Here is a 57,671-nt window from a genome sequence, read left to right on the forward strand (position 1 = left end):
ACATCGCCGACTACACGTCCGTCAACCGCGCCTACGGCCGGCTGTCCGACTTCCGCGAGTTCCTCCGCAAGGCCCACGAGCTGGGGCTGAAGGTCGTCACGGAGCTGGTCCTCAACCACACCTCGGACCAGCACCCGTGGTTCCAGCGCGCCCGCCTGGCGCCGCCGGGGAGCGTCGAGCGCGACTTCTACGTCTGGAGCGACGACCCGGAGAAGTACTCCGAGGCGCGGATCATCTTCAAGGACTTCGAACGCTCCAACTGGACGTGGGACCCGGTGGCCAACGCCTACTACTGGCACCGCTTCTACTCCCACCAGCCCGACCTGAACTACGACAACCCGGCGGTGCAGGAGGCCGTCTTCCCGCTTCTGGACTTCTGGTTCCAGATGGGGGTCGACGGCCTGCGCCTGGACGCGATCCCCTACCTGTATGAGCGCGAGGGGACCAACTGCGAGAACCTGCCGGAGACGCACGCCTTCCTGAAGCTGCTGCGCGAGCGGCTCGACGAGAAGTTCCCGACCCCCAAGCGGATGTTCCTCGCCGAGGCCAACCAGTGGCCCGAGGACGCCGTCGCGTACTTCGGCGACGGCGACGAATGCCACATGGCGTTCCACTTCCCGGTCATGCCCCGCCTGTACATGGCGCTGCACCAGGAGGACCGCTACCCGATCCTCGACATCCTCGCCCAGACGCCGGAGATCCCCGAGAACTGCCAGTGGTGCATGTTCCTGCGGAACCACGACGAGCTGACGCTGGAGATGGTCACGGACGAGGAGCGCGACATCATGTATCGCGCCTACGCCGAGGACCCGGAGGCCCGCATCAACCTGGGGATCCGCCGCCGGCTCGCCCCGCTGCTGGACAACGACCGCCGCCGCATCGAGCTGATGACGGCGCTGCTGTTCTCGCTGCCGGGGACGCCGGTCCTCTACTACGGCGACGAGATCGGCATGGGGGACAACATCTACCTCGGCGACCGCAACGGCGTCCGCACGCCGATGCAATGGTCGCCCGACCGCAACGCGGGCTTCTCGACCTGCAACCCCCAGAAGCTCTACTTCCCGGTCGTCATCGACCCGGAATACCACTACGAGGCGGTGAACGTGGAGGCGCAGCAGCGCAACCCGAACTCGCTGCTCTGGTGGACCAAGCGGATGATCGCCCTGCGCAAGGGGCACCGCGCGTTCGGCCGCGGGACGATCGAGTTCCTCCGCCCGGAGAACTCGCGGATCTTGGCCTTCACGCGGAGGCTGGGCGACGAGACGATCCTCGTCGTCGCCAACCTGTCGCGGTTCATGCAGTACGTCGACCTGGACCTGCGCGAGTTCCAGGGGGCGGCGCTGGAGGAGCTGGCGGGGCACACGCTGATGCCGCCGATCGACGATCGGCCGTACCGGCTGACCCTCTCCCCCTACGCCTTCTTCTGGTTCCTCGTCAAGCCGGTCGAGGCGGGCGCGGCGACGGTCGACAGCGAGCCGATGCGGATCGCCGACCTCCCCGTCCTGGAGGTCGCCGGCGACTGGCGGGCCGAGCTGGCCCGCGTGGAATCGGAGCGCCTGGACCCGATCCTGCCGGCCTTCCTGGAGCGTCGGCGGCCGGCGGGCCTCCCCAGGATGGTGCACGTCGACGTGACCCGGTCGTTCCCCGACCCGGCGGGGGTGGACGACGTCCAGTGGCTGGTGGTGCGGGCGGAGCTGGAGAAGCACGGCTCGATCGCCAACCTCATCCCCCTGCTCCTCGTCCCGGAGGAGGAGGTCCCGCGGCTGCTGGACTCGGGCCCGGCGACGCTGCTGGCCCGCGTGGAGGGGCCGCGCCGGGGCGTGCTCTGCGACGCCCTGGCGGCGCCGCAATGCGGCTCCGCGCTGGCGCAGGCGATCCGCTCCGGCCTGACCGTCCCCCTGGCCGACGGCGAGCTGGTCGGCGTGGCCTCGAAGGGGCTCGAGGAGCTGGGCCTCGGCGACGCGCCGCCGGTCCCCACGCTCCTGACCCGCAGCGAGCGGTTCAACACCACGCTGATCTTCGACGAGCGGCTGACGCTCAAGACGTTCCGCGCGATCGAGTCCGAGATCAACCCCGACTTCGAGATGCGGTCGTTCCTCGCCGAGCGCCAGGACTCCCTGGTCGTCGCGCCGGTGCTGGGGTACATCGAATACCGCCGGGTGCACGGGCCGCCGGCCACCGTCGCGATCCTCAACCAGTTCATCCCCAACCAGGGGACGGCCTGGGCCATGACGCTTAACCACCTCAGCCTGTTCTACGAGCGGCTGGCCGCCGGCCCCCACCACCGGCCGGAGCCCGTCCCCGCCGAGTCGACGCTAGCGGACGAGGCCCGAATCGCGGACGAGGCCCCGGCCCCGGCCGAGGAGGTGGCGCCCGACACCCTGATGGCGGCCTTCGACGTCCACGCCCAGCGGCTGGGCGCCCAGACGGCGCGGATGCACCGGCTCCTGGCCTCGGCCCGCGGCGACGCCGCGTTCCGGCCCGAGCCGTTCGGCAGGCTCTACCAGCGGTCGCTCTACCAGTCGATGCGCAACCTGACGCATCACGTCTTCACGCAGCTCGCGGCCGCCGCGCCGAAGCTCCCCGGGCCGATCGCCGCCGAGGCCTCCCGCCTCCTCGGCCTGCGCGACGCCCTCGTCGACCGGTTCCGCGTCGTGGCCGACCGCCCCTTCGGAGGCTCTCGGATCCGCATCCACGGCGCCTACGAGCTGGACCAGGTCCTCTTCACCGGCACCGACTTCGTCATCTACGACTTCGAGGGGGACGCCGACGACACCCCCGGCGAACGCCGGGTGAAGCGGTCTCCGCTCCGCGACGTCGCGGCGATGATCCGGTCGTTCGACTACGCCGCCCACGTCGTCCTCAACGACCTGGCCAGCAAGCAGGCCCGGCCCCCCGGCCTGGTACGCGAGGAAGACCGCGCCGCCCTGGAGCCCTGGGCCCGGAGCTGGCGCGACCGGGCGGCCCGGCAGTTCGTCGACGCCTACCTCGACGCGATGGACGCCCCCGGCGTGCTCCCCACCGCCCGCGAGGACGTCGACATCCTGCTGCGGATCTTCCTGCTGGAGCGCGCCCTCGACGACCTCGGCCAGGATCTGGCCCGCCGCCCCGCCTGGGTCCTCGCCCCGATCCGCGCCCTGCTCCATGAGCTGGACGCCGACTCCGCCGGGGAGTAACCTCCGCGCGGATCGCACGCCCCCCGAACGCGAACGGCCCGCGGCCAGAAGGCCGCGGGCCGTTCGCTTCGTTCTCGACCACCAGGGCCTCAATACAGGCCGAACCGGGAGCCGCCGATGACGGGCCAGTCCTGGGGGCTGGGCTTCGCCTGGGGCGTGGGGACGGCCTGCGGGCTGGGGACGGCCTGCGGGCTGGGGGTCACGGCGTGCTTGCAGTCGTGGCAGCGGTCGCCCCGGAGCGCGGCCTTGAAGTCCTGGATGTGCTTGCAGATGTGCTCGTGTTTCCAGGCCTTGAACTGACGGGCGCGATTCTTGAGGCGGTCGACCAGCCAGCACGATTCCTTGCCGACGACCGGGGCCGCCTGGGCCGACGGGACGACCGGCGCGGACTGGGGGCTGGGGACCAGCGGCTTGGCCCACACCGACTCGTAGGAGGTCGGGAACGTCGCCGGCGGCAGCGTGGCCGGTGCCTGGGGCGACGCCATCGCGTGGCCGTGGCCGTGGCCGTGGCCGTGGCCGGTCGACTTCCACTTCCAGAACGACCAGCGGCGTGCCTTCTGGGCCGTCGGCGGGGCCGCGATGGGGGACTCGTAGATTTGAGTCTGGTTCGTCGCCAACGCGGTCGGCGCGGGCGACTGGGGGGCGGGGGCCTGGGCGACCGGCGCGACATCCTCGACGATCGTCTTCGAGGTCGGCTCAGGCGTGCCCGCCTCCTCCGTCTCCGAATCCGGGGTCTCGGGGGACGGGACGGTCGGCGGGGCCGGCGGGCTCGAATCGGCCGGTTTCGGGGCCTCGTCGACCTCGACCTTCGGTTCCTCAGCGACGCTGGGCTGTTCGGCCGGCTTCGCGGCCTCGTCGACGGTCGGCGGCTCGGCGGGCTTGGCGGGCTTGGCGGCCTCCTCGACCGAGGGAACCGCGGGCGGCTTGGGTGCTTCCTCGGCCGGGGGAGGAGCGACGGGCTCCAGCGCCGGGGCCTCGTCGACGGTCGGCGGCTCGGGGGCCTCCTCTGGCTTCGGCGTCGCGGGGGCGGGCCTGGAGCCGGGCTCGGGGCGGATCGTCGGCGGGGGAGGAGCCTGGGCGGATCGGACGAGGTTCAAGTCCTGGGCCTCCGCGCTCGCCGGCTCGGCCGCGGCTTCGGGCTCGGGCTTGATTTCCGGCTCGGGCGTGAGCGCGGGCTTAAGTTCGGGCACGGGCTCGGGCATGATTTCCGACTCGGGCGCGGCCTCTTCCGTGGGGAGCCGGCGGGCCGGCGCGGCGTCGGCGTTGGCCGGTTCTTCGACGGGGCGGACGCTCAGCAAGACGGCGACGGCGGGGGGGGGCGATGGGGTCGGCTCCGTCTCGGGCTCGTCGGATTGGGCCGCGGTCAGGGCGTCGGGGAGCCCGACGTCCGACGCCGCGAGGGAATCACCCTCGTGGTCGTCGTCGTCCTCCGGCCGGGGCCTGTCGAAGTTCCGGACCGGCAGGACCTGGTCGTCGGTCCGACGGCCGGCGGTCATCCGGGCGATGGCCTCGTTGAGCTCGGCCGGCGACGGGTTCGGCTTCGGGTTGTTGGCGCCGAAGATGGGCCCGCGCTGGGGCTGGCGCGTCACCCAGGGGGGCCGGGCGAACTGATGGACCCCCTCCCAGCCTCCGCCCGAGGCGCCCTGGAAAGCGGACGCCGGGGGGATGGAGCCGAGTTGCGAGTGGACCGCGGGGGAGTATCCCCCGCCGAACCGACGGGCCAGCCAGCCTCGCGGGCCGGTCGGCGCCGACGCGACGGCGACGGGCCCGCCCTGGGCCGGCATCGCCCCCTGCTGGCGGACCCCGGCGCAGCCGGAGAGCCCGAGCAGCAAGCCAATCGCCCAGACTGACACGCGCGACGACCTCATGGCGTCTCCTCCCGCCGGGGCGGCGCGTTCCCCGCGACCGCGGCCCTGGGCTTCCTTGCCGGACCTTCCATCGATCTCATCCGTCGTCTTGGATCGGCATCCCGGCGGGCCGACTCGGGCCATTTCCCGGCCCCGCTCCGCGCCGCCGGGGGCGCGACCCCGTCGCCGGCCAAACTCGCCGGGATCCGCAAGGTTCGCCCTCCCCCCCGCCGCCGTTCGATTTGAAGAAGATCCCGGAACGCGATACCCTGGAGGCTCCCGGGCGCGAGGGCCCTCCCCGCGTGACGCCCGGGCGAAATCATCAACCGAGGATGGACGATGATCAACGCCGACGACGCGGAACGATTCATGGCCGCCCCCTGGCTCGAATCGACGGATCGCGAGACCAAGCGGGACCTCCTGCGGGCGCTGGCCGAGGAGCGCGCCGCGAAGGGGGAGACGTTGCTGGCCCAGGGCGAGCCCAACGACCACCTGTCGTTCCTAATCGAGGGGACGGCCGAGATCGTCCGGCGCGGGGAGGATGGCCGCGTCGACTTCATCACCGAGTTGGTCGCGCCGGCGGTCTTCGGCACGACCTCGTTCTTCTGCCCGTCGCGGCCACCGGCGACCGTCCGGGCGACGTCCGACGTCCGCCTGCTCACGCTGCATCACCCGGCCTACGAGGAGCTCCGCCGCGAGAACCCCCGCGCCGCCGAGGCCCTGGCGCTGGCCGTGGTCCGGGCGGTCTCCGAGCGCTTCAACCTCCTCGACAAGCTGTTCGCCGAGCACCTGCGGGAGCATCCCGAGGCCGGGGGCGGCCCCGCCTCGGAATGGTCGGACTTCCGCGCCCGGCTGTTCGCGGAGCACTCCCTGTGACGCCCATGCCCCCTCCCGCGGCGGTTGACGAGGCCGGGGGCGGACTGCACAATGGATGGAGCGAGGCCCGACTCGCTCTCCATCACGGCCCCCGCCCACGTCGCGCGTCGCCCCGAGGCGCGACCGCCGAATCCGCCCCAATCCATCCAATCCCCCACAAGACGCATCCATGAACGACTCGTCTACGCCTTCGCGGCGATCGGAATTCGACGCCCTCCTCCGGGCCGCCGGCGGGTCGGAAGCGCACGGACACCTCGTCGACGTCCGCGAGCCGCTCCGAGGCGCGCTGGGCCCGGACCGCCCCCTGGTGATGCTCTGCCCGCACGCCGACGACGGGGCCATCACCGCCGCCTGCCTGCTGCACGACCACGCCGTGCGCCGGGGCCTGCCGGTGATCGAGGTCCTGGTCTTCGCCGGCGAGCGCAACGTCGCGGCGCCCTGGCTCAACGACCAGAAGAAGATCACGATGCGCGAGGCCGAGTTCCGCCTCGAATGCAACGTCCTGGGGGCCGAGGCCGTCTGCTGGAACCTGGAAGGCTACCGCCAGCCCGGCTACCGCCCCACCGAGGCCGACGTCGCCAAGGTCGTCGACTGGTTCGTCAAGCGTCGCCCCGGCGCGATCATCGTCCCGCCGGCGACCGACGCCCACGCCGCCCACCGCGTCACCCGCGCCCTGGCCGCCGTCGGCCTGCTCGGCGCCGGGCTGCACGACACGCTGGTCATGACCGGCTGGACCCCCTGGGGCCCCCTCGCCCGCCCGAACGCGTACTTCACCTATGACGGCGAGGCCGAGCGCACCAAGGAGTGGGCCATCCACTGCCACGCCTCGCAGATCCTCCTGACCGACTACACCCAGTACTGCTCGCACCTGGGCCGCGCCTACGCCGCGCTGACGCGCGAGTGGGCCGAGGGGCACAGCCTCGCCGGCCGCGCCCACCGCACCGACGAGCGCTTCGTCGGCGTCGAGCTGTTCGAGCTGGAAAATTACGACCCCGATCGGGCGACCAACAACCCCCCGGACCCGATCCACCGGGCGCTCGGACTCCTGCGCGAGCAGGCCGGCGGGGCCGCGACGCCCCCCTCGACCGCCGCCGGGCCCGCCAGGACCGCCGCGTCGACCTGACCGCCCGGCCTCGATCCAACGACCCGAATCACCCCCGCCGCGAGCCCATCCAATGCCCGCCGAACGTCCCTTGCGCGTCGCCGACGCCTCCGTGATCGTCCACCCCGACGCCGAGTCCGCCAGCAAGGACGCCGCCGATCGGATCGAGCGGATCGTCGCCGACGCCGTCGCCGCGCGCGGCAAGGCGGTGCTCGGCATGGCCACCGGCGCGACCCCGGAGAAGGTCTACGGCCTCCTCGCCGCCCGGGTCGCCGCCGGCGCGCTCTCGCTCCGCGACGCGACGACCTACAACCTGGACGAATACTACCCGATCCAGCCGCTCGACCCGCTGAGCTATCGCTCCTACATGCACCGGCATCTGTTCGGCCGGGTCGACCTCGCCGCCAATCGCGCCCACATCCTCGACGGCACGGTCCCCGAGCACGCCGCCGCCGAGCACGCCGCCCAGTTCGACCGGTGGATCGAGGCCGACGGCGGCCTGGACCTCCAGCTCCTGGGCATCGGCCGCAACGGCCACATCGGCTTCAACGAGCCCTCCGACCTCCCCGTGGACGAGTTCGCCGCCCTCCCCACCCGGTTGGTCGACCTCCACCCGATCACCGTGGCCGACGCCGTCCGCGAGTTCGGCTCGCCCGAGGCCGTCATCCCCCGCGCCCTGACCATGGGCGTCCGCGCGATCCTCGCGGCGCGCTCCATCATCATGCTGGCGACCGGCGCCAAGAAGGCCCCGATCGTCGCCCAGGCGCTCAAGGGCCCGATCACGGCCGCCGTCCCCGCCTCCGTCCTCCGCACGGTCGCCGACCGGGTCGTCTGGATCCTCGACGAGCCCGCCGCCGCCGACCTCGGCTGAATCGAGCTCCCGCGTCCCGTTCCGTTGCGCTCCGCTCCGTCAGCGCTCGAACCATAGGAACGGCGCGGGGGTGAGGAACGCGTGCTGCTGGAACAGGCTCCAGGCCCCTCCCCACGAGGTGTACTGGGACAGGAAGACGACCAGCACGTACACGACGGCCACGGCCACGATCGCCGGCCTGCCCAGCAGCCGGAAGAACCAATGGCTGCGGCGCTCCCGCCGCAGCGACCGGGCGTAGGCCCACCCCACCAGCAGCCGCGCCGGGGACAGGAACACGACGAAGATCAGCCCCGGCAGCCACGCGGCCTCGCGCGGGATCATCTCGATCTTCAGCAGATACAGCGGGATCGACGCCGCCAGCAGGATGAAGAGCGCGAAGGCGAACGCCCAGGGCGCGTGGCGGTAGCGCTCGCGGATCGCCCGCATCCCGAACAGCGCCGACGCCCTGCCTTCGACGGCGTACGCCGTCTGAGCGAATGGGACGATCGGCGCCACGATGGCCAGGGCGAGCATCCCCAGCGGCGCCAGCAGGGGGGCCCTCGTGGTCGCCGCGATCATCGCCGACGGCGGCCCGATCCACGCCATCGTCCCGACGAACGCCGTCAGCCCCAGCCGGAAGTAGTGCGCCGGCCGGAACCTCCCGACGAACTCCCAGAAGCCGTCGCGCGAATCCGCGTACAGCCCCCCTTCGCGCAACCGACGCCGCAGCCAGGACGGCCCGCCGAACGGCCAGAGGAAATGCCAGGGCCGCCCGCCCCGCGCGAACGCGACCAGCAGATGCGCCGTCGTGAGCGCCCAGACGACGATCAGGGCGACCCGCCAGCCTCGCTCCACCGCCCCGCCCGGGTCGACGATCGCCGCCGACCGGGCGAACGACCCGACGAGCCACATCGGGACCATCGCGACGACGGCCCCCAGCGCCATCCCGCCGACCCTCCCGGCCAGCCCCACGCCGAAGACGCCGTCGCGCAGCCTCCCCGTCCGCGCCACCCGCGCCGAGGATTCCAGCAGGTATCCCAACGCCAGGAGTTGCAGCACCGGGATCGACGTGAGCACCGCCAGGCCGACCACCAGCGAGGCCAGCCCGAACGCCCAACCGGCGCCGGAGACGGCCGCGCCGCCGAGCCGCGCCGCGGCGCGTCGCGCGCGGCCCGCGGTCGCGGTCCGCGTGGCCGCTCGTCCCGGCGGTTCGATGATGGCGGGCACCGTCTCCATGGTGAGGATTACTCCCACGGCCGACGCCGCGTTTCACTCCCCCGGGGGAACATCGTTCGAAACGAACGCGGCCCGCATCGCGGAGGATGCGGGCCGGGCGGATGGTCGCGATTCGGCGCGGGCTCGCCGGCGTGCCCGTCAGGTCGTCAGAGGGCGCGGCGACGGCGGGCGGCGAAGGCCAGGCCCAGGCCGCCGATGGCCAGCATGGCGACCGAGGTGGGCTCGGGGATGACGGCGGTGGCCAGCGTGCCCGAGTAGGAGATGGTGTTGCCGGGCCCCCCCGCCTGGGTGAAGGAGATCACGAACTCGGCGGCGAGCGGGTCGAAGCCCGGCGGGCCGTTGATGACGCCCGTGAAGGTGATCAGGCGGCCGTTGTTCTCGAAGAGGTCGGAGATCAGCCCCGTCGCGAGGAAGCTGTACTGGTTGAGCGTCAGGGTGAGATAAGGGTCCGCTTCCCCGCCGGCCGCGGCGAGGTCGAGGACGGAGCTGGCGATCTCGGTCCCCTCCGCGATGCTCGCGAAGATGCCCGTCGGGTTGTCCACCGTGACCTGCGTATCCGGGCCGAACAGGTCGGTGGCGAAGGTGAAGACCGTGGCCCCATCGATCGGCCCGAGCGGATCTCCGTCGGCCGTGATCTCGCTGGCGTTGAACCCGATCGAGTCGGCATTCGCCGAGGACCCGAGTCCGAGCGTGAGGGCCAATGCGGTGGCGAACAGGACTTTGCCGAGCTTCATCGAAGTTGTACTCCTCAAAGTTGGTGCGTCCTGGGGCCCGCCGCGATCCCTGGATGCAGTCGGGAGACGAATCCACCCTTCACGGGCGGCGCGCCGCGTCCGAGCATCCGCGAGCGTCCCCGAAGATTGCCCGCGTCGATGCACTCTCGAATCCATCGAGACAGATGACTCATGAAGATGTCACCCGTTGTTCTCCTCCGTATTCGGGACCGATATTAGACGTGGCGACGCCGCCACGCAAGAAGAAAATTCGCGACATTCGAAATTTACCCCGATAACTATAAATGCCCCCAGCAATCCGAATCATTGCGCCGCGTCCACGGAACGGCCGGCTCGGGTCAATTCTGAATTTCTTCGGAAGGGTACCGTCAACGCATGCGTCAAGGACCCGGCCCACGCCGAGGGCCTTCATCGCGAACCCCGTGGTCGCGGCGCCCTCTTGAAACGCGGGCGGCCCCGGCGGGGTAATGGACGCATCCCCATCGTGGGGCTGGGCATGCTTGATGGGGAGTGCTCCCGATGCGCCTGCGAGACCTCGGGTTCATTTGCGTCGTGGCCGGGGCCGCGATGGCGACGGGTCGTGGGGCCATCCGTACCGCGCCCCCGTCGCGCGTGGAGGCCCTGGCGCGGCCGGGAGTCTCGGCGCGGGTGGACGAGGCGTTCCGGGAGGCCTGGAAATCCCGGGCGATCGAGCCCGCCCCGTTGGCCTCCGAGCTGGCGGTGATGCGACGGCTCAACCTCGCCCTGACCGGAGCCCCGCCGTCGCTGGAGGAGATCCGGCGGTTCGAGGCGATCGGGCCCGGCCGCCGGGTCGACGCCTGGGCCGAGGAGTTGCTCCGCGACCGCCGCTCGGCCGACTATCTCGCCGAGAGGTTCGCGAGGGCGTTCGTCGGGGTGGAAGACGGCCCGTTCATCGTCTTCCGGCGGCGTCGGCTCGTCGCCTGGCTGAGCGACGCCCTGCTGGAGAACCGCCCCTACCCGGAGATCGTCCGAGACCTCGTGGCCGGCCGCGGGATCTGGACCGACCACCCCGCCGTCAACTTCGTCTCCGTGACCCGCGACGAAGCGACCGAGCGGCCCGACCCCGAGCGCCTGGCCGCGCGGGTCTCGCGGGCGTTCCTCGGCGCCCGGATCGACTGCGCCCAGTGCCACGACCACCCGTTCCAGCCCTGGACTCAGGCGGACTTCCGCGGCCTGGCGGCCTTCTTCGGCGGCGTCCGGTCGAATCTCCGCGGCGTCTCCGACGGCGAGAGCGACTACCGCCCGCCGGACCGCCGGACGAAGGAGCCGAGCGAGGTCGAGCCGGAAGTGCCGTCGCGCCCCGATCTCCTCCCGGCCGAAGGCCCCCCGCGCGATCGGCTGGCGGCCTGGATTGTCGACCCTCGCAACCCGTACTTCGGCCGCGCGGTCGCCAACCGGGCCTGGGCGATCCTCTTCGGCCGGCCCCTGGTCGACCCGGTCGACGACATCCCCTCCGTCGACGAGCCGCCGGAAGCCCTGGACCTGCTGGCGGCCGACTTCATCGAGCACGGCGGCGACCTCCGGCGGCTGCTCCGAGCCATCGCGGCGACGGAGGCGTTCCGGCTGGAATCGATCGACCTGCCCGAGGAGGCCGAGTCGCCCGAGGAGGAGACGTGGGCCGCGTTCCCCATGACCCGGCTCCGGCCCGAGCAGGTGGCCGGCGGCCTGGCGCAATCGGCCTCGCTGGCGACGATCGGCCCGCGATCGCCATGGCTGGTCCGGCTCGCCACCTACACGGAAGGGAACGATTTCGTCCGCCGCTATGGCGACGCCGGCGAGGACGAGTTCGCCGCTCGCGGCGGCACGCTGCCCCAGCGGCTCCTGCTCATGAACGGGGACCTGATCGAGAAGCGGATCAAGACGGAGTGGGGCAACGCCTCCAACCGGCTCGCGAAGCTCGCCCCGGACGACGAACGTCTCGTGGAATCGGCCTACCTGTGCGTGCTGACCCGCCGGCCGACGCCCGAGGAGGCCGCCCACTTCACGCCGAGGTTCCGGGGCGTCCGCGGGGGCGCGCGGGCCGAGCTGACCGCCGACCTGCTCTGGACGCTCCTGAACTCCGCCGAAGCCTCCTGGAACCATTGAGGGCCCGCCCATGCGGATCGATCGTCGCGGCTTCCTGACGCTGGGCGTCGGCGCCGGCCTGGGATGGCTGACCCCCGCGGCGCACGCGCTGGCGCTCCGGGCCGAACGGGCCGACGGCCCCCCCTCCTCCGTCATCCTCCTCTGGCTCGCCGGCGGCCCCAGCCAGCTCGAAACCTTCGACCCGCACCCGGACGGCCCGACCTCCGGCGGCACGAAGGCCATCGAGACCGCCGCCAGGGGGGTCCGGCTGGCCGGGGGCTTCGAACGCCTGGCGGCCGAGATGGGCTCGGTCGCCCTGGTCCGGTCGATGACCAGCAAGGAGGGGGACCACGAGCGCGGGACGTACATGCTCAAGACGGGGTATCGCCCCGACCCGAGCGTCGTCCACCCCTCCATCGGCGCCGTCTGCTGCCACGAGCTGCCGGCCGGGCCGGTCGACATCCCCCGCCACGTCTCCATCCTCGCGGGCCAGTGGCCGGGCCGCGGCGGCTACCTCGGCGGGGAGTACGACGCCTTCCAGGTCGACGACCCGCGAGGCAAGCTGCCGGACGTCTCGCCGTTCGTCCCCCCCGACCGCGACGAGCGGCGGGCGCTCGACCTGGACGTCGTCGACCGGGCGTTCGCGCGCGGCCGAGCCAGAAGGGTGGAGGCGACGCTCCATCGCAAGGCCGTGACCTCGGCGCGGGCGATGATGACCTCGAAGCAGCTCCAGGCGTTCGACGTCTCGCGCGAGCCGGCCGAGGTCCAGGCCGAGTACGGCGACACCCCGTTCGGCCGCGGCTGCCTGGCGGCGCGTCGGCTGATCGAGGTCGGGGCGCGCTGCGTGGAGGTCACGCTGGACGGGTGGGATTCGCACGTCAACAACCACGAGATCCACCGCCGGCTGGTGGGGGTGCTCGACCCGGCGTTCGCGGCCCTGATCCGCGACCTGCGGCGTCGCGACCTGCTGGATCGGACGGTGGTCCTCTGCTGCGGCGAGTTCGGCCGGACGCCCCGGATCAACCCCTTCGCCGGCCGCGACCACTGGACCAACGGCTTCAGCCTGGCGCTGGCGGGGGGCGGCCTGAACGCCGGGTTCGCGCTGGGCGGGACCGACCCGGAAGGGCTCAAGGATCCCGCCCGCCCGGTCCCGGTCCAGGACGTCCACGCCACGATCCTCTCCGCCCTGGGGCTCGACCCCTCCCGCGAGAACTTCGCCCCCGTCACCGGCCGCCCGATCAAGCTGAGCGAGGGCCGGCCGATCCCCGAGCTGATCGGCTGACGACGGCCGGGCGCGCGCCCTCCCCGCCGCGTCCCGACGGGGGTACCATCGGACGGTCGACATCGCGCGGTCGCGCCGGCGGCCGGCGCGGGCCCCGCCGATGTCACGGCCCTCGCGAAAGGACCAGGTCCAGCCATGCAACGAGCCTCGCGCCTTGTCGCGTTCGCATCCCTCCTCGGAGCCGTTGTCAGCCCGATGAAAGCCGACGAGCCCGCCAAGCCCTTCTCGTACCCCGACGCCCCGAAATCGGACACGGTCGACGACTACCACGGCGTGAAGGTGCCCGACCCCTACCGCCCGCTGGAGGACCCCGACTCCGACGTCACCCGCGCGTGGGTCGAGGCCGAGAACGTCGTCACCAACGCCTACCTGGGCTCGATCCCCAATCGCGACGCCATCCGGGCCCGGATCACCGAGCTCTGGGACTACGAGAAGTTCAGCGCCCCGGGCAAGAAGGGGGGCCGCTACTTCTACGTCCACAACAGCGGGCTCCAGAACCAGTCGGTGCTGTACACGCTGGACTCGCTGGACGGCGCGCCCCGGATGCTGCTGGACCCGAACAAGCTCTCGGCCGACGGCACCGTCGCCCTGTCGGGGACCGTCGCCAGCGACGACGGCAAGAAGCTGGCCTACGGCGTCGCCGAGGCGGGCTCCGACTGGAACACCTGGAAGGTCCGCGACGTCGAGACCGGCGAGGACCTGGACGACACGATCGAGTGGGTCAAGTTCTCGTCCGCCACCTGGACCCCGGACAACTCGGCCTTCTTCTACGGCCGCTATCCCGCCCCCGAGCCGGGGCAGGATCTCAAGGGCGCCAACTACCACCAGAAGGTCTACCTCCACCGCCTCGGCTCGCCGCAGGACCAGGACGTGCTGGTCTGGCGGGACGACGAGAACAAGGAGTGGCAGGCCAGCCCCTCCGTGAGCGACGACGGCAAGTACCTGGTCCTCACGCTCCACAAGGGGACCGACGCCAAGTACCGCGTCCTCTACCGCCCGTTCGACGAACATGACGCCGAGCCCACGCACCTGGTCGGCGACTTCGACGCCGAGTACGACTTCCTCGACAACGACGGCCCCGTCTTCTGGTTCAAGACGAACAAGGACGCCGAGCGCGGGAAGGTCGTGGCGATCGACACCCGCGACCCGAGGCCCGAGAACTGGGCCGAGCTGATCCCCGAGGCGGCCGAGACGCTGGAGAACGTCGACGTCGTCGGCGACCGCTTCATCGCCACCTACCTGAAGGACGCCCACACCGTCGTCCGCGTCTTCGACCTCTCCGGCAAGCACATCCGAGACGTGGATCTGCCCGGCCTGGGGACGGCCTCGGGCTTCCGCGGCAAGCGCGAGGACGGGGAGACGTTCTACTCGTTCACCTCGTACACCACCCCCGCCACCATCTACCGCTACGACGTCGAGACCGGCGAGAGCACCGTCTGGCGCGAGCCCGCGCTGAAGTTCGACCCGTCCGCCTACGAGACCACGCAGGTCTTCTACACCAGCAAGGACGGGACAAGGATCCCGATGTTCATCACCGCCAAGAAGGGCCTCCAGAGGAACGGCGACAACCCGACGCTCCTCTACGGCTACGGCGGCTTCAACATCCCGCTCACGCCGGGGTTCAGCCCGTCGAACCTGACGTGGCTGGAAATGGGGGGCGTGTACGCCGTGGCCAACCTCCGGGGCGGCGGCGAGTACGGCGAGAGCTGGCACCAGGGGGGCACCCGCACCCGCAAGCAGAACGTCTTCGACGACTTCATCGCCGCGGCCGAGTGGCTGATCGCCGAGAAGTACACCCGCACCGAGAAGCTGGGCATCTCCGGGCGCTCCAACGGCGGCCTGCTGGTCGGCGCCTGCATGACCCAGCGCCCGGACCTCTTCGGCGCGTGCCTGCCGGGGGTGGGCGTGCTGGACATGCTGCGGTTCCACAAGTTCACCATCGGCTGGGCGTGGATCGACGACTACGGCTCGTCCGACGACCCCGAGGAGTTCAAGGCGCTGCACGCGTACAGCCCGCTGCACAACATCAAGCCCGGGACGTGCTACCCGCCGACGATGATCGTCACCGCCGACCACGACGACCGCGTCGTGCCGGCGCACAGCTTCAAGTTCGCCGCGGCGCTCCAGGCGGCGCAGTCGTGCGACAACCCGGTCCTGATCCGCATCGAGACCCGCGCCGGCCACGGCGCCGGCAAGCCCACCGCCAAGATCATCGAGGAGGCCGCCGACCAGTGGGCCTTCCTCGTGAAGACCCTCAACGTTGAGGCCAACCCTTGACCGACGAGACGCCCGAGCCGTCCCCCGCCGCGCCGGCCGATCCCGGCGCGGCGGGAGCCTCGTCCGATCCCGATTTCGACGACCCGGGGTCGGTCGCCGCGACGAAGGCCCGCCCCGGCTGGCGCGACGGCCTGCGCGACATGGCTCGCGGGGCGGAGTTCGGCGTCTGGTCCGCGATCCTGCTCTCGACGCCGGTCGTGTGCGCGATGGTCGGCGGGTCGCTCGGCGTGCTGATCCACGCCGGGTCCGGCTGGCGATCGATCGCGGGCCTTGCCGCCTTCGCCGGGCGCTGGGCCGGGATCATCCTGGTATGCAGTATTCCCGTCGCCCCGGCGGCCGGGCTGATGGCATGGCTCTACCGGGGGATCGCAAGGCGGCTGGGGAGCCCGGGCCCGGATCGGGCGCGACGCCGGCGCGGTCGACGCCGCCGTTGGGCCGCCGTCGCGGGCCTGGGGCTGCTCGGGTTGGTCGCCGGCGTCGCGGCCGGGCACTTCCTGACCCGGGCCTCGATCGGGAGCCTTGAGGAGGCGGTCGCGGAGACCGACGCGATCGACCCCGACTGGCGACTCGACGACCTGCTCGCGAACCGCGACGAGGTGCCGGACGACGAGAACTCAGCCTTCGTCGCCGCCGAGGTGATTGGCCTCCTCCCCGACCCCTGGCCCCCGAGGCCCAGGCCCGAGGGCGTGCCCGGCGAAACGGACGCCCTGGACTTCGCGGCCGCGCTGGATCGGGCGCAAGCCTCCGACGACTCTCGTCGGCTGGACGAGGCGACCGCCTCGGCTCTCCGCGCCGAGATGGAGGCCCTCGTCGACGCCCTCGATGTCGCCCGGACTCTCGTCGATTACGATCGCGGGCGGCACGAGCTTGAGATCGGGCCCCAGGTCATCGACACGCTCCTGCGCGAGACCCAGGACACTCGGGCGGTCGCAATGCTGCTTTACGCCGACGCTCTCCTGCTCGCCCAAGACGGCGAATTGGACGCGGCGCTCGATTCCTGTCGCGCCCTGGTCGCCCTCGCCCGGTCGATCGGCGACGAGCCATTCCTGATCTCGCAACTCGTCCGCATGGCGGTCAACGCACAGTTGGAGGGCCTGGCGCGTCGCGTGCTGGGACAGGGCGAGCCCTCCGACGAAGCCCTCGCGGCGCTCCAGGAGTTGCTTGAGGACGAGCGAGAGCAGCCGCGGCTCTGGTGGGGCCTCCGCGGCGAGCGGGCGATGCTCGTGGAAATGATCCGCCGCGTCCAGACCGGCGAGATCCCGCTGGAAGACCTCGTCCGGAATGGCTCCCTGCTGGCGCCGCGGGCGGACGGGGTGAACGTGGCGGTGGCCGTCGCCTGCAATTACCAGATGGCGTTCGCCCTGCGTTGGTTCAACGAGGCTCTGACGATCCCCTCGCTCCCCGAGGACGAGTGGGACGCGACCTACGCCCCCCTGGGCGCGGAGATCGTGGCGGTCCGCGGATCCAGGTTCGGCAAATTCACGATGCCGTTCATCGCCTTCATGATGCCGGCGGCGTCGCGGGCGATCGACGCCGAGAAGCGCATCCGCGCGGTGTTCGGCTCGCTCATCATCCTCATCGCCGCCGAGCGCCAGCGGCAGGCCACGGGGAAGTGGCCGGCGTCGGTCGCGGACATCGACCCCGATATCCTCCCCGACCCGCCCCTCGACCCCTACACCGGCGAGCCCTACCGTATGCATCACGCCGACGGATTGCTGAAGATCCACACCCTCGGGCCGAATAAGAGGGACGAGGGGGGGGCCTACGACTTCGCGAAGTGGCGGCACAAGGAAAAGCTCGGCCGGGACGACGTCGGCACATACGCCCACGACCCCGAGCGGCGCGGACGGCCGGCGGAGGAGGGAGAGGAGGTCCCATGAGCGATGCCCTGGCCGCCAGGATCATCGAGCAGGCCCCCGACAGGCGGACGTCCCTCGCCAGGCCACTGGACGCCGAGGAAATGCCATGAGCGACGAGGCACCGAAGCCTCCCGAAAATCCCCCCTCGCGAGCCGAAGCCTCCGAGGGGCCGCCACCTCCCGAGCCCGCTCCTCCCGCGGCTTCGGCGGACGTGCCGCCGGATGCCCCCGGCCTCCGGCCCCCTTTGCAAGCTGACGACGCCCCCTCCGCCCCCGTCGGAGAAGGCGGGGGCGCGCCGGACGAGGTGGACGACCGCCGAGTCGCTCCACGCGTGGCGGCCCCGGAGACTCCCGGTCCCGCCCCCCTCCCCGGGGCTCCTTCTCTCGCGAGGAACGAAGGGGCGATCGGGGTGCCGACCGGCTGGCGCGCCGGCCCGCGCGACGCGGCCCGCGGGGCGGAGTTCGGCGCGTGGCTCTCGGCCCTGTTCACCGCCCCCTCCGCGGGCGCCATGGTCGGCGGGTCGCTCGGGATGTTGCTCCACGCCGGATTCGACTGGGGGTCGCTCATGGGGCTGATCGTCTTCGCCGGCCGCTGGGCCGGGATCGCCCTGACGTGGGGCGTCCTCTTCGCCGTGCCGGCCGGGGCGGTCGCGTGGCTGTATCGCGGGATCGCCAGGCGGCTGGGGCGGCCGGAGCCCGACCAACCGACGCGCCGTCGCCGACGACGCCGCCGGTGGGGCGTCGCCGGCGCCCTGGGGTTGGTGGGGTTGGTCGCCGGCGCGGTGGCCGGGAACTACCTGATCCGGACGTCGATCCGGAGCGCCGAGGAGGCCGTCGCGGAGACCGACGCGATCGACCCCGACTGGCGGCTCGACGACCTGCTCGCGGCCCGCGACGAGGTGCCCGATGAAGAGAATTCCGCCCTGGTCGCCGCCGCCGCGGTGGCCCTCCTCGACGAATCGTGGCCGCCGGAGGCCCTCGAGGGGGAGCCGGGGCCCGACGTCCGCGAGATCCTCGGGGAAGCCGCGACGCTCGGCGAGTTCGACGATTCCCGACGCCTGGACGACGCGAGCCTCGCCGCGATCGTCGCGTCGCTGGAGGAGCAGGCCGAGGCCCTCGAACTGGCCCGGACCCTGGCCGACTACGATCGGGGTCGGCACGAATATGAGATCGGGCCGGCGGTCATCGACACCCTCCTCCCCGAGACCCAGAACGTCCGCGGCGTCGCCCGCCTGCTGAACGCCGACGTCATCGTCGCGGCCCACGACGGCGGGCCCGACGACGCGCTCGCGTCCTGCCGCGCGATGATCGCCGCCGGCCGGTCCATCGGCGACGAGCCGTTCGCCATCGGCCAGCTCGTGCGGATCGCCATCGGTTCCACGGCCTCCCGGGCCGCGCGCCGCGCGCTGGGCCTGGGCGAGCCCTCGGACCAGGCCCTGGCCGCACTCCAGGATCTCGCCCTGGACGAGCGCCACCAACCCCGCGTCCGGTGGGGCCTACGCGGCGAACGCGCGATCCTCGCCGAGATCATCCGACGAATCGCGGAAGGGGAGATGCCGATCTCGGCCCTCTCCGAAGGAGGGGCCGCATCGGCGACACCGGGCGGCGGGGTGAGCGGGATGCTCGTGGCGGGGGGTTGGTATCAGTATGCCGTGGCGCTCCGATGGTGCAACGAGCTGATCGCCATCCTCGACCTCCCGGAGCACGAGTGGCCCGCGGCCGTCGCGAGGTGGGACGCCAGGAACCAGTCCGTCAAGAACTCGCGGCTGGGGATGGCGACCTCGACGCTCCCCCTCCTGCTCATGCCGGCGGTCTCCGCTTTCATCACCGCCGAGATGCGCATCCGCGCCGACCTCGGCTCGCTGGTCGTCCTCCTCGCCGCCGAGCGCCACCGCCGGGCGACCGGGCGATGGCCGGCGTCGGCGGAGGAGATCGGCCCCGAGATCCTCCCGGCTCCGCCCCTCGACCCCTACACCGGCGAACCGTTCCGCGTGGCCCACGTCGACGGCCGCCTGCGCGTCTACTCGCTCGGCCCCAATCTCGAGGACGAGGGCGGAGCCTACGATCCCAGGAAGGCGGCCGAGGCCCACGTCGAGGACGACGTCGGCACATACGCCTACGATCCCGAGCTTCGCGGGCGGCCGGCGGTGGAGGAGGAGGCCCCATGAGCCAGGCCGAGCCCGCGACCCGACCGTCCCGTTTCCGCCGCGTCATGCGATGGGCGAGGATCGCGGCGGTGGTCCTGGCCGTAGGGACGCCCTTCTGGGTGGTGTACCGGATGGGGGCCCGCCGGTCGGCGGCGATCGCCGCGGCCGACCGCCACGACCCGAATTGGCGGCTGGCCGACCTGCTGGCGGCCCGCGAGCCCGTCCCTGACGTCGAGAACGGCGCGATCCCCGTCGCCGAGGCCGCCGCGACGCTCCCCGACCCCTACCCCCCCGAGGAGGAGGCCGAGCAAGCGGATGAGGGGCCCTCCCTCAAGGCCGCGTTCGATCGCGCGACCGCGGCCAGGGGCCCGGACCGGCTCGACGACGAGACGCTGGCCGTCCTCCGCGCCGAGCTGGCCGCCCGCGCCGACGCCCTGGCCGTCGCCCGCCGGGCGGCAGATTTCGAACGGGGGTGGCACGCGGTCTCCATCGCCCCGAACGTCTGGGACACGAAATACATCGAGGCCGAGGCCTTCCGCCGCGTCGCGCGATTGTTGCGGATCGACGCGGTCGTCGCCGCCCACGACGGCAGGCCCGACGACGCGATCGCCGCCTCCCGGTCGATGCTCGGCGTCCACCGCGCGACTGGGGACATACCCGGACTGATCCCGCAACTCAAGCGAGCGGCCATCGACCACTCGGCGGTCGACGCGATCGTCGCGACGCTGGCGTGGGGCGAGCCCTCGGCCGACGTCCTCGCCAGGGCCCAGCGCGACATCATGACCGCGCTCGCCGAGCCGATCGAGCGTCACGTCCTCCGCGGCGAGCGCGCCCTCTCCTTCGAGTGGTTCGAGCGATTGAAGGCCGACCCCAACCTGATCAACCCCGACAAGCCCATCCCCCGTCTCGTCCACGTGTTCTGGTTGCCGTTCCTGGCCTGGCAGCAGGTCTTGTTGCTGGAGTGGTGGAACGAGCTGGCGGCGATCCCCGAGCGTCCGACGCCCGAGTGGCTCCCCGCCATCAAGGCGTGGCGGGCACGGCTGGAGGCCGGCAAGGCGTCGAAAGTCGGTTTGGGCTCCGGGCTTCTCGCCTTCCTCCACGCGCCTTCGGGGGACGTCTCGCTCGGCACCTTCCTGGACCGTCGGGCATGCCTCGGGGCCGCCACCGTCCTCCTCGCCGCGGAGCGCCAGCGCCAGGCGACGGGCAAATGGCCGGCCTCGATCGCGGACATCGACGCCGAGATCCTCCCCGCCCCTCCCCTCGACCCCTACACCGGGGCGCCCTTCCGCCTGGAGTACTCCGAGGGTCGCCTGCGCGTCTACTCGGTGGGCGCGAACCTCCGGGATGAACGTGGGGCCCATGACTACAAGAAGGCGACCAAGGCCCAAGTCGAGGACGACGTCGGCGCCTACGCCCACGACCCCGAGCTTCGCGGGCGACCGGCGATCGAGGGCGAACCGCCGGCTTCCTGAGCGAGCGTCCAGCCGCCTTAGGTGGCCCGTCCGACGCGATGCGCCGGGAGGCGGAGGAGGGCTCACGAGTTGGCTTCGTTCGCGCGCCGGCGTCCCGACTTGCAACGCCCTAAACCCATTCGCGTCATGAAACTTGCGACCGAATCAAGTTGGCTTCGTTCGTCGTCTTCGAAGTGGTTTTCTCGACCGGAGAACGTGGAACGCGTGTCTCCTTTCCCGCCGGGAGAGGGAGGCTCGGGGGGCCGGACGAGGGTCGTCAGGCCATAGGGATAGCGACGGTCCACGGTTCGCCCGGTCGGCGCTTTTCCCAGGACGGTCTCGGATTCTGGGGACCATCATCACGGCATTTTCCCCTCGCGAGGGAAGGTGGCCCGAAGGGCCGGATGAGGGGGAAGCCAAGCAGGCTGAGCGCCGGGATTCGCGACGGCCGGTCGAGCCTTTGACGGCTCCGTCGGCACTCGTGCTCGTCATCCCCCTCTCCCGCCTCCTTCGGAGTCTGTCCTCCCCCGCGAGGGGGGAAGGCGTCGGATCGTGACCATTCGGGATAGGGGACGGAATCGGGCCGACGGCCCTTTGCTCGCGCGACGCGCGCATTATTGAAGGCTATCAGGTCCGCTCGCCCCTTCACTGCTTCCGGATTGCCAAGGAGCGCCCTCATCAAACACCCGCATGGTCCGCGGCGGGCTCGGCGTGATTTCAGGTTTCTCGGAATTATCTCCGGACGCTCGCCCCTTCCCGGGTCGGCCCTTTACTCCGAGGCCCAGCGGATGTATCTTTGACCTAGAGGTAAAGATTTCGATCGGAAGTCTCAATCGACGAGACCCGGGGCGGGCCGTCGTCCGGCGACGTGGCCGGCGGGCTCGCCCCGGGCGACGTCGCGCGAGCGGGAGCCCGACGGCGATCGTCGGGCGAATGTCATGGCCCTCATACCACTGCCCGTCTTCAACGGCCCTCCGACCGACGACGCCGGACTCTCGGCGGAGACGATGATCCCGGACCTGCTCCGGAGGCGTCCCGAGGCGCGCGCCGTGCTCGACCGTTACGGCCTGCGCGGCTGCGGCGGGCCGGACGGGCCGTACGAGACTCTGGGGTTCTTCGCCAGGGCGCACGGCGTCGACCAGGGCCGGCTGCTCCGCGAGCTGGCCGAGGCGCTCGGCCGCGGCGAGGTGGTGATGGGAGCGTCGCGCGACGAGACGACGCTGCTGGCCGACACGATCTATCGCCGCTTCTTCCTCGGCGGGATCGTCATCGCGCTGACGGCGGGCGCCACCTGGGGCGCGTGGCTGCTCTGGCGGATCGGCCTGAGCGGGACGTTCCTGGTCAACCCGCTCCAGACCGTCAACGCGCACGGCATGGCGCAGATCTCCGGCTGGATGGGCCTGTTCATCATGGGCTTCGCCTGCCAGGCGTTCCCGAGGATCTGGCACGCGAGCCTGGCGGCGCCCCGCTTGGCCGCGGCGGTCTTCGCCATGATGGTCGGCGGGATCGTCGCGCAGGCCGTGGGGATGCTCGCGCCGTCGGTCCCCCTGGCGATGCTCGGCGCGGGGCTGCAATTGGTCGCGGTGGCGGCCTTCTCCGCGCAGATCGCGACGACCTATCGCCGATCCGAGGCGCGGTTCGAGCCCTACATCGCCTTCATCATGGCGGCGCTGGGGTGGTTCCTGGCCTCGACGGTCATGAGCGGCTGGCACACCTGGACCACGATGACGGCGGAAGGCGAGGCGGCCCAGGTCTGGTACGTCGCGACCTACCAATTCCCGCTGCGCGACCTCCAGGTCCACGGCCTGGCGCTGTTCATGATCCTGGGCGTCTCGATCCGCTTCATCCCCGCGCTCTTCGGGGCGCCGAAGGTGGACGACCGTCGGGCGTGGGGGGCGTTCGGCATCCTGGTCGCGGCGGTGCTGGCCGAGGTGGGGATCTTCCTGGCGTACCGCTGGACCGGCGACCACGCGATCGCGAGATTGCTGCCTGTCTCCTGGGCGATGCTGGCGATCGGCTCGGCGATGGTGGTCGTCCCCTGGCGGCCCTGGCGGCCGTTCCCGGAGACCGACCGGGTGGCGAAGTTCGTGCGCACGGCCTACGGCTGGCTGGCGATCTCGCTGGCGATGCTCCTCCTGCTCCCCGCCTATGCGGCGGCCAGCGGCATCCCGTTCAGCCACGCCTATTACGGGGCGATCCGGCACGCGGTCACGGTCGGGTTCGTCAGCCAGATGATCATGGGATTCGCCGCGAAGGTCGTCCCGACGCTCAACGGCGTGGACCCGCGCAGGCTGACGAGGCTGTGGGGGCCGTACCTGCTGATCAACGCCGGCTGCGCCCTGCGGGTGACCTCGCAGACGCTGACCGACTGGGCCGCGCCCGCCTACGCCGTCATCGGCCTGAGCGGGACGATGGAGGTCGTCGCGCTGGCGTGGTGGGGCGCCGGGCTGGCCTCGCTGATGCTCCGCGGCGTCGGTGCCGCCGAGGAGGGGATCGGCCCCGCCCCCGAGCGGATCGCCGGCGACCACCATCCGGCCGACGTCCTCGACTGGTTCCCCGAGACCGCGCCGGTCTTCGACCGCTTCGGCCTCGACGGCCTCCGCCGCCCGATCCTCCGCCGCACCGTCGGCCGTCGCGCGACCCTGGCGCAAGCGGCCCGGATGCGGGGGATCGCGCTGGAGGAGCTGACCGGGGCGCTGAACGAGGCCCGGCGCTGAGGTGAATGCCGGGTTCTGTCGGGAACCCGGCAAGGAAGTCGGCGAGGAGTCCCCCCCTTCTCCCCTCGTGGGAGAAGGTGGCCGAAGGCCGGATGAGGGGGCGACCGGCCCCGCGTCCCCCGGCCAGCGAGGGGCTCCCCGCCGACGCCTCCCGGTCGCGCGCCCCCTCATCCGCCCCTTCGGGGCACCTTCCCCCACGAGGGAGAAGGGGGGACTCGTAACTCGCCGGCGAGGGCTTCTTCGGGGCGGGAAGGCCGGCCATGGAGATGTCGTCCCCCTCGCGGAGGACGCGAGCGAAAGACGTGGTCCACCTCGCTCACCGCGCCGCCTCGTCCTCGCCGAAGAACGGGAAGATGCGCAGGAGATCGGCGCGGTCGGGCTGGCGGCCGTACTCGCAGACCTGGAACGCCTCGGCGGCGCGGACGGCGCGGCCGCGCTCGGGGCCCAGGAGTTCCACCAGCTTGTCGCGGAAGCGGTCGGCGGGGGCGCTGTAACGCTTGAGCACCTGCTCGCGAAACCATGTTTTGCGCGCGTCGGGATCCTCCGGGATGTCGTCGGCGTAGCCCTCGATCCAGGGGAGCCACTCGAAGAACTGGGACTCCATCTCGGCGAGGGCGTCGACCTTTCGGTCCAGCACCGAATCGATCGGGACGACGACGTCGGCGCGGAAGGAGTTGGGCTGCTGGAAGCGGTCGGCGGTGTAGAGGAAGACGGGGTTCTTCCGCAGGGCCGGCGTGTCCGGGCAGAAGTTCGGGACGGCCACCATGTAGGCGGTGTCCTGCACCAGGACGCCCGTGTAGCGGTGGTCGGGGTGGTAGTCGTTGGGCCTCGGGGCGATGACCACGTCGGCCTTCCATTCGCGGATCGCGCGGGTCACGGCCTTGCGGTTCTCCAGCGTGGGCAGCAGTTCGCCGTCGTGGTTGTCGAACGTCTCGGTCTCCACGCCCAGGATCCTCGCCGCGCGGGCGGATTCCTCCCGGCGTCGCCGCGCGAGCGGGCCGCCGGACATCTCGTGGTGGCCGATGTCGCCGTTGGTCAGGCTGACGAACTTGACGGCAAAGCCCGCCTCGATCCAGCGCATGGCGGTTCCGCCGGCGGACAGCTCGCAGTCGTCGGGGTGGGCTCCGAAGACGATGATCCGGAGGGGCTCGGGGCTCGGCATGGTCTCTCCGCCCCGCGTCGGCGCGGGGTGCGTGAAGGTCAGGGAGGCGCAGGCCAGCGCCAGCGCCGAGATGGCGGCCGACGCGAGGGGGTGCCGGCCTTCGAGGGGGCGGATCATGGGGGTGACTCCTTGGGGGGATGGGCCGGACTCGCGGGGCCGCCGCGACGCCAGCGTACCGCCGCGCGGTTCGCGATGCGACGGCGTCCCGGCCGCGGCTTGCCCGGCGTCGAACGGGGGCCGTACAATCAGAGCATGAGAGACCAACCGCCCGGACGGCCCGGCCTCGCCCACTCGCGATCCCTGATCGTCGCGCTGATGCTCGGGGCGGCGGTCGCGCGCTCCTCGGGCGCGGAGCCGACCGGCCCGGATCGGCTGGTCCGTCCCGGCGCGCCGGCGGTCGAGGGGCGGCTGCGGCTCGACCCGACGTCCGGCCTCCGGTTCGAGCCGACGGCGGGGGGGATGACCCCCGCGGGGCCCGGCGCCGTGGTGGAATTCACCCCGAGCCCCGCGCGCGGGCCCGCGGTCCCGCCCATGTTCCGCGCCGCCATGGGCGAGTCCGGGCGCGTCTCCGGCACGCTGACCGAGATCGACGAGGGGTCGGTCAGCCTCTCCGTCCCGTGGCAGTCCGCGCCGGTCGTCGCTCGCCGGCCGGGGATCCAGTCGCTGACGCAGCGTCGGGGGGAGGTCCGCGTCCTGGACGACCGCTTCGACGCGCTCGACCCGGCGTGGGACGTCGCCGGCGGGCCTCGCGTCGTGGTCGAGGACGGGGAATCGGCCTTGCTCCTCCCCGCCGCCGGCTCGTCCATCGAGCGCCGGTTCGACCCGCCCATCGAGGCCGGGCGCGTGGAGTTGAGCTTCCGAGACGACGGCCGGGTCCACCCCGGCCGCTCGTGGTCCCTGGCCCTGACGTTCCGGGCCGCCGGCCGCCCGGCGGTGGCGCGGGTGCTGCTGGGCTGGGCCGAGGAGAGCCTGGCCGTGGAGTCGCCCGACGGCCCCTCCCTGGCCGTCCAGCGCCTGGCGCGCGGCGACGGCTGGCGCCGGGCGACCGTCCGCTTCGACGCGCGTCGGACGGAGATCGCGATCGACGGCCAGGCCCTCGCCCACGGCCGCGGCCCCGAGGGCCCGCTCGAATCGATCCGGATCGCCGTCGAGGGCGCGGGGGACGGCGGCCCCGACGGGCTCGTCGCCGCGACACAGGTCGTCCGGTTCGCGTCCGTCCCCTCCGACCCGGAGGTCGACCCCGCCCAGGACGAGGCCCGGCTGGCGGTGGGCGATCAGCTCTTCGGCGCGATCCTCCGCGGCGACCGCGACCGCGTGGAGATGACCGTGGACGGCCGACCGGCCGCGATCGCCTGGAAGGACCTCGCCGGGCTGCACTTCCGCCGCGACCCCGCCGCCGGCGACCCGATCGCCGGCGCGCTCGCGCGGGTCGAGTGGGAGCCCGGCGACGGGCGCGACCGCGAGCCCGACTTCGCCGAGGGCGCCGTCACCTCCCTGACCGACGACGCCCTGACCCTCCAGACCTCCTACGCCGGGACGCTGACCATCCCCCGCGATCGGCTGGCCCGCCTGACGGTCCTGGAGCCGGGCGTCCGCCTCGTGATCGACCCCTGCTCGCACCACCTGGGCGACGAGATCTCCGGCCCATCGTCCGTCCCGCCGCTCGACCCGCCGATGTACGAGGGGGGCGTGCTGGAGCGGGCGTTCGAGGTCCCGGCCGACGCCCCGGCCGTCGGCCCCGCGTCGATCGTCCTGGACGTCGTCGGCGTCGTCGGCGAGGCGACCGGGCTGATGTTCTCCGACATGGTCCGGCGCGGGGAGCTGAAGACCTACGTCGTCCTCGACGGCAAGCGGATCGATTACATCAACCGCCACATCGAGGACGCCAACGAATCCACGCGCCGGATCCGCGTCCCCGTCCCGGCCGACGCCCTGGGCCCCGGCCGCCACGTCCTGCGCCTGGAGCAGACCGGGGACGCCCGCGACCCCAACGCCTTCGACGACCTGGGCGTCCTCGCCTTGGCCGTCGAGTTCAATCCCCCCGCCCCCCGTCCCTGACCCGTCCCCTCGCCCGGCCCGAGTCCCGACGCCGCCATGAACACGCTCACCCGCAGCATGGTCCGACACGCCCACGCCATCGCCCGAGAGGTCGGCGCGAGGGTCGTGCTGCTCCACGCCGACGTGGTCGAGGAGGACGCCGACCTGCGGTCGCTGATCGACGACGTGAACTTCCGGATCATCCTGGTCTCCCGGCGTTGCGACTTCACCGCGCCCGAGGAGCTGAAGGACATCTGCCGCGTCGTGCAGCTCCCGGACATCGCCATGACCCGCGGCGGCCAGGTGAAGGTGGCGACCCTGGTGGCCGCGGCCGAGGGGCTCGTCCAGGCGGGCGACCGCCTCCTCTGCCTGACGGGCATCGACCGGTCCGGCTCCATGGATACGATCATGGTGCTGGACATGGGGACCGAGATCGAGCTGTTCTCCGCCGGCGCCGCCGACCCCCTCCCCGCCGACGTCAGCCCCGCCGTCTTCGAGCGCGTGCTGAACGTCGCCGGCGAGCTGGGCATCGAGGGGCGCGAGGGCCGCCCCGTCGGCGCCCTCTTCGTCGTCGGCGACTGCGACACCGTCCTGGACCAGAGCCATCAACTGGTGTTCAACCCCTTCCACGGCTACCCGGAGGAGGAGCGGAACATCCTCGACCCCCGGCTGGAGGAGACGATCAAGGAGTACTCCGCCATCGACGGCGCCTACGTCGTCCGGGGCGACGGCGTGGTCCTCTGCGCGGCGCGCTACCTGGCACCCCGCGCCAAGCTGGAGGAGCCGCTCCCCCAGGGCCTCGGCACCCGGCACGAGGCCGCCGCGGCGATCACCGTCACGACCGACGCCCTCTCGGTCTGCATCTCCCAGTCCACCGGCACCGTCTCCATCTTCCGCCGGGGCAAGCTGATCCTCGACATCCAGAAGCCCCGCGGGCGCAGCCCGGACGGACTGTGACCGGGAGGCGGGTCAGGCGTCGCGGCGCGCCCGCGGGCGCTTCTCCGGCTGGCAGGCCGGGCAGAGGTAGGTCGGGCGGCCGATCAGGCCGGGGATCTTCGTCTTGAGGATCGGGGCCCCGCAGCCCTTGCAGGGCCGGCCCGCGCGGCCGTACATGGAATTGACGGCCAGGAAGCCCCCCTCCAGGCCCAGGACGGTGCGATAGCCGGCGTCGAAGCTGGCGCCCTCGGCCTCGATCGCCCGCGTCAGGACCGGCCGGATCGCCGCGTGCAGGCGATCGACCTCCGCCGGCCTCAGCTCGGCCGAGACCCGCGTCGGGTGCAGCCGGGATTCGAACAGGATCTCGTCCGCGTAGATGTTGCCGATCCCCGCCAGCACCTTCTGATCCATCAGCGCCGGCTTGACGGCGCGCCGGGTCCGCTTCAGCCGGGCGGCCAGGTCGTCGCGGCCGATCGCCAGCGCGTCGGGGCCGTGCGCGCGGGCGAAGGCGGCGTCGGCCTGCTCGGGGCCGTCGAACCAGAGGATGCGGCCCAGCCGGCGCGCGTCGCAGAACCAGATGGAAGCGTCGGGGCTCGCCAGCCGGAACGTCAGGCGCACGTGCCCCGGCCGGTCGGGTTCGACGAGCCGAAACCCTCCAGTCATCCGGGGCTGAATGACGATCAAACCCGCGTCGGCAAGCTCGACCACGACCCACTTGCCCCGGCGACCCACCCCGGACACGACCGCCCCGACGCAACGCGCCGCCAGCTCCTCCGACGTGCAGCCCAGCAGCATCGACGGGTCGTGGAGCTCCGCCGACGCCAGGCGACGCCCCTCGAGCGCCGGCCGCAGCCCGCGGACCATCGTCTCGACCTCGGGGAGTTCCGGCATCGACGCCTCGCGAGTTTATTTAAGAGTGACGAGGAGGGGGCGGGCGGCGAGGCCCGCCCCCATTGTACGGGGCGGGGGGCTAGCGGTGAAGTGATGGAACCTGACCGAGAAACCGTCAAAATCCGTCATGGATAATGAAGGCCCTTGACGGCGGCCCGGCCATGTCGGAAACTTTCTTCCAGTGATCGTGCGAGAAACCCATCAGGGCGGGTCGACCATGCTCCCCGAGACCCGACGCCGACGCCTCCGCGAGCTGATCTCCAGGCAGGGCTACGCCACGCTCGACGAGCTCGTCAGGACGCTGAACGTCTCGGAGAGCACCGTGCGGCGGGACCTGGAGGCGCTGGACCTGTCCGGCGTCGTCCGGCGGACCCACGGCGGGGCGGTGGCCCCGGGCTCGACGGAGCCGCGAGGCGGGCTGCCGGCGTTCGACGACCGCACCCACACGGCGATGGCCGAGAAGCGGGCGATCGGCGAGGCGACCGCGGCGCTGGTCGGGGACGGGGACTCGATCCTGCTGGACGGCGGCACGACGACGCTGGAGGTGGCGAGGGCGCTGCTGGCGAGGGACATCCACGTCCAGGTGGTGACCAACAGCCTGCCGATCGCCCAGCTGGTGGCGTCGAGCCCCCGGACGGACCTGATCCTGATCGGCGGCTACGTCTACCCCCGGACGGGCGTCGCGCTGGGCCCCCTGGCGATCGCGATGATGCGGGAGATCCGCGTGCGGGTGGCGATCCTGGGGGCGGGGGGGATCATGGCCGACGGCGTGTACAACTCCAACCTCCTGCTGGTGGAGACCGAGCGTCGGATGATGGCGTGCGGGCAGGAGGTCGTCATCGCGGCCGACCGGACCAAGTTCGGCCGCACGGCGCTGGCGAAGCTCTGCGACTGGGGCGAGGTGACGCGGCTGGTCTGCGACGCCGGGACCCCGGAGGCCCAGCGGGCGATGGTCGAGGCGGCCGGCGTGATCGTCCACGCGGCCGGGGCGACCCCGAACAACGGCGCGACGGACCCCAGGGGCGAACCGACCGACGAGAGGACCGAGGCATGAGCGCGACGGCGACCCGCGACCAGATCGAGAACATGGTGAGGTCGATCCTCCTCAAGAGCATGGGATCGCCCCCCGCCCCGGCCCCGACGAACGGGCGCGGGAACGGCAAGGCCGGCGGCCCGCCGAAGGTGATCGTGAACATCTCGGCCCGGCACTGCCACCTGACGCAGGAGGACGTGGACGTCCTCTTCGGCAAGGGGCACCAGCTCACGCCGATGAAGCGGCTGTACCAGGACACCGACTTCGCCGCCGAGGAGACCGTGGCGGTGGTCGGCCCCCGCCAGCGGATGATCCCGGGCGTGCGGATCCTGGGCCCCTGCCGCAAGTTCAGCCAGGTGGAGCTGGCCTTCACCGACGCCATCAGCCTGGGGATCGACGTCCCCGTGCGGCTCTCCGGCGACATCGAGGACACCCCCGGCTGCCTGCTGATCGGCCCGAAGGGCTCGCTGGTGATGCCCAAGGGCGTGATCCGGGCCGAGCGGCACGTCCACATGGGCCCGCGCGACGCCGAGTACTACGGCGTGAAGCACCTGGACCGCATGAACATGAGGGTCGAGAGCCCCTGCCCCAGCACCCTGGAGGGCCTGCTCGTGCGGACCCACCCGGACTGGAAGCTGGAGGTGCACATCGACACCGACGAGGCCAACGCGTGCGACCTGGCGCACGCCAGCAACGTGATCCTGTCGAAGGCCTGACCCGACCCGGAGGGCCGACGTCGCGGACGGATCGGCCGGCATCCCCAACCTGACCCCACCTCGGAAGGAGGGCCCCCGTGGCCTCTGCATCCCTCGAAGCGCTCGGAATGATCGAAACCAAGGGGTTCGTGGCGCTCGTCGAAGCGAGCGACGCGATGCTGAAGGCGGCGAACGTCGAGCTGGTCGGCTGGGACAAGGTCGGCAGCGGCCTGGTCACGGCGTTCGTGGCCGGCGACGTGGCGGCGGTCAAGGCGGCGGTCGACGCCGGCGCGGCGGCGGCCAGCCGGATCGGCGAGGTCGTCAGCGTCCAGGTGATCCCCCGCCCGCACGAGGACCTCGGCGGCGTCCTCTCCTTCGCCAAGGCGGCCCCCGCGGCCCCGTCCGGGCCGAAGGGCTCCGGCTCCTGAGCCGAAGGGAGTCGATCGAGATGGCCACCGTCCAGAAGCCCGCGAACCGCGGGAGCAACAGGAGCCTGGGGATGAACGGCGAGGCGCTGGGACTGATCGAGACCAAGGGGCTCGTGGGCGTGGTCGAGGCCACCGACGCGATGCTCAAGGCGGCGAACGTGACCCTGGCCGGCAAGGTCCAGGTCGGCGGTTCGTTCATCACGACGCTGGTCCGGGGCGACGTCGGCAGCGTCCGCGCCGCCGTCGAGGCCGGGGCCGAGGCCGCGAGCCGCGTGGGCGAGCTGGTCAGCGCCCACGTCATCCCCCGCCCGGACGCCGCGGTCCTCCGCACGTTCCTGGGCTGAGCCCCGGCTCCCCCCGCACAGACCGACCACCCGAACCACGGAGCCGAATCCCATGAACGGCCAAGCGCTGGGCCTCATCGAGACGATGGGCCTGGTCTGCCTGATCAACGCGGTCGACGCCATGCTCAAGGCGGCGGCCGTGGAGCTGGCCAGCCCGATCATCAAGCTCGACGGCGGCGTCGTCGCGGTGATGGTCCGGGGCGACGTCAGCAGCGTCCGCGCCGCCGTCGAGGCCGGGGCCGAGGCCGCCGCCCGCTCCGGCGACCTGCGCGCCTCCCACGTCATCCCGCGGCCCGGGGCCGCCGTCGTCCGCGCCTACCTGGGGGCCACCCGCTAAGATGAAAGTCCTCGTCGCCAACCTGGGCAGCACCAGCTTCAAGTACCGACTCTTCGACCTGGACGACCCGGCCGAGCCGGTCCTGGCCCGAGGCGCGATCGACCGCATCGGCTCCCCCTCGTCCCGCGTCGCCTGCAAGACGGCCCGGGGCGAGGTCGAGACGACGCGGACGGTCGCCGACCACGGCGACGCGGTCCAGATCTGCCTCGACCAGCTCGTCGACCCGGAGATCGGCGTCCTCGCCGACCCCTCGGAGGTCTCGGCGATCGGGTTCAAGGCGGTCCACGCCCGCAACCTGACCGGCGTCCAGCTCGTCGACGAGGCGGTCCTGCGGGCGATGGAGGCGTACAACGACGTCGCCCCCGCGCACAACCCCCCCTACGTCAAGGCGATGCGGGGCCTGCGGGAGCGGTTCCCGGATCTCCCGCTGGTCGCCGCGTACGAGACCGGCTTCCACCGGACCATCCCGGAGGCCTCCCAGCGCTACGCCATCCCCGAGGAGTGGTCGACCACCCTGGGGATCCGCCGCTGGGGCTTCCACGGCGCGAGCCACCGCTACATCTCCTGGCGGATCGCCGAGCTGCTGGGCCGCGACGACCTCAAGGTGATCTCGTGCCACCTGGGGGGCAGCTCGTCCCTGACCGCGATCCGCGACGGCGTCTCGGTGGGCTGCAGCCTGGGCATGAGCCCGCAGAGCGGGCTGCCGCAGAACAACCGCGCCGGCGACTTCGACGTGTTCGCCATCCCGGCCATCATGCGGGAGACCGGCCTGGGCCTGGAGGAGATCCTGGCGACCCTGGCCGACAAGTCCGGCCTGCTGGGGATCTGCGGCAAGAACGACGTCCGCGACGTGGAGGCCGCCGCCTCCGCCGGCGACGTCTCCGCCCAGCTCGCGCTCGACGTCTTCATCGCGGCCATCCGCCACTACCTGGGGGCCTACCTCCTGGAGCTGAACGGGGCCGACGCGATCGTCTTCACGGGCGGCATCGGCGAGAACTCCTCGCTGATCCGGTCGAAGACGCTGGCGGACCTCGACTGGTTCGGGATCGAGCTGGACCCGGCGCTCAACGCCGCCGGCCCCGCCGAGCGCCGGATCTCCTCCGAGAAGTCGCGCGTCCAGATCTGGACCGTGCCGACCAACGAGGAGCTGGTGGTCGCCCGCCAGTCGAAGGAGCTGCTGACGTCCGGCCAGCCGGGCGGCGCCTGACGACCGGCCCGACCCCGAACCCCACCCCCAACCCACGGGACCCCTAGCCGATGTTCCTGGCCCGCGTGACGGGGAGCCTGGTGGCGACCCAGAAGGTCGCCTCGATGACCGGCCGCAAGCTCCTGATCGTCGAGCCCTACCGGGTGGACGAGAAGGAGGCCGACCGCCTGGTCCCCACCGGGCGCACCTTCGTCGTCGTCGACTCGCTGGGGGCGGGCGTCGGCGAGATGGTGCTCGTCTGCCAGGGCTCCAGCGCCCGCCTCACGCCCGAGACCGAGAAGCTCCCCATCGACGCCGTGGTCATCGGCCTGGTCGACACCGTCGACGTCCGTGGCCGCGTCGTCTTCTCGGCCCGCGACGAGGGCTGACCCCCTCCCCGAATCAAGACCGCCGCTTGGACCTCGACCCAGCCCAGGAAACCCGGTGTCCGTCATGCAAACCACAGAAGATCTGATCCGAAACGTGGTCCAGCAGGTCCTCACCCAGATGGGGACCGGCGGGGCGCCGACCAACGGCAACGGCAACGGCTCCGTCGCGGCGAAGGCCCCGTCGGGCGGCGACCTCGGCGTCTTCTCGACGGTCGAGGGCGCCACGACGGCCGCCGAGTCCGCCTTCAAGGCCTTCCGCGACCGCCCGCTGGAGGACCGCCGGAAGGCGATCGCCGTCATCCGGAAGATCTGCGTCGAGCAGGCCGACGAGCTGGGCCGGCTGGAGCTGGAAGAGACCAAGATCGGCCGGCTCGATCACAAGATCGCCAAGCTGAGGGGCTCGATCCCGGCGATCCCCGGCGTGGAGTACCTCCGCACCGACAACGCCACCGGCGACGACGGCGTCACGTTCACCGACTACACGCCCTTCGGCGTCATCGGCTCGATCACGCCGGTCACGCACAGCCTGCCGACCCTCGCCGCCAACGCCATCAACATGCTGGCCGCCGGCAACACGGTCGTCTTCAACGCCCACCCCTCCGGCCGCGCCATCGCGGCGCTGGGCGTCCGGAAGTTCAACAAGGCCATCGCCGAGGCGACCGGCCTGGAGAACCTGCTGACGATCATCGACCCGCCGACGATCGAGACGGCCAACGACCTGTTCGCCAGCCCCAAGGTCCGGCTCCTCGTCGTCACCGGCGGCCCGGCCGTCGCCCGCGCGGCGCTGTCGAGCCGGCGCCGGGCGATCGTCGCCGGCCCCGGCAACCCGCCGGTCGTCGTCGACCCGACCGCCTGCCTGGACCTCGCCGCGAAGTCCATCGTCGAGGGCGCGGCGTTCGACAACAACCTGCTCTGCATCGGCGAGAAGCAGGTCTTCGCCGTCGCCTCCATCTTCGACAAGCTGATGGAGACGATGCCGAGGCATCAGGCCTTCCGCCTGACGGCCGCGCAGGTCGACTCGCTGACCAACGCCGCCTTCGAGACCGGCTCCGACGGCAAGCCGCACGTCCGCAAGGAGCTGGTGGGCAAGGACCCGGCCATCCTCGCGGCGCACGCCGGGGTGAAGATCCCCGCGACCACGCAAATCCTCTACGGCGAGACCGGGGCCGACCACCCGTTCGTCCAGGAGGAGCAGATGATGCCGTTCATCCCCTTCGTCAAGGCACCAGACGTCGACCGGGCGATCCAGTGGGCCCACGCCAGCGAGCACGGCTACGGCCACACCGCCGTCCTGCACTCGCGCGACGTGGCCGTGATGGGCAAGATGGGCCGGGTGATGGACTGCACCATCTTCGTCGTCAACGGCTCGTCCCTGTCGGGCCTCGGCGGCGCGGCGCCGCCGTCCTTCTCCATCGCCGGCCCGACCGGCGAGGGCGTGACCACCCCCCTGACCTTCACCCGCCAGCGTCGGACGGCCCTCGCCGGCGGCTTCCGGTTCGCCTGAGCCGGACCCCGGCACGGAGTAGGCCCGATGCAGCTCGGCCGCGTGGTCGCCACGGCGACCTCCACCGTCAAGCACCCGACCTTCGAGAAGGAACGGCTCCTGGTCGTCCAGCTCGAAGGGGCCGGGGGCCGGCCCGACGGCGAGCCCGTCCTGGCCTTCGACCGGCTCGGCGCCCGCAAGGGGGACCGCGTCCTGCTCACCAGCGACGGCGCCATCCTGCGGTCGATGCTCGGCCGCGACACCCCCGGACGCTGGAGCGTGATGGGCCTCCCCGACGACCTTTGACCCGAGAGAGAGAGAAGGCGGGACGATCGCGATGACGCAGGCGTGGACCGGATTCGACAGGACGCGACAGGGCACGGCCCCGGGACTCTTCCCGGCCGGCTTCGCCCCGACGCGCGCCGTCGACCCCATCCGCGCCGTCGAGGAGGCCGTCCGCGCCGTGCTCGCCGAGATGTTCGGCCCGGCGCGCGTCGCGTCGCCGACGATCGCCCGCGTCGCCACCCTCCCCCCGACGCCGTTCCAGGCGCCGACGCCGTTCCAGACGCCGACGCCGACTCAACCCGCCGTCTTCGCCGATCGCCTGTTCGGGCAGAAGCACGCCGAGGCCGTCGCGCCGGGGGCGACGATCCGCGTCGCCGCCGGGACCGTGATCACCCCCCTGGCCCGCGACCTCCTCAAGAAGAGGGGCGTCACGATCCATCTCGCCGGGGTGGCGGAGGTCGCCGCGGCGGCCCGGGGCGAGTGGGCCTTCGCGATCGAGCCCGGCCCCGGCTGGCTCGCCGCGCTGCGGCGGTCGCTGCTGGAGGACGCCGGGGGCTGGAGCGAGCTGGAGCCCGACGTCGACGCCGCGGTCGCCTGGCTGGGCGCCGGCGAGGGCCGGGGCGCGGTGCTGGTCACCGCCGACGGCCCGACGGCCGTCTGGCGCGCCTGCCAGTCGCAGGGCGTCCGCGCCGCGTTCGCCGGCGAGCCGGCCGACGTCCACCGCGCCACCGGGTCGCTGGGGGCCAACCTGATCGTGGTCGACCCGTCGGGGAAGTCGATCGCCTGGATCAAGCAGCTCGCGACCGCGTTCCGCCGGGCGGGAGCCCCGCGCGACCCGTTCGCCGGCCGGATGGGAGGGACGCCGTGAGGATCGTCGAGGTGATCGGCCGCGTGACCCTTTCGCGAGCGCACCCGAGCCTCCTGGGCGCCCGCTTCCCCATCGTCAGGCCCATGCCCCTGGCCGCGCTCCGCGACGGGGCGCCCGACCGGGGCGAGGAGCTGGTGGCCTACGACCGCCTCGGCGTCGACGTCGGCGGCCTGGTCGGGCTCAGCGAGGGGGGCGAGGCGGCCAACCCCTTCGGCAAAACGCTCACCCCGGTCGATGCCTACTGCGCGTGCCTCATCGACCGGATCTCATTCTAGGCATACAAGCGGATCTTCACGAAACCATCCTTCTGTCCAACGCGGAGCGAGGAGAGCGGCCATGAGCGTCCAGAACGAGTGGAAGCTGCGGGAGCAGATGTGCGAGATCGGCCGCCGGATCTACAACAAGGGCTTCGCGGCGGCCAACGACGGCAACATCAGCTACCGGCTGAGCGAGGACCGCGTCCTCTGCACGCCGACGCGCGTCTCCAAGGGCTTCATGAAGCCCGACGACCTGTGCATCATCGACATGGACGGCAAGCAGATCTCCGGCAAGCGCAAGCGCTCCAGCGAGATGCTGCTGCACCTCACGGCGCTCAAGGCCCGGCCGGACCTCCGCTCCTGCGTCCACTGCCACCCGCCGCACGCCACGGCCTTCGCCGTCGCCCGCGAGCCGATCCCGAAGTGCGTCCTGCCGGAGATCGAGGTGTTCCTCGGCGAGGTCGCCATCGCCCCGTATGAGACCCCGGGCGGCCAGGCCTTCGCCGACACCATCCTCCCCTACGTCAAGGACACCGAGACGATCCTGCTGGCCAACCACGGCACGCTGACGCTCGGCACGGACCTTGAGGACGCCTACTTCAAGACCGAGATCATCGACGCTTACTGCCGCATCCTGCTGCTGGCCAAGCAGCTCGGCCGGGTGAACTACTACGGCGACGACAAGGCGGCCGAGCTGATCAACCTGAAGCCCAAGCTGAACATCCCCGACCCCCGGCTGACCCGCGGGCTGGAGAACTGCGACCTCTGCGGCAACAGCCTGTTCCGCGAGGGCTACGGCGACTTCTCCCCCGAGCCGCGCGTCTTCATCCACCCCAAGCTGATGGAGCAGGCCGCCCAGGCCGGCGAGACCTCCACCTGCGGCTGCTCCACGGGCCGCGCCGAGTTCCCCGCCGCGAACGCCGCCGCGAACGGCCAGGCCGCCGGCGCGGACGTCGAGGCCGTCGTCAAGTCGATCACCGACCAGGTGATGGCCGCTCTGAACGGCTCGTCCAAGTAACACGGTCATGGGCTGGGCCTGGGGGGCCGCTGAGATGCAGAAGTCGCTCGATCGGAAGCTGGCCGCGATCCACGCCGACCCGCACAATTGCCGCGAGTTCATCCTCGCCGACGCCAAGGACGCCGACATGGCCACGGGCCTCGGCGCCCCCGGGCAGTCGCCCGAGCTGCACGCCGGCGAGGTCCGCTTCAAGACGCTGGAGGAATACCGCCAGCAGATGCGGCTGATCACCAAGCAAGAGCTGGTCGACATCATGCTCATGTCGGCCAGCTCGAATTATGCGTTGACGCTGGCCGAACGGCTGTTCGAGGGCTCGCCCGTCACGCCCGCCATCCGCGCCAACGACACGACCGACATCTTCCTGGCGCGCGGCTCGTCCTACGCCGCGGAGGCCGCGCGGCCCTTCCGCACCGCCAGCCTCGACCACGCGATGTGCGGCCACCTGGACTGCAAGCCCGAGGAGCGCTCGCTGGGGGCGAACCTGGGCCTCTACAGCGTCACCTTCAACAACGACCTGCGCCGCGACCTGGAGACGCTGGAGCGCTTCCACGCCTTCCGCGAGGAGGCCGAGCGCAAGGGATTCCGCTACTTCCTGGAGGTCTTCGACCCCAACGTCCCCACCGGCCTCGCGCCCGAGACCTTGCCGTTCTACCTGAACGACATGATCACCCGGATGCTGGCGGGGGTCGCCCCGGCGGGGCGTCCGGTCTTCCTCAAGATCGTCTACCACGGGCCGAAGGCGATGGAGGAGCTGGTCCGCTTCGACCCCCACCTCATCGTCGGCATCCTCGGCGGCTCCTCCGGGACCACGCTCGACGCCTTCCAGCTCCTGCACGACGCCCAGAAGCACGGCGCGAGGGTCGCGCTCTACGGGCGGAAGATCAACAACGCGGAGAATCAGCTCGCGTTCGTGCAGTTCCTCCGCCTGATCGTCGACGGCCTCATCAAGCCGGTCGACGCCGTGAAGGCCTACCACGCCGTCCTCGGCAAGCTGGGGACCACCCCCCTGCGGACGCTTGAGGACGACCTGAAGCTCACGACGCAGTCGATGAGCTACGGCGGCGGCAACATGGTGACGGTCCCGCCGTCGCCGGCGCCCACGCCCCAGGCGCCCGCCCCCGCGCCGTCGATCCACGCGGCGAAGCCCTCGGCCAACGGCCATGCCTCGACGAACGGGCATGCCTCGACGAATGGCCATGCCTCGACGAACGGGGCCGCCAGCGGCAACGGCTGGCACGTCCCGTCGAAGCCGCTGGTGACGGAATCGCGCCCGTCGCGCGAGAACGAGCACGGCGCCCCGTCGTTCGCCGTCACCGCCGACGGCCGCCCCGACTTCGGCAAGATGAGCCCGACCGACCGCCTGGCCTATCACCGCGCCCGCCTCGGCCTGGGCCGCTGAGGCGGCCCCCGTCATCCCTTCGATTCGTCCCGCGGGCTGGGTCGCCATCCAGCCCGCGCGGCGGCCCGAACGGCGGCGATCCGGCCCCTGCTCCCTCGTCACGAGGCCCTACCAGCTTATAATGAAGCGGTCCGCCCGCTCCGTCGGGGGAGCTGGCCGGGGTACTCGCGTCGAGAGAGGAAGTCGATGAACCGCCCGTCCTATCGCGTCACGGAGCTGCTCGGCGACGGCATCGGGGCCGAGCTTTCGGCGGCGGTCCACCGCCTGGCCGAGTCGCTCCCCGTCCGCCTGGAGTTCATCCCGGTCGACCTGCGGGTCGACAGCCGGCGGGCGCGCGGGATGGCGATCTATGACGAGGCGGTCGAGACGATCCTCGACACGAAGGTCGCGCTGAAGCATCCCACGGCGACGACCGAGGAGAGCCCCAACGCCGTGCTCCGGCGGCGGCTGGACCTCTCGGTCATCCACCGGCCGGTCTACACCATCCCCGGCGTGCCCACGAATTTCCGCCGCGAGCTGGACCTGGACATCGTCCGCATCGCCACCGGCGGCACCTACGACGACCCCGGCCGCATGATCGGCGAGGACGGCGCCGTCAGCCTGCGCATCGTCGAGCGCCGGCCCGTCCGCGAGGCCGCCCGCTACGCCTTCAACCTGGCGCGGAAGACGGGCAAGCGCGTCACCAGCTCGTCCAAGTACACGATCCAGAAGGCGACCGACGGCCTGTTCGAGAAGGTCGCCGACGAGATCTCCGACCAGTTCCCCGAGGTCCCGCACAACGTCGAGCTGTTCGACGCCATGCTCGGCAAGGTCATCATGGCGCCGGAGAAGTTCCAGATCGTCCTGGTGCTCAACGAGTACGGCGACTTCCTCTCCGACATGGCCTGCGGCCTGGCCGGCTCGCTCGGCATCGGCGCCAGCGCGAACCTGGCGTTCGACGCCTCGGCCGTCGTCCGCGTCGCCCTGTTCGACGCCGCCCACGGCACCGCGCCGGACATCGCCGGCAAGGGCCTGGCCAACCCCACGGCCATCTTCCTCGCCTTCTCCATGCTGCTGTACCAGATCGGCGAGATCGCGCTGGGCCAGGCCGTGAAGAACTCCACGCTCGGCCTGCTCCGCCAGGGGACCCGCACCCGCGACCTCGGCGGCCAGGAGACGACCGCCACCTTCACCGAGGCCGTCGCCGCCGAGGTCACCCGCCGCCTGGCCGCGTCCTCGCTGACGCCCGGCTGAGGACGCGGGGTTATCCGCTCCATTGAACCCCGCGGCGGGGAAGACCGCCTGCCCACTTCTCCCCTGGTGGCACTCCGTCGAAAGCATCGCCGAGGAGCCGTCCATCCTTCTTTCTCCCCTCGTGGGAGAAGGTGGCCGAAGGCCGGATGAGGGGGATCCCCACGGCCTCCGCTCGCGCCCCCTCATCCGCCCCTCCGGGGCACCTTCTCCCACGGGGGGAGAAGGGACTCTTGTCGTTATGCTCGTCGCCAGCTTCCCCACGACGCGGGATCGGCTGCCCTTACGGCCGGGCCGAATCGAAGACCACCTCGCCGTCGACGACGGTGCAGCGGACCTTCGATTCGAGGATCTCGGCCGGCGGGACGCTGAACAGGTCGCGGTCGAAGACGGTGACGTCGGCGCGGAGGCCGGGCTTGAGGACGCCCTGGCGGTCTTCCGCGAAGGCGGCGAACGCGGGCTCGGCGGTGAAGGCGCGGAGGGTTTCCTCCAGGCTCATGCGCTGGTCGGGGTGCCAGCCGTCGACGGGACGGCCCTCGCGGTCCTGGCGCGTGACGGCGGCGTAGAGGCCCCATTGGGGGTCAACCACCTCGACCGGGAAGTCGCTGCCGAACGCCACGCGGACGCCTCCGTCGAGGAACCAACGCCACGCGTAGGCGCCGTCGACCCGGCCGGGGCCAAGCCGGGCGTCGGCCCAGCGCATGTCGTCGCTGGCGTGCGAGGGCTGCATCGACGCGATCACGCCCAGCTCGGCGAACCGGGCGACGTCCTCCCGGCGCACCACCTGCGCGTGCTCAATCCGCAATCGCGGGTCGGTCGCCTCGGGCACGGCCTTCCGCGCGGCGGCGAAGGCGTCCAAAACCAGCGCGTTGCCCCGGTCGCCGATCGCGTGGACGGCCACCTGCCAGCCGTTCTTGAGCCCGGCGACGGTCGCGGCCTCCAGCGTCGCCGGGTCGATCAGGAGGAGCCCCTTGTTGGTCGGGTCGTCGGCGTAGGGCTCGAACAGCAGGGCGCCGCTGGAGCCCATCGCGCCGTCGATGAACAGCTTGGCCCCGCGCATCTCGAACCGGCTCCCGGCCGGCCTATCGGCCGGCGGCGTCGCCAGCGCCTCGGCCTCCTTGCCGCCCGGCGGCGAGGTCATCGCGTAACAGCGAAGCTTCAGCAGCCCCTCGCGGTCCAGCTCGTCGAAGACCTCGGCGACGCGCCTCGGGACGCCCGCGTCGTGGACCCCGGTGAGCCCACGCGCCAGGATGTGGTCCTGGGCGGCGAGGATCCGCGCGCGGACCTCCTCGCGCGAGGGGGGCGGGACCACGCGGTCGATCAGCCCCATCGCGCCGTCGATGAAGATCCCGGTGGGGTTGCCGTCGGGGCCGCGATGGATCTGGCCGTCCGACGGCGGCTGGGTCGCCGCGTCGACCTTGGCTCGCTTCATCGCCTCGGTGCTGGCCCAGCCCGCGTGGCCGTCCACGCGAGCCAGCCAGACCGGACGCCCCGGCGCGGCGGCGTCGAGCACGGCGGCGTCGGGATAGGCCTCGCCGGGCCAGAGGCTCTGGTCCCAGCTCGCCCCCAGGATCCAGGCGTCCGGCGGCAGCGCGGCGGCGCGCTCCTTGACTCTCGCCGCGACCTCGTCGAGGGACGCCACGCCGCGCAGGTCCAGCTGGAGGAAGCTGGCGCCGAGCATCTCGATATGCCCGTGCGCGTCCACGAGGCCGGGCGTCGCCAGCGCGCCGGGGGCCTCGACGACGCGCGTGGACGGCCCCTTCCAGCGCATCGTTTCGTCGCGCGAGCCGACGGCGACGATCTCGCCGCCGCGCGCGGCGAGGGCCTCGGCCCAGGGGTTCGCCCGGTCTCCCGTCCAGATCCGGCCGGGGATCAGCACCAGGTCGGCCGGGCCATCCTTCTTGAGCCTCAGGGCGCGGCCGGGGAGCTTGTCGTCCTTCGCCGGGAACGGGGGGAGGACGCCGTCGGAGATCACGGCGACGCCGTTGACGAAGACGTGCTTCATCCCCTCGGCGTACTGCTGCGGGTCGTCGAACGTCGCCTTGTCGCGGAAGGTCTCCGGGTCGAAGGCGACGACGTCCGCGTAGGCCCCCGGCCGGATCACGCCGCGGTCGACCAGCCCCAGGATCGCGGCCGGCAGGCCGGAGCCGGAGCGGATGGCGTGCTCAAGCGTGATGACGCGATCATCCAAGGCGTAGCGGATCTTGCGGGCGAACGTCCCGAACGAGCGCGGGTGCGGGCGGGTGTCGTCGGGCGCGCCCCGGGCGCCGCCGTCGGAGGCGGTCGCGACGAGGTCCGACTTCATCACCTCGCGCACCTCGTCCTCGCTCATGCTGAAATTGATCGCCTGGGTCCCGCCGTTGCGCTGGATGTCCAGGACGATCTCCAGCGGGGTCGTCCCCTCCTCCTTCGCGATCGTTGCCAGGTCCTTCCCCACGCGAGAGGGCTTCGGAGCGTAGCGGGCCAGTCGGATCGCCGCGCCGCCGTCGCGCCCGTCGAGCGACCGCTGGATCTCTCGCCGCAGCTCCGCCCCCTTCTCCGGGTCGTCGGCCAGCTTCGCGAACTCCTCCTTGCTCAGGCTGACGGCCCAGTGCGGGACGACCATCGCCCCCAGCGACGTGCTCGACGCGACGTATGGATACTGGTCGGCCGTGGCGACGCGACCGGAGGCGCGGGCGGCGGCGATCCGCTCCAACGCGTCGGCCGTCTTGCCCCAGTTCGACCGGCCGCCGGCCTTCAGGTGGGAGACGTGGACCGGCGCGCCCGACCGCTCGCCGATCGTCAGGGCTTCGTCGACCGCGCGTAGCAGGCCGCTCCCCTCGTCGCGGATGTGGCTGGCGTAGATGCCGCCGTATCCGTGGACGAGCGTCGCCAGCTCGACCAGCTCCTCGGTCCGGGCGTAGCGGCTGGGGACGTAGATCAGGCCCGTCGACATCCCCCACGCGCCGGCGTCCATCGCCTTCGTCGCCAGGGCCTTGAGGCGGGCCATCTCCTCGGCCGTCGGCTCGCGGTCCTCCACGCCCATCACCTCGCGCCGGAGCGCGCCGTGCGGGAGCAGGTGGACGACGTTCGACCCCGCGCCGGCGCGGTCGACGCGCCCGAGGTACGCCTCGACGTCGATCGGCCCGGAGCCGCAGTTGCCGGTGACGATCGTGGTGACGCCCTGGGCGATGTAGTTGAGGTTCAGCCGCGACTGCCCGCCGACGATGCCGCTATCGGAGTGCGTGTGCAGGTCGATGAACCCCGGCGCGACGACCAGCCCGGTCGCGTCGACGGTCCGCGCGCGGGCCATGCCGGACAGGTCGCCCACGGCGACGATCCGATCCCCCTTGATCGCGACGTCCGCCCTCGCCCCGGGCGAGCCCGTGCCGTCGACGACCGTGCCCCCGGCGAGGACCACGTCGGCCGGGGCCTCGTCGGCGGCCGTCGCCCGGGGCCAGGCCACCGTGAGCGCCAGCGCGAGGATCGTCAGACCACGCCACCTAATCATGCCCATGCGTCAATTCCCCCGCCTCTCGATGCGAGCCGGCCGTCGGCCCCGCCCCCAGAGCTTACCGGCGACGCCGACGTGCCGCCAGCGGGCCGCTAGGGCTCCGCGCCCCCCAGGAAGGCGAGGACCTCGGCGACCAGGCGGTCGCGGTCGTGGTCGTGGGCGGCCAGGTGGTCGCAGCGGTCGAGGATGACGAGCCGCTTGTCGCGCGAGCCCAGGCGGCCCAGGAGCCACGCCGCGCGGGAGGGCTCGACGACGGTGTCGCGCCTCCCCTGGACGATCAGCGTCGGCGCCTCGATCCGGCCCAACTCGGGCGTGACGGCCCCGATCAGGTCGAGCGCCGACGCCGCGGCGGGGAGGCTGAAGGTGCGGAAGCGGTCGAGAGCCGCGAGGCGGCGGCGGGCCTCGCGGTCGCGGACCGCCGGGCGACGGCGGGGGATGTCGGGGAGGAGGCGAGCGAGCGCCCGGACCGCCGCCGAGGCGAGCGGCGAGAACCGGCCGGTGTATCGGATCGCCAGGAACGGCGCGACGAGGACCAGCCGGTCGACGGGCCGTCGGCTCGCCACGTGGAGCGCGATGGTCGCCCCGGTGGAGAAGCCGATCAGGACCGGCGGCCGATCGCGGGCGATCTCGTCGACGCGCGCCTCGACGGCGGCGACCCATTCGGGCCACGTCGACGCGGGCATGACGGGGCCGGGGCCGTCGTGGCCGGGGAGCGTTACGGCCTCCACGCGGCGGCCCGCGGCGCGGAGGGCTTCGGTCAGGGGCTGGAGTTCATAGGGCCCGCCCCCCAGGCCGTGGATGGCCAGGCAGGGGGGGCCGGCGGTCTCGCGCATGGCCGGCGGTCCTCCCGCCGCCAGTCTACCGGACCTCGCGTCGCGCGGCGCGATGGCGCCGACGGTCGAGGACGTGAGGGCGAGGCGGGTCGCCAAGCCCTAGCTCCCGGCGGGCCCGCGGGATGGCCGCCTCCAGGTCGTCGGCCAGCTCGCCGGCCGATCGGTGGCGGTCTCCCGGCGCCCGCTCCAGGGCCCGCAGCAGCACGACTTCCAGGCTCGCGGGGAGGTTCGGGTCGACCTCCCGAGGGGCGCGCGGGCGGGCGCGGGCGAGCATCGGCGGGAGCGCCGGCGTCGGCACGCCGCGGATCGTCTCCAGCCGTCGCCCGAGCGTCAGGGCCTCGAACGCCGTGGCGCCCATCGAGTAGACGTCGGCCAGGACCTCGTCGGCCGGGGCCTTCAGCAGCCGCTCCGGGGCCATGTACAGGAGCGTGCCCGCGCCGTCGCGCATCTGGTCGACCGTCGCGTGGTCCAGGTCGCGGCCCAGCCCCAGGTCGCAGAGGAACGCGCCGAAGGGCGCCCGGCGCTCCAGCAGGATGTTGCCCGGCTTGACGTCGCGGTGCGCGACCCGGTGGACGTGGACGCGGTGGAGCGCCCTCGCGACGCCCGCCATGATCCGCGTCGTCTCCAGGTAATAGGCCGGGTCCTCCATCTCGACGAGGGGGTGTACGGGGTCGGGGTCGTCGCCCATGCGATGGAGCCGGCGCTCGCGGACGACGTCCTGGAGCGTGACGGCCTCGACGTAGGGCATGGCCATGTAGAAACAGCCGTCGGCCTCGCCGGCGTCGGCCACGCGCAGCAGCGACGGCCCGACGAGCCGCGCGCCGCGCTCGGCCTCGCGGCGGAACTGGGCCAGGCGGCGAGGGTTGATCGAGAGGCCGGGCGTGAGGATCTTCAGGGCCACGAAGCCGGGGCCCATCTCGCCCACCGCCTTCCAGACCTCCCCCTGCGCGCCCCGGCCGAGGCGGACGATCAGGCGATAGGGGCCGATCCGCTGGAACGGCCGGAGCTGCGACCCGCCCGCCCTGGCGTGGGGCTCGGGGATGCTCGTCGGGACCTCGCTGATCCCCGGGGGGCCGTGCCAGGTGGGCGGGTCGAGCGGATGCGTCGCGATGGACAGGGCCGTCCCGAGGGCGTCGGGGCACGCCGGGCGAGGGCCCCGGCGCGGCGATTGGTTCACGGCGATCATGGTGGTCGCGTGGCCTCCTGGGTCGTCCCGGTTCCCGGCCGCTCCCCATGGCGACCTCCCGAGAGAACGCTAGGCCGCGCGCCGGGACGGTCCCGGGCATGTTGCCGAGACTCCACGCGCGCCGGTTCGCGGCCACGGCCGCGGGGCGGTGGCGTCGGCCGGCGCGCGCCTTTAGGATGGGGCCCGCTAGGGCGGACGAGGTGATTCGGACGGGAGCCGGGATCGATGGACGAACGAGCGCGCGATGAAGCCGAAGACCTCTACGCCCGGCCGGCCGACGCCGTCGAGGAGGCGCCGAAGACGCTGCTAGGCGCGCTCGGGAGGGTCGGGCCGGGCCTGGTCGTCGCCGCGGCGATCGTCGGCACCGGCGAGCTGATCGCCACGACCGGCCTGGGGGCGAAGGCGGGCTTCACGCTGCTGTGGCTGATCCTCTTCAGTTGCGTGGTCAAGGTCTTCGTCCAGATCGAGCTGGGCCGGTACGCGCTGACGCGCGGCAAGACGACGCTGGCGGCCTTCGACGACATGCCGGGGCCGCGGCTGGGGGCCTCGTGGATCTGCTGGCTCTGGCTGGTCATGATGCTGGCCACCCAGGCGCAGATCGGCGCGATGGAGGGCCTGGTGGGCCAGGCGGCGCACATGGCGTTCCCATCCGCGTCCGAGGCCATGGCCGGCGCGATCGGCGCGATCGTGCCGACGTGGGGCGAGTTCTTCCGGTCGCGCCACGAGTACCTCTGGGCGGCGCTCACGACGATCGCCGCCACGGCGCTGCTGCTCTCCGGCGGCTACAAGCGGCTGGAGCGGATCACGACGATCATGGTGGCGGCGGTGACGCTGTTCACGGTCGCGGCCGTCGCGGTGCTGCAGTGGACGCGGTTCGGCTTCGGCTGGTCGGAGGTGGCCTCGGGCTTCACGTTCGCGCTGCCGGTGGGGGCGGTGGGGCTGGCGTTCTCGGCGTTCGGGATCACGGGCGTCGGGGCGACGGAGTTGGTCGCCTACCCTTACTGGTGCATCGAGAAGGGCTACGCGAGGTCGGTCGGCCCCAGGCCCGCGGGGGGGGACGACTCCGCGTGGGTCGGCCGCGCCCGGGGCTGGACGCGGGTGATGCAGCTCGACGCCTGGGTGAGCATGGCCGTCTTCACGATCGCGACGGTCGCCTTCTACATGCTGGGGGCGGCGGTGCTCCACCCCCAGGGGCTGCACCCCGAAGGCTCCCAGATGCTGCCGATCCTGGCGTCGATGTACCTCGGCCCGCTGGAGGGGACGCCGCTGGCCCCGCTCCGGGGGGGCGTGCGCGTGGCCTTCCTGCTGGGGGCGTGGGCCGTCCTGTTCAAGACGCTGTACGTCGCGACCGCCGCCAACGCCCGGATGAGCGTCGACTTCCTGAACGTCGCCGGCGTCTGGCGCCCCGCCGACGACGCAGCCCGCGTCCGCGCCGTGAAGGTGTTCTCCGTCATCTACCCGGCCATCGCCCTGGGGTTGTACTACGCCGTCCGCGAGCCGCTGGGCCTGGTGAAGGCCGGCGGCATCGCCCAGGGCCTGATGCTCCCCCTGATCGCCGGCTCGACCATCTACCTGTCCCGCCGCGACGTCGACCCCCGCGTCGCCGCCTCCAAACTCAGCGGCGCCCTCACCTGGCTCGCCTTCCTCGCCATCACCGCCGTCGCCGGCTACAGCGTCTACGACCTGGCGCGGAGCATGCTGGAGTCGTGACCACGCGCGACGCTTGACCGATCCCGACGAGGTCCGATAGGCTGACAGTCCAGGCGCGGCCGCGCCATTTGGGGAGGGACCGGGCCATGGACCGAATCAGCTTCCGAGTCGACCCCGCCCTCAAGCGCCGCCTGGAGGCCGAGGCGAAAGCCGCCGGGGTCAGCCCTTCCGACCTCGCTCGCGAAGCCGTGCGCGAACACCTCGAACGCCTCAAGCCTACGGAGACCTGCCACGACATCGCGCGGCGGCTGGGGATCCTCGGCGTCTACCAGGACACCCCCGCCGACCTCAGCACCAACCCGGCTCACATGGAAGGATTCGGCGGCGGTGGTTGAAGGCTCCGTCCTCCTGGACACCGGCCCCCTGGTCGCGCTCCTGGCCTCTCGAGACGCCTACCACCAGCTTTGCGTTAAGACGTTGGCCTCGCTCTCCCCTCCCTTGCTGACATGCTGGCCGGTGTTGACGGAAGCCGCCTGGCTCCTCCGAGGGCAACCGCGTCCCTTCGATCACATCCAGGAAGCCCACGCCGCCGGCCTGTTCCGGCTTCTCGCCCTCGACACGGAAGACATGGCCCCCATCGCCAGGATCATGAGCCGCTACGAGGATATCGGGCTCCAACTCGCCGATGCCTCAATCGCGTATCTGGCCGAGCGGGAGCGGATCCGCGTCGTCTTCACGCTAGATCGCCGGGATTTTTCCATCATCCGCCTGAAACGCAACCGATCCCTCCGAATCATCCCCTCGGCGCAATGACCGACCCGTCGGTTCTCCCGGGCCCCTAAAATCGGTAAACTGGACCGCCATTGACGGCGGCCGCGACAGGGATGGGGCCGTCGGGATCCACCATCGGGAAGGACGTCGCGCCCCGTGTTCGAATTCTTGCTGCGGTCGCGTTACGTCGTCGGGGCGGGCGTGCTGGCCTTGCTGGCGTACCTGGTCGCGTTCGGCGAGCATGTCCGGTACGAGCAGTCCATCGCGTCGTTCTTCGCGGACGACGACCCGGACCTGAAGGCGTATCAGGCGTCGTCGGCCACGTTCGGGGACGACAACGTCGTCTTCATCGCCTACGACGACCCGGACGTCGTCACCCCCGCCGGGATGGACCGCGCCGCGGAGCTGGCGGCGGCCGTCGCCCCTTCCGAGATCCCGGGGGTCCGGGGGGTGGAGTCGATCGACGCCATGCCGCTGGCCTGGGCGCTCGACGACGCGCTGCTGGCCCTGGACAGGCTCCCGGCGTTCGCCCGCAAGGCGGCCATGGACGCGGCGCGACGGGCGGTCGAGAACATCGACCTGAAGTCGAACAGCATGACCGTCGGCGGCGCGGTCCGCTCGGTCGACGCCCCGCGCCTGGCCGCGATCCGCGACCGGCTGACGGCGCACCCCATGTTCGTCGGCACGCTCATCGACGGCTCGGCCACGTCCACGGCGGTCGTGGCCCGGCTGCGGAGGACGGCCGAGCACGACGTGATCGCCACGGTGAAGGAGCTGCGCGACCGGGCCGACGCCTTCGCCGCTCGCCACGGCCTGGCGGCCCCGGCGGTCGTCGGCCCCCCCGTCCTGCTGGCCGACGGCTTCGCCGCCATCGAGATCGACGGCCGTCGCCTGGCCGCGGTGGGGATGGTCCTCATCGCGCTGGTGATGCTCACGGCCGTCCGCAGCGTCTGGTGGGCGATCGTCCCCATGGTCTCCGGCTGGACGGTCTGGCTGGCGACCGAGACCCTCCTTCACCGCCTCAACATCCGGCTGTCCCTCTCCGGCGGGCCGCTGGTGGCCCAGATCATCGTCCTGACGATGCCCGCGGCGAGCCACCTGGCGATCCATTTCCGCGACAACCGCCGCAAGCTCCCCCCGCGCGACGCGGCGCTCGTCACGCTGCGGAAGGTCTCCACGCCGATCTTCTGGACGGCGGTCACCGGCGCGATCGGCTACATCGCGCTGATGACCAGCGACGTGGTGCCGATCCGCCAGTTCGGGGCGATCCTGGGCGCCTGCACGCTCACCGCCGCGGTGCTGGTGATGGTCCTGGCGCCGGTCGCCATGTTCCCGCCGTTCCCGATGGAGCTGCCCGTCCGCCAGGGCTCGCGATCGCGCGTCGCCGCGGCCATGGACCGGCTGACGCTGGCCGTCCATCGCCGCCCCGTCGCGGTGGTCGCCGGCGTCGCGCTCCTCGCCCTGCCGCTGTCGCTGGGGATCTTCCGGCTGACCTACGAGACGAACTACATCAACCTGTTCCGGCCCGAGACGCGCGTGGTGCGCGACTACAAGGCGGTCGAGTCGAAGCTGGGCGGGATCGGCGTGGTCGACCTCGTCGTCCCGCTGGCCTCGGGCCTGGACGCCGACGCCGTCGCCGGCCTGGCGCGCGTGGAGGAGGCGATCCGGGGCCTGGCCCCCGAGCGCCCCGGCGCGGTCGGGCGGGTCCTCTCCCTCGCGACGGTCCTCGACCCCGACGGCCGCATCGCCGCGCTCGACGCCGAGGCCCGCGCCCGGGTGCTGGCCGGCAAGCTCGACCTGATCGCGGCGTCTCCCCAGGCGGAGCTGATGGACACCTTCTGGAACCCCGAGGCGAAGGAGGCCCGGATCGTCGTCCGCCTGCTGGAGCAGCAGCCCGCCGACGTGAAGACCGCCATCTTCCGGAGCGCCGAGGCCGCCGCCCGCGCCGAGTTCGGCCCCGAGGCCGGCCTGACCGGCCTTTCGTACCTGATGACCAAGACGACCGAGGGGGTGGTCGCGACCCAGTGGGGGACGTTCGCCTGGTCGGCGTTCGGCATCCTGGCCATGCTCGCCCTGGCGTTCCGCAACCTCAAGCTCGCCGTGCTCGCCCTCCTGCCGACGCTCATCTCCGTGGCCCTAGTGCTGGGCCTGATGGGCTGGATGTCGATCAAGCTGGACATCGCCACCGCCCTCGTGGCGAGCGTCGCCCTGGGCCTCTCGGTGGACGACACCTTCCACTGCCTCATCCAGTACCAGCGCCTGCGACGGTCTCGCGGCTTCCGCCGCAGCCTGTTCGCCAGCTACGCCGTCTCCGGGCCGGGGGTGCTCCTCTCCAGCCTGGCCGTGGCGATCGGCTTCCTCGCCCTGCGCTCCAGCGAGTTCGAGCCCTTCGTCAACTTCGGGACGATGGTGGCCGTCGCCACCGGCGGCAGCACCCTGGGCAACCTGATCCTCATCCCCGCCTGCCTCACCCTGGACGAACGCCGACGCCAGAAGCCCCGACCGGCGACCGACCCGCCGGCTCGCGTCGCCCCCTCCCCCGCCGAGAGCGCCTAACCGCGCCCTCGGCGATCGAGGGGTCTCCGACCTCAGAGCCTGAGGTAGATGTCGCGCTTCTCCAGGGAGCGGACGAACATGTAGGAGATGACGTAGAAGACCGCCAGGGCGATCAGGCAGTACCACAGCGGGGAGTCCTTGGGCGTCACTCCCCGGACGGCCCCCGCGACGTAGTGGTGGATGACGTAGGCGGCCAGCGGGTTCATGCCCAGGGTCCCGAACAGGCCGAGCCGCTTCCCGGCGACGTCGCAGGCCGGGATGAACAGGGCATACATCGCGATCGCCAGCCCGCCGGAGAGCAGCACGAACGGCAGGCTCACCAGCTTCTTGTTCACCTGCCAGTAGTTCACCGGCAGGACGTCCTTCGGCGGCGGCTGGACGAACGGCGGCGTCGGGATCAGCGACGCGACCGACCGGCCCGAGGCGTTCGCGAACGGCGGGACCACCGGCGAGGCCGCCACGTCCTTCCCGGCGACCTCGACCGACCCGTGCCGAGTGTCGTACAGGGTCGCCAGCCCGTTGAGCCCGTACCCGAGCGCCGAGAGCACCAGCCCCCAGGTCAGCAGCTTCCTCGCCGCGACCATGGGGGGATGCGCGATCATGACGTCATACACCAGCGTCCCGAACAGCATCGGCACGGCCCAACTCAACGGCCCGAACAGGCCGCCGTCCCACGCCCCCTTGCCGGTGATCCCCAGTAGGTCGTCCACCCAGTTCGGGAGGCCGTAGATGAAGAAGACGTTGAAGGAGTACGCCAGCCCCAGCGCGATCGCCATGAACGCGACGGCCGTCCAAAGCCGCGTTCGGAAGCCGGCCGCGATCACCGGCATGATCAGGATTTGGGCCACGCCGATGATCGCCAGCGTCTCCCACAGATCCGCCTTGAGGATCCCGAGCAGGAACTTGCCCGGCGCCTCGGACAGCTCCTCCCACTTGCCGACGCCGAAATCCTCCGCGCCGTACATCACCATCGAGATCAGGACGAGCGCCAGGCACCGCCAGAGGAACCGCCCATACCCGACCGATCCGGCCTTTTGCAGCCGCTTCACCACCGACAGCCGGTAGGAGAACCCGGCCGCGAAGAGGAACGCCGGCATGATGGTGTCGGCATAGCTGAAGTAATGGTCGTGATGCTTGATGACCTCCGGGAGCGCCTTGAGCCCCCCCACGAAGTTCACCAGGAACATCCCCGCGACGGTGTAGCCGCGGAACTGGTCCATCGAGACGATCCGCGGCGACGACGTCGGCGACGGCGGGGCGAGGCTCATGGGCGGCCCTCGATCTTTGAGGAGCGACGGGAAAGCCCCGCGGGGCGGGGCGATGGGGTCGCACGATCCTAACCGGCGCGCCATCGCGCCGGCAACGGGGCGCATCCCGGCCGCGACGCGCGGGGACGGACGCCCCGCGCGTCGCGGCTCGCGACGAATCGTTTCGGATTGCTCGCCGAGGGGGGAGATGGGGAGGGCGAGGATCGGTCCGGAGTCGGCGACGCTCAGGCCGAGTGGCGGAAGTTCCAGATCGACTTCGAGGACCCGTCGTCCGGCATCGAGAGCGGGCGGTTCAGGGCCCGCGGCCCGTCGAGCGCGAACCGCACGACCTCGCTCGGGTCGACTGGCTTGACGAGGTGGGCGTCGAACCCGGCCTCGCACGACTTCCGGACGTCCTCCGGCTGGCCGTACGCCGTCTGCGCCAGCAGGACAGGCGGGTCGTCCAGGGCCGATCGGATCGCCCGCGCCACGTCATATCCCGACATGATCGGCAGGCCGATGTCGACGAACACCACGTCGAAGGCGCGCTGGGTCGCCAGCCGCAACCCCTCCCGCCCGTCGTGCGCGACCTCGACGCGACAGCCGTAATATCTCAGGAGGGCCGCCTGCGAAAGGGCGAGATCCTCGTTGTCGTCGATGATCAGGACGTGACGATCGTCGCCCGTCCCGTCCTTCGTATCGATATCCATTGTGGTCCCCCCGCCGTCAGGCGGCTGAGCTTAAATGCAAGTCTCGTGCCGGCGGCCGAAGTCCCTCCCGCCCGCCTATCCTCATCGCCCCCCCGCGGGCCGGTCCCGCCGTTCCGGGGGGTGCTGCTCGTTGAAACGATAAAGCGACTGCTGCGCCGCGGCGTCCAGCGGATCGCGGGCGATGGCGAGGTTGAGCCAGGCTCGGGCCTCGGGGATGAAGCCGGCGCGGGCGCAGGCGCGGGCGGCTTTCTCGATGATGTCGGGATCCTCGCGACCGCCGGGGGTGGACATCCGCTGGATGAGCGAGTTGAACGCCTCCAGCGCCTCCGCCTCGCGGCGGAGGGGGACGGCCTCCTCGGGCCGCCCGAGCAACTCATATGCATGGATCAGGCCGAAGACGGCGTCGCGATTGGCCGGGTCGTGCTCGTAGGCGATCCGGAAATAGCGGAGGGCCGCGGCGCCGTCGCGGCGGGCGAGCGCCGAGCGGCCGCGGAGGCGGGCCAGCTCGGGGTCGTCGGGGGGGCCCTGCTCCAGCAGCTCCTCGGCCCGGTCCTCCTCGCGACGGTCCATCAGGATGTTGACCCGCAGGGCCAGGGCGCGGGGGTCGTCGGCGGGGACCGGCTCCAGCACCTCCTCGGCCTCCTCGTACAGCCCGAGCCGGCGGTTGTTGTCCGCCAGGGCGAGGCGCGACTCCAGGTCGTCGGGGTCGGCCTCCAGGTAGTTGCCGAGCGTCTGGGCGACCTCGCCCGGCTCCCACAGGCAGCTTCGCATGAGGCCCCAGTGGAACAGGTTCTCGAACTGGAGGGTCGTGACCTCCGAGAGCGCCGCGAACTGCTCGTTCAGCTCCTTGCGCCGCAGCTGCATCCCCAGGATGAAGATCAGCTCGCGACGGGCCTGGGCCATGCCGGGGTCCAGCCGGATCGCCTCGCGCAGCAGGGCCTCGGCGTGCCGCGCGCGGTCCCGCCTCAGCTCGACCTGGCCGGCGAGGAGCCGGGCCGTCGGGGCGTATCGGCTGGAGTCGGGGATCTCGGCCAGGGCGGCGATCGCCTCGTCGGGATGCCCCCGCGCGACCTCCACCTGCCCCCGCAGCATCCAATCCTCGTCCCGGGGGGGGCGGGCGGCGGCGATCCGGTCGAGGAGCCGGCCGGCCTCGTCGACGCGGTCCTGGCGGAGGGCCGCCTGCGCCTCGGCCCAGAGCAGGTCGGGGTCGTCCGGCGCGCGCGAGGCGAACGCCGCGTAGGCCGCGACCGCCGCCAGGGCGATCGCCGCGAGCACGGCCGGGACCGCCCAGCGACGGCCCTTCCGGCCCCCGCCCGCGCCTCGCGCCGTCGACTCCGCTTGTGATGGACTGGCCATGACCTCGCCCGTGGAGAGAGGAGATTCGTGGGCGTCGAGGGGCGATCGCCCGACCGGTTCGATCATGCCCGCCCGCCCGCCCGCCCGTCAATCCGCGTCGCGCCTCCGGAGGATGTAGCCGCAGCGGGGCTCGTCTTCGCGGAGGAAGCCCGCGGCCTCGTAGCCGGCGGCGAAGGCGGCGGTCATCGCCTGGCGGACGGCCTTGCGCCAGGCCTCGGACAGCTCCGGCGCGTCGCGGCGCAGGTTGGCGACGTCGCGCGGGATCGGGAGCCAGAGCAGGTCCCCGGCCGGCGCGGGGACGGCGACGGGCAGGCCGCCGCGCGTCACGATCAGGCTCGGCGCGTCCCCGGGCTCCTCGATCGGCCGGGGGTCCCCCGTCGTGTCCCACTCGGCGATGACGCGGTCGGTCGGGACGCCCGCGTTGAGGGCGTCGGTCCGGGGCCCGTACATGTCGTCGACGTAGCGGCGGACGCGGGCCCCCAGCCGCGCGAGGTTGAATCGGGCGTTGCCCGACTGGAGCGGGTCGAACGCCCAGGCGATCGCCGACAGCCCCTCGGCGCGGGCGAAGTCGCGCTGGAGCAGCTTCATCTCCCGCCCCAGCCCCAGCGACTGCCGGCCCGGCACGACCCCGGTGAGCTGAGAGTAGAGGCACGTCCGCCCCTCCACCCTCCCCAAAAACCCGAACGACATCCCGACCGCCGCGCCGTCGGGCTCGAACGCCCCCAGCACCAGCCCGCCGTGGAGGTTCGCGCCGACCATCGTCGCGACCGGGATGACGTACCCGTCGTCCTGCAGCCCCCACGCCTCGCGCTGGGCCTTCTGGCAGGCGCGGTAGTCCTCGGGGGTCTCGGCGCGTCGCAGGACGACGCCCCCTTCCAGCACGCGTCGGAGGCTCGACATGTCCACGTTCTCTCGCGGGTACACGGTTTCAGATTTCCATCAGGAGCGCGGCCAGCAGCGCCGCCCGCTCGGGGATCGTGTCGACCAGGACGTGCTCGTCGTCGGCGTGGGCGCCGCCGCCGAGCGCCCCCAGGCCGTCGAGCGTCGGCGCGCCGGCCGCCGCGGTGAAGTTGCCGTCGCTGCCGCCGCCGGTCGCGCCTTCCGTCAGCGCCAGGCCGAGCGCCTCCCCGACACCCCGCGCCCTCTCGAACAGGGCGGCGATCGCGGGCGTGCGCTCCATGGCGGGGCGGTTGAAACCGCCCGCGACCTTCACGCGCGTCCCGGGCGTGACGGCGGCCAGGCCGGCCATCGCGACCTCCAGCGCCTCGGCCCCCGCGGCCGTCACGGCGCGGGCGTCGACCTGGGCCCAGGCCCGCGCCGGCACCACGTTCGGCGTGGTCCCCCCCGCCACCGTCCCGACGTTCACCGTCGTCCCGGCGGCCGGGTCGTTGAGCGCATGGATCTTCAGGATCTGATGGGCCAGCTCGACCACGGCGCTCGCCCCCAGCTCCGGGGCGACCCCCGCGTGCGCCGCCCTGCCCTCGACCTCCACGGCGAACCGGCCGACCCCCTTCCGCGCCGTCTTCAGGGAGCCGTCGGCAAGCGGCGGCTCCAGCACCAGCGCGTGGGCGCTCTCGCGCGCCAGGGCCTCGATCAGCCCCCGCGAGGTCGTGCTCCCCACCTCCTCGTCGGACGTGAACACGACCGTCACCGGCCGCCTGGGCGCCAGCCCGAGCGCGGCGAACGCCTCGAACGCCGCCGCGACGAGGACCAGGCTGGCCTTCATGTCGTACACGCCGGGTCCGCGCAGGCGGCCCCCATCGCGACGGAACGGCATGCGGTCGATCGTGCCGACGGGCCACACCGTGTCGAAGTGGCCGACCACCAGCGCCGGCCTCTCGCCCGCCGGGCCGGGGAACCGGCCGACGAGGTGGTCGCCGCCCCCCTCGTTGGCCACGCGCTCGACCACGCCGCCGAGGCCCCCCCAACGCGCGGCGATCTTGCCGGCGAGGGCGTCCAGCCGCGGCTTGTCGCCGCTGGGGGACTCGTGCTCCACCAGCCCCTTCAGCTCGGCGAGGTAGCCTTCCAGCCGGGCATCGACGAACGATCGGACGGCGTTGGGGTTCATGGCGGGCTCGGGTCAGGCGCCGGCGCGGAGGGTCGCGGCGCGGAGGGTGTTCTTGCGGATCCGGTCGGGGACCGGCTCGACGCCGAGGCCCGGCCCCTCGAACATCGCGATCGCGCCCCGGGTCGCCAGCACCGGCGGCTCCACGACGTCCTCGCGATAGTACTTGTCCGACCCGGACACGTCGCCGGGGAGGGAGAACCCCGGCAGGCTGGCCACCGCCACGTTCGCCGCGCGGCCGATCCCGAACTCGTGCATCCCGCCGCACCAGACCGGGACGCCCCTCGCGGCGCAGACGTCGTGGATCCGGCGCGCCTCCAGCGGCCCGCCGACTCGGCTCACCTTGATGTTGATCACCCGGCACGCCCCCAGGTCGATCGCCTTGCGGGCGTCGTCGGCCGAGTGGATGCTCTCGTCCAGGCAGACGGGCGTCTTGAGCGCGGCCTGGAGCCTGGCGTGGTCGATGATGTCGTCGTGCGCCAGGGGTTGCTCGATCAGCAGCAGGTCGAAGTCGTCCAGCTGCTTCAGCAGGTCGACGTCGTCCAGCGTGTAGGCCGAGTTGGCGTCGACCTGGAGCGCCAGGTCCGGGTAACGCTCGCGGACCCGGCGGACGAGGTCGACGTCCCAGCCCGGGGCGATCTTCAGCTTGACGCGCCGATATCCCTCGCCGAGATACCGGTCGATGTTTTCGAACACCGCGCCGACGTCCGACTCGATCCCCAGGCTCACCCCCGAGAGGACTTCCGACCGCGTCCCCCCCAGCAGGCGATGCAGCGGCTGCTTCCGCGAGCGGGCCAGGGCGTCCCAGCACGCCATCTCCAGCCCCGCGCGGGCGAAGCCGTTCCCCTTCACCTTGCCATACAGGCCGACCAATTCCTCGATGGTCTCCCAGGGCTTGCCCAGGGTCATCGGCCCGAGGAAGTCGTGCAGGACGTGCCAGCAGGTCTCGACGGTCTCGGGGCAGTAGAACGGATCCGACGGGCTGGCGCACTCGCCCCATCCCTCGACGCCGTCGACGACGACCCTCGCCAGGATGTGATCCAGGTGGGCCTTCCGGCTCGAACTCGTCTGGAACGGGCGGATCAGCGGCAGTCGGACGACGGCCAGGTCGATCTGTTCGATACGCATGCCGCCAGCATCGAGCGGATCGCCCGCGCTGTCAAGCTGGCTCACAACGCGAGAGGAGGATCATCGGCCACCGCCAGAGCGACTCTTGCGACGGCCTTCCCCCCCTGGAGGGGGAAGACAGACCGCGAAGCGGTCAGATGAGGGGGAGCCCGCCCGCGGGGCTTCGGACTTCGCAACCTTGGGGCGGGCCGACGGCCCCGGCAGGCTCCTTCGAACTCCGGAAAGCATCTCGCTCAGCTCCCACTCATCCGGCCCTCCGGGCCACCTTCCCCCTCCAGGGGGAAGGCCGTATAGGATGGCCGACCGCGGCGCGCGCCGTCGAGCGGGCCGCGCCGTCAAGCGGCGTCACCGCCGCGAGACGTAAGGGTTGCCGGCGATCATGAACCGCAGCGGCGTGTCCACCCAGTCCTTGGCGTAGTCGACCCCGACCCGAGGGCCCCGCTCGATCTCGAACGTCCCCGGCCCCTCCGGCGGCCTCGCGATCACCAGCTCCCCCTCGGTCAGGTCGTGGCCGTAGAGGGACAGGTCGATCCTCATCGACCGGCAGAGTCGGCCCGGGCCGTTGGTCGCCCCCTCGATCCCCGAGACCGGCTCCACCGCGCGGAGCAGGACGGCCGAGGCGTGATCCCCCGGGCCCGCCACGGCGTTTAGGCAATGATGCATCCCGTAGATGAGATAGACGTAGGCGTGGCCCGGCGGGCCGAACATGACGCTCGTCCGCTTCGTGCGCCCCTTCGACGCATGGGCCGCCAGGTCGTGCGGGCCCAGATAGGCCTCGGCCTCCACGATGCGGCCGATCATCACCTCGTCGCCGATCGTCCGGACCAGGTGCATCCCCAGGAGATCCGGCGCGACCTCGTCGGCCATCCGGTCGTAGAATTCACGCGGCAAGATATCCATGTCGTCATCATGTGGGAGGTACGCGAGGGAGGGTTGACGATCCCTCATGCAAGCGGCGGGCCGCGGGAGGCCGGCGGAATCGCCCCATCCCGCCTCCCCCGACCGCGAATCGGGCGGCGCGAAACCTTCCTGTCGAGCGGGCCGGCGACGGCGTCCGAAG

46 protein-coding genes (1 of these 46 only partly in view) are annotated in these 57,671 nt (G+C 72.2%); 31 read left to right on the forward strand and 15 right to left on the reverse strand.

Features of this window, described 5'->3' with window-relative positions:
• Window positions 1-3,176, forward strand: the 3' portion of a protein-coding gene (gene treS / locus WG209_RS02230; RefSeq protein ID WP_337173364.1) for a maltose alpha-D-glucosyltransferase. Its footprint begins 196 nt before the window's first position; only the last 3,176 of its 3,372 coding nucleotides appear in the window; the start codon falls outside the window, past its left edge; it ends in the stop codon at window positions 3,174-3,176.
• A gap of 89 nt (window positions 3,177-3,265) precedes the next feature.
• On the opposite strand, the gene WG209_RS02235 is transcribed toward treS, so the two are convergent.
• The gene (locus WG209_RS02235; protein ID WP_337173365.1) at window positions 3,266-5,044 is read right to left on the reverse strand and encodes a hypothetical protein; all 1,779 of its coding nucleotides are present in this window, start codon (window positions 5,042-5,044) and stop codon (window positions 3,266-3,268) included.
• 318 nt (window positions 5,045-5,362) lie between these two features.
• Between WG209_RS02235 and WG209_RS02240 the strand changes: the two genes are divergently transcribed.
• The 3 genes from WG209_RS02240 to WG209_RS02250 all read left to right on the forward strand — a co-directional run bounded on the left by WG209_RS02240 (window position 5,363) and on the right by WG209_RS02250 (window position 7,872).
• Entirely contained in the window at window positions 5,363-5,899 is a 537-nt protein-coding gene (locus tag WG209_RS02240) for a cyclic nucleotide-binding domain-containing protein (protein WP_337173366.1), read from the forward strand.
• A gap of 169 nt (window positions 5,900-6,068) precedes the next feature.
• Complete coding sequence (locus tag WG209_RS02245; RefSeq protein WP_337173367.1) at window positions 6,069-7,022, forward strand: PIG-L family deacetylase; 954 nt, start codon at window positions 6,069-6,071, stop codon at window positions 7,020-7,022.
• 52 nt (window positions 7,023-7,074) lie between these two features.
• Complete coding sequence (locus WG209_RS02250) at window positions 7,075-7,872, forward strand: glucosamine-6-phosphate deaminase (RefSeq protein ID WP_337173368.1); 798 nt, start codon at window positions 7,075-7,077, stop codon at window positions 7,870-7,872.
• Window positions 7,873-7,911: 39 nt separating this feature from the next.
• Here the strand turns inward: WG209_RS02250 and WG209_RS02255 are convergent, their stop codons facing one another.
• Window positions 7,912-9,087, reverse strand: coding sequence for a hypothetical protein (locus tag WG209_RS02255; RefSeq protein ID WP_337173369.1), 1,176 nt, complete (start codon window positions 9,085-9,087; stop codon window positions 7,912-7,914).
• Between the two features lie 146 nt (window positions 9,088-9,233).
• Window positions 9,234-9,821 (reverse strand): PEP-CTERM sorting domain-containing protein, encoded by a 588-nt coding sequence (locus WG209_RS02260; protein WP_337173370.1) that lies wholly within the window; start codon window positions 9,819-9,821, stop codon window positions 9,234-9,236.
• A gap of 519 nt (window positions 9,822-10,340) precedes the next feature.
• Here WG209_RS02260 and WG209_RS02265 point away from each other — a divergent pair.
• From WG209_RS02265 to WG209_RS02295, 7 genes are all read left to right on the forward strand, one after another.
• Window positions 10,341-11,927 carry a DUF1549 domain-containing protein gene (locus WG209_RS02265; RefSeq protein WP_337173371.1) on the forward strand — a complete coding sequence of 529 codons (1,587 nt, stop codon included), beginning with the start codon at window positions 10,341-10,343 and terminating at the stop codon, window positions 11,925-11,927.
• A 10-nt stretch (window positions 11,928-11,937) separates the two neighbouring features.
• Entirely contained in the window at window positions 11,938-13,188 is a 1,251-nt protein-coding gene (locus tag WG209_RS02270) for a DUF1501 domain-containing protein (protein WP_337173372.1), read from the forward strand.
• A gap of 195 nt (window positions 13,189-13,383) precedes the next feature.
• Window positions 13,384-15,465, forward strand: a complete 2,082-nt coding sequence (locus tag WG209_RS02275; protein WP_337173373.1) for a prolyl oligopeptidase family serine peptidase — start codon at window positions 13,384-13,386, stop codon at window positions 15,463-15,465.
• A complete protein-coding gene (locus WG209_RS02280; RefSeq protein WP_337173374.1) occupies window positions 15,462-17,345 on the forward strand; it encodes a hypothetical protein in 1,884 nt (627 codons plus the stop codon). Before WG209_RS02275 ends, WG209_RS02280 begins: the two co-directional genes overlap by 4 nt.
• A gap of 388 nt (window positions 17,346-17,733) precedes the next feature.
• Window positions 17,734-19,491 carry a hypothetical protein gene (locus WG209_RS02285; protein WP_337173375.1) on the forward strand — a complete coding sequence of 586 codons (1,758 nt, stop codon included), beginning with the start codon at window positions 17,734-17,736 and terminating at the stop codon, window positions 19,489-19,491.
• A complete protein-coding gene (locus WG209_RS02290) occupies window positions 19,488-20,942 on the forward strand; it encodes a hypothetical protein (RefSeq protein ID WP_337173376.1) in 1,455 nt (484 codons plus the stop codon). The genes WG209_RS02285 and WG209_RS02290 overlap by 4 nt, the downstream gene beginning before the upstream one ends.
• A gap of 917 nt (window positions 20,943-21,859) precedes the next feature.
• On the forward strand, window positions 21,860-23,638 hold the full coding sequence (locus tag WG209_RS02295; RefSeq protein WP_337173377.1) for a DUF1858 domain-containing protein: 1,779 nt from the start codon (window positions 21,860-21,862) through the stop codon (window positions 23,636-23,638).
• A gap of 316 nt (window positions 23,639-23,954) precedes the next feature.
• Here WG209_RS02295 and WG209_RS02300 read toward each other — a convergent pair whose 3' ends face one another.
• The gene (locus tag WG209_RS02300) at window positions 23,955-24,917 is read right to left on the reverse strand and encodes a PIG-L family deacetylase (RefSeq protein ID WP_337173378.1); all 963 of its coding nucleotides are present in this window, start codon (window positions 24,915-24,917) and stop codon (window positions 23,955-23,957) included.
• Between the two features lie 135 nt (window positions 24,918-25,052).
• Between WG209_RS02300 and WG209_RS02305 the strand changes: the two genes are divergently transcribed.
• Window positions 25,053-26,858, forward strand: coding sequence for a hypothetical protein (locus WG209_RS02305; protein WP_337173379.1), 1,806 nt, complete (start codon window positions 25,053-25,055; stop codon window positions 26,856-26,858).
• 36 nt (window positions 26,859-26,894) lie between these two features.
• Window positions 26,895-27,794 (forward strand): diadenylate cyclase, encoded by a 900-nt coding sequence (locus WG209_RS02310; RefSeq protein WP_337173380.1) that lies wholly within the window; start codon window positions 26,895-26,897, stop codon window positions 27,792-27,794.
• 12 nt (window positions 27,795-27,806) lie between these two features.
• Here the strand turns inward: WG209_RS02310 and mutM are convergent, their stop codons facing one another.
• On the reverse strand, window positions 27,807-28,664 hold the full coding sequence (gene mutM, locus WG209_RS02315) for a bifunctional DNA-formamidopyrimidine glycosylase/DNA-(apurinic or apyrimidinic site) lyase (protein WP_337173381.1): 858 nt from the start codon (window positions 28,662-28,664) through the stop codon (window positions 27,807-27,809).
• A 217-nt stretch (window positions 28,665-28,881) separates the two neighbouring features.
• Here mutM and WG209_RS02320 point away from each other — a divergent pair, with 217 nt between their 5' ends.
• The 14 genes from WG209_RS02320 to WG209_RS02385 all read left to right on the forward strand — a co-directional run bounded on the left by WG209_RS02320 (window position 28,882) and on the right by WG209_RS02385 (window position 39,619).
• On the forward strand, window positions 28,882-29,718 hold the full coding sequence (locus WG209_RS02320) for a DeoR/GlpR family DNA-binding transcription regulator (RefSeq protein ID WP_337173382.1): 837 nt from the start codon (window positions 28,882-28,884) through the stop codon (window positions 29,716-29,718).
• A complete protein-coding gene (locus WG209_RS02325) occupies window positions 29,715-30,413 on the forward strand; it encodes a phosphate propanoyltransferase (RefSeq protein WP_337173383.1) in 699 nt (232 codons plus the stop codon). Before WG209_RS02320 ends, WG209_RS02325 begins: the two co-directional genes overlap by 4 nt.
• 107 nt (window positions 30,414-30,520) lie before the next feature.
• Window positions 30,521-30,820 (forward strand): BMC domain-containing protein, encoded by a 300-nt coding sequence (locus tag WG209_RS02330; RefSeq protein ID WP_337173384.1) that lies wholly within the window; start codon window positions 30,521-30,523, stop codon window positions 30,818-30,820.
• 20 nt (window positions 30,821-30,840) lie between these two features.
• Window positions 30,841-31,164: a BMC domain-containing protein gene (locus WG209_RS02335; RefSeq protein ID WP_337173385.1), complete on the forward strand. Its 324-nt coding sequence runs from the start codon at window positions 30,841-30,843 to the stop codon at window positions 31,162-31,164.
• 52 nt (window positions 31,165-31,216) lie between these two features.
• On the forward strand, window positions 31,217-31,501 hold the full coding sequence (locus WG209_RS02340) for a BMC domain-containing protein (protein WP_337173386.1): 285 nt from the start codon (window positions 31,217-31,219) through the stop codon (window positions 31,499-31,501).
• Between the two features lies 1 nt (window position 31,502).
• On the forward strand, window positions 31,503-32,708 hold the full coding sequence (locus WG209_RS02345; protein WP_337173387.1) for an acetate/propionate family kinase: 1,206 nt from the start codon (window positions 31,503-31,505) through the stop codon (window positions 32,706-32,708).
• Between the two features lie 50 nt (window positions 32,709-32,758).
• On the forward strand, window positions 32,759-33,076 hold the full coding sequence (locus tag WG209_RS02350) for a EutN/CcmL family microcompartment protein (RefSeq protein ID WP_337173388.1): 318 nt from the start codon (window positions 32,759-32,761) through the stop codon (window positions 33,074-33,076).
• A gap of 64 nt (window positions 33,077-33,140) precedes the next feature.
• Window positions 33,141-34,580: an aldehyde dehydrogenase family protein gene (locus tag WG209_RS02355; RefSeq protein WP_337173389.1), complete on the forward strand. Its 1,440-nt coding sequence runs from the start codon at window positions 33,141-33,143 to the stop codon at window positions 34,578-34,580.
• Between the two features lie 27 nt (window positions 34,581-34,607).
• Window positions 34,608-34,865, forward strand: a complete 258-nt coding sequence (locus WG209_RS02360; protein ID WP_337173390.1) for a EutN/CcmL family microcompartment protein — start codon at window positions 34,608-34,610, stop codon at window positions 34,863-34,865.
• Window positions 34,866-34,896: 31 nt separating this feature from the next.
• Window positions 34,897-35,712 carry a hypothetical protein gene (locus tag WG209_RS02365; RefSeq protein WP_337173391.1) on the forward strand — a complete coding sequence of 272 codons (816 nt, stop codon included), beginning with the start codon at window positions 34,897-34,899 and terminating at the stop codon, window positions 35,710-35,712.
• On the forward strand, window positions 35,709-35,987 hold the full coding sequence (locus WG209_RS02370) for a EutN/CcmL family microcompartment protein (protein ID WP_337173392.1): 279 nt from the start codon (window positions 35,709-35,711) through the stop codon (window positions 35,985-35,987). The genes WG209_RS02365 and WG209_RS02370 overlap by 4 nt, the downstream gene beginning before the upstream one ends.
• A 61-nt stretch (window positions 35,988-36,048) precedes the next feature.
• Window positions 36,049-36,987, forward strand: a complete 939-nt coding sequence (locus WG209_RS02375) for a class II aldolase/adducin family protein (protein ID WP_337173393.1) — start codon at window positions 36,049-36,051, stop codon at window positions 36,985-36,987.
• 34 nt (window positions 36,988-37,021) lie between these two features.
• Complete coding sequence (locus WG209_RS02380) at window positions 37,022-38,386, forward strand: hypothetical protein (protein WP_337173394.1); 1,365 nt, start codon at window positions 37,022-37,024, stop codon at window positions 38,384-38,386.
• Window positions 38,387-38,572: 186 nt separating this feature from the next.
• Window positions 38,573-39,619, forward strand: coding sequence for an isocitrate/isopropylmalate family dehydrogenase (locus WG209_RS02385; protein ID WP_337173395.1), 1,047 nt, complete (start codon window positions 38,573-38,575; stop codon window positions 39,617-39,619).
• A gap of 280 nt (window positions 39,620-39,899) precedes the next feature.
• On the opposite strand, the gene WG209_RS02390 is transcribed toward WG209_RS02385, so the two are convergent.
• From WG209_RS02390 to WG209_RS02400, 3 genes are all read right to left on the reverse strand, one after another.
• Window positions 39,900-43,112, reverse strand: coding sequence for an amidohydrolase family protein (locus WG209_RS02390; protein ID WP_337173396.1), 3,213 nt, complete (start codon window positions 43,110-43,112; stop codon window positions 39,900-39,902).
• 89 nt (window positions 43,113-43,201) lie between these two features.
• Window positions 43,202-43,942, reverse strand: coding sequence for an alpha/beta fold hydrolase (locus WG209_RS02395; RefSeq protein ID WP_337173397.1), 741 nt, complete (start codon window positions 43,940-43,942; stop codon window positions 43,202-43,204).
• Between the two features lie 25 nt (window positions 43,943-43,967).
• Window positions 43,968-45,128 carry a serine/threonine-protein kinase gene (locus WG209_RS02400; RefSeq protein WP_337173398.1) on the reverse strand — a complete coding sequence of 387 codons (1,161 nt, stop codon included), beginning with the start codon at window positions 45,126-45,128 and terminating at the stop codon, window positions 43,968-43,970.
• Between the two features lie 225 nt (window positions 45,129-45,353).
• Here WG209_RS02400 and WG209_RS02405 point away from each other — a divergent pair, with 225 nt between their 5' ends.
• From WG209_RS02405 to WG209_RS02420, 4 genes are all read left to right on the forward strand, one after another.
• Window positions 45,354-46,838, forward strand: coding sequence for an Nramp family divalent metal transporter (locus WG209_RS02405; protein ID WP_337173399.1), 1,485 nt, complete (start codon window positions 45,354-45,356; stop codon window positions 46,836-46,838).
• An 86-nt stretch (window positions 46,839-46,924) separates the two neighbouring features.
• Window positions 46,925-47,173, forward strand: coding sequence for a ribbon-helix-helix domain-containing protein (locus WG209_RS02410; RefSeq protein ID WP_337173400.1), 249 nt, complete (start codon window positions 46,925-46,927; stop codon window positions 47,171-47,173).
• Window positions 47,166-47,591 carry a PIN domain-containing protein gene (locus WG209_RS02415; protein WP_337173401.1) on the forward strand — a complete coding sequence of 142 codons (426 nt, stop codon included), beginning with the start codon at window positions 47,166-47,168 and terminating at the stop codon, window positions 47,589-47,591. Before WG209_RS02410 ends, WG209_RS02415 begins: the two co-directional genes overlap by 8 nt.
• Window positions 47,592-47,705: 114 nt before the next feature.
• Window positions 47,706-50,105, forward strand: coding sequence for an MMPL family transporter (locus WG209_RS02420; protein WP_337173402.1), 2,400 nt, complete (start codon window positions 47,706-47,708; stop codon window positions 50,103-50,105).
• 32 nt (window positions 50,106-50,137) lie between these two features.
• Here the strand turns inward: WG209_RS02420 and WG209_RS02425 are convergent, their stop codons facing one another.
• The 7 genes from WG209_RS02425 to WG209_RS02455 all read right to left on the reverse strand — a co-directional run bounded on the left by WG209_RS02425 (window position 50,138) and on the right by WG209_RS02455 (window position 57,511).
• A complete protein-coding gene (locus tag WG209_RS02425) occupies window positions 50,138-51,373 on the reverse strand; it encodes a heparan-alpha-glucosaminide N-acetyltransferase domain-containing protein (RefSeq protein ID WP_337173403.1) in 1,236 nt (411 codons plus the stop codon).
• 224 nt (window positions 51,374-51,597) lie between these two features.
• Complete coding sequence (locus WG209_RS02430; RefSeq protein WP_337173404.1) at window positions 51,598-52,062, reverse strand: response regulator; 465 nt, start codon at window positions 52,060-52,062, stop codon at window positions 51,598-51,600.
• Between the two features lie 81 nt (window positions 52,063-52,143).
• Window positions 52,144-53,418, reverse strand: a complete 1,275-nt coding sequence (locus WG209_RS02435) for a tetratricopeptide repeat protein (RefSeq protein WP_337173405.1) — start codon at window positions 53,416-53,418, stop codon at window positions 52,144-52,146.
• An 87-nt stretch (window positions 53,419-53,505) separates the two neighbouring features.
• Window positions 53,506-54,318, reverse strand: coding sequence for a hypothetical protein (locus tag WG209_RS02440; RefSeq protein WP_337173406.1), 813 nt, complete (start codon window positions 54,316-54,318; stop codon window positions 53,506-53,508).
• A gap of 28 nt (window positions 54,319-54,346) precedes the next feature.
• The gene (locus WG209_RS02445) at window positions 54,347-55,486 is read right to left on the reverse strand and encodes a M20 family metallopeptidase (RefSeq protein ID WP_337173407.1); all 1,140 of its coding nucleotides are present in this window, start codon (window positions 55,484-55,486) and stop codon (window positions 54,347-54,349) included.
• 12 nt (window positions 55,487-55,498) lie between these two features.
• Entirely contained in the window at window positions 55,499-56,611 is a 1,113-nt protein-coding gene (gene menC, locus WG209_RS02450) for an o-succinylbenzoate synthase (RefSeq protein ID WP_337173408.1), read from the reverse strand.
• A gap of 345 nt (window positions 56,612-56,956) precedes the next feature.
• Window positions 56,957-57,511: a DNA-3-methyladenine glycosylase gene (locus WG209_RS02455; protein ID WP_337173409.1), complete on the reverse strand. Its 555-nt coding sequence runs from the start codon at window positions 57,509-57,511 to the stop codon at window positions 56,957-56,959.
• Window positions 57,512-57,671: the final 160 nt, after the last annotated feature.

Origin of the sequence: Paludisphaera sp. (genome assembly GCF_037189885.1) — a bacterium.
Classification (GTDB): Bacteria; Planctomycetota; Planctomycetia; order Isosphaerales; family Isosphaeraceae; genus Paludisphaera.

Coding starts and splice junctions, on each gene's coding strand:
- WG209_RS02400 (WP_337173398.1), bottom strand. CDS start 45,128: ATGATCGCCGTGAACCAATCGCCGCGCCGGGGCCCTCGCCCGGCGTGC.
- WG209_RS02275 (WP_337173373.1), top strand. CDS start 13,384: ATGAAAGCCGACGAGCCCGCCAAGCCCTTCTCGTACCCCGACGCCCCG.
- WG209_RS02270 (WP_337173372.1), top strand. CDS start 11,938: ATGCGGATCGATCGTCGCGGCTTCCTGACGCTGGGCGTCGGCGCCGGC.
- WG209_RS02440 (WP_337173406.1), bottom strand. CDS start 54,318: ATGTCGAGCCTCCGACGCGTGCTGGAAGGGGGCGTCGTCCTGCGACGC.
- WG209_RS02360 (WP_337173390.1), top strand. CDS start 34,608: ATGCAGCTCGGCCGCGTGGTCGCCACGGCGACCTCCACCGTCAAGCAC.
- WG209_RS02430 (WP_337173404.1), bottom strand. CDS start 52,062: ATGGATATCGATACGAAGGACGGGACGGGCGACGATCGTCACGTCCTG.
- WG209_RS02260 (WP_337173370.1), bottom strand. CDS start 9,821: ATGAAGCTCGGCAAAGTCCTGTTCGCCACCGCATTGGCCCTCACGCTC.
- WG209_RS02305 (WP_337173379.1), top strand. CDS start 25,053: ATGAGAGACCAACCGCCCGGACGGCCCGGCCTCGCCCACTCGCGATCC.
- WG209_RS02425 (WP_337173403.1), bottom strand. CDS start 51,373: ATGAGCCTCGCCCCGCCGTCGCCGACGTCGTCGCCGCGGATCGTCTCG.
- WG209_RS02310 (WP_337173380.1), top strand. CDS start 26,895: ATGAACACGCTCACCCGCAGCATGGTCCGACACGCCCACGCCATCGCC.
- WG209_RS02290 (WP_337173376.1), top strand. CDS start 19,488: ATGAGCCAGGCCGAGCCCGCGACCCGACCGTCCCGTTTCCGCCGCGTC.
- WG209_RS02385 (WP_337173395.1), top strand. CDS start 38,573: ATGAACCGCCCGTCCTATCGCGTCACGGAGCTGCTCGGCGACGGCATC.
- WG209_RS02390 (WP_337173396.1), bottom strand. CDS start 43,112: ATGGGCATGATTAGGTGGCGTGGTCTGACGATCCTCGCGCTGGCGCTC.
- WG209_RS02455 (WP_337173409.1), bottom strand. CDS start 57,511: ATGGATATCTTGCCGCGTGAATTCTACGACCGGATGGCCGACGAGGTC.
- WG209_RS02410 (WP_337173400.1), top strand. CDS start 46,925: ATGGACCGAATCAGCTTCCGAGTCGACCCCGCCCTCAAGCGCCGCCTG.
- WG209_RS02300 (WP_337173378.1), bottom strand. CDS start 24,917: ATGATCCGCCCCCTCGAAGGCCGGCACCCCCTCGCGTCGGCCGCCATC.
- mutM (WP_337173381.1), bottom strand. CDS start 28,664: ATGCCGGAACTCCCCGAGGTCGAGACGATGGTCCGCGGGCTGCGGCCG.
- WG209_RS02375 (WP_337173393.1), top strand. CDS start 36,049: ATGAGCGTCCAGAACGAGTGGAAGCTGCGGGAGCAGATGTGCGAGATC.
- WG209_RS02245 (WP_337173367.1), top strand. CDS start 6,069: ATGAACGACTCGTCTACGCCTTCGCGGCGATCGGAATTCGACGCCCTC.
- WG209_RS02380 (WP_337173394.1), top strand. CDS start 37,022: ATGCAGAAGTCGCTCGATCGGAAGCTGGCCGCGATCCACGCCGACCCG.
- WG209_RS02365 (WP_337173391.1), top strand. CDS start 34,897: ATGACGCAGGCGTGGACCGGATTCGACAGGACGCGACAGGGCACGGCC.
- WG209_RS02250 (WP_337173368.1), top strand. CDS start 7,075: ATGCCCGCCGAACGTCCCTTGCGCGTCGCCGACGCCTCCGTGATCGTC.
- WG209_RS02235 (WP_337173365.1), bottom strand. CDS start 5,044: ATGAGGTCGTCGCGCGTGTCAGTCTGGGCGATTGGCTTGCTGCTCGGG.
- WG209_RS02335 (WP_337173385.1), top strand. CDS start 30,841: ATGGCCACCGTCCAGAAGCCCGCGAACCGCGGGAGCAACAGGAGCCTG.
- menC (WP_337173408.1), bottom strand. CDS start 56,611: ATGCGTATCGAACAGATCGACCTGGCCGTCGTCCGACTGCCGCTGATC.
- WG209_RS02295 (WP_337173377.1), top strand. CDS start 21,860: ATGGCCCTCATACCACTGCCCGTCTTCAACGGCCCTCCGACCGACGAC.
- WG209_RS02435 (WP_337173405.1), bottom strand. CDS start 53,418: ATGGCCAGTCCATCACAAGCGGAGTCGACGGCGCGAGGCGCGGGCGGG.
- WG209_RS02340 (WP_337173386.1), top strand. CDS start 31,217: ATGAACGGCCAAGCGCTGGGCCTCATCGAGACGATGGGCCTGGTCTGC.
- WG209_RS02395 (WP_337173397.1), bottom strand. CDS start 43,942: ATGCGCGAGACCGCCGGCCCCCCCTGCCTGGCCATCCACGGCCTGGGG.
- WG209_RS02355 (WP_337173389.1), top strand. CDS start 33,141: ATGCAAACCACAGAAGATCTGATCCGAAACGTGGTCCAGCAGGTCCTC.
- WG209_RS02255 (WP_337173369.1), bottom strand. CDS start 9,087: ATGGAGACGGTGCCCGCCATCATCGAACCGCCGGGACGAGCGGCCACG.
- WG209_RS02330 (WP_337173384.1), top strand. CDS start 30,521: ATGATCGAAACCAAGGGGTTCGTGGCGCTCGTCGAAGCGAGCGACGCG.
- WG209_RS02445 (WP_337173407.1), bottom strand. CDS start 55,486: ATGAACCCCAACGCCGTCCGATCGTTCGTCGATGCCCGGCTGGAAGGC.
- WG209_RS02320 (WP_337173382.1), top strand. CDS start 28,882: ATGCTCCCCGAGACCCGACGCCGACGCCTCCGCGAGCTGATCTCCAGG.
- WG209_RS02325 (WP_337173383.1), top strand. CDS start 29,715: ATGAGCGCGACGGCGACCCGCGACCAGATCGAGAACATGGTGAGGTCG.
- WG209_RS02345 (WP_337173387.1), top strand. CDS start 31,503: ATGAAAGTCCTCGTCGCCAACCTGGGCAGCACCAGCTTCAAGTACCGA.
- WG209_RS02265 (WP_337173371.1), top strand. CDS start 10,341: ATGCGCCTGCGAGACCTCGGGTTCATTTGCGTCGTGGCCGGGGCCGCG.
- WG209_RS02240 (WP_337173366.1), top strand. CDS start 5,363: ATGATCAACGCCGACGACGCGGAACGATTCATGGCCGCCCCCTGGCTC.
- WG209_RS02405 (WP_337173399.1), top strand. CDS start 45,354: ATGGACGAACGAGCGCGCGATGAAGCCGAAGACCTCTACGCCCGGCCG.
- WG209_RS02350 (WP_337173388.1), top strand. CDS start 32,759: ATGTTCCTGGCCCGCGTGACGGGGAGCCTGGTGGCGACCCAGAAGGTC.